This is a genomic window from Achromobacter sp. F4_2707 (assembly GCF_047501535.1).
Classification (GTDB): domain Bacteria; phylum Pseudomonadota; class Gammaproteobacteria; order Burkholderiales; family Burkholderiaceae_B; genus Yanghanlia.
The window spans coordinates 56,639-113,556 of the sequence record NZ_JAZDRJ010000005.1; the positions used below are offsets into that span (position 1 = coordinate 56,639).

The following is a 56,918-nucleotide window of genomic DNA, read 5'->3' on the forward strand; positions in this document are numbered from 1 at the left end:
CCAGCCGAGCATGATTCCGTCAGCAGTTGTGCGTCATCCCACCGCCGCATCAGGTCGGCATGGTTGCGTTCCCATTGTTCCGCTTGCGCCTTCTCCCGTTCCCGCCGAGCCTGCTCGATACGCTGGCGCTGTAATAGCCGGTCAGCCTGTGTCATGGGCTTGGTGCTGGCGGATACCCATACGCCCGAATCGCCGGTTTTCCAGTTCCACCACACGCAGGTAGGAACGCCATCATCAAACAGACGAAACGCCCCGGACTTCTTGCCGCCCCGGTCGCCGTCAACCTTGCACCGCATCAGCTTGCCCGCCGTGATGGTGTCAGGCAGCAGGCCGCCGCCGCGTAGGGTGCCTTCTATGCTTCGATAGTCGATCATTGGAAACCCTCCGGTGCATCGTGGGTTGCCAGCGCACTACCTTCTATCGCCATCAGCAGCGACTCAGCGGTAAAGCCACCTGCTTGCAGAACGGTGCCCAGTGCCATAAACGACGCAAGCGCCGCCTCATCAGACGTGACGCCGACACGGCGGGCATGGTTCACCACGGCGGGTATCAGTTCATCCAGAATGAACGCTTCATGCTTTTGCATGGGGTTGTTTCGCGGATCAGTCGCCCGCCTTGTAAAATGACTGTCGCGCCGCCCAGCGCCAGCCCCCGCCATGGGGGTTTTCTTTTGCCTCATGCCTCAGCCCTCCCCTTGCGTTTCTTGCCAGCCTTGCGGATCAGCCATCCATTCACGGACAGCAGAAAGCCGCCAGCGTGTGCAGCGGGCAGAGAGCTTTACAGGTTTGGGGAATTTCCCAGCCGCCGCCAGCTTCCAGGGCCAGGAACGGGACGCGCCGATCAGGTGGGCGGTTTCTTTGTCAGTGATTAGCCGGTCATCGGCTGTTGTGGCTTGGTGTGCCATGCTGTACCCCTATGGGAATGAACATGGCCGCATTGTTTCCTGTCAATGCTGTATGGGTAAACAGCCCTTTCCCTGTCTACGCTTCAAACATCCATCTATGCGCAGTAAACAGGGATTAATTTCCACGCTCCCATTTGGGGCACCATGAATCTGTGATGGTTTTTAGGACTGGCTTTTTTGCGTCATCATCAAATTTTTCCAGCACGTCACGGGCAAACTGTGCCTTTCCTTTTGGGTATGGGTCGCATCCCTCTGATTTCCGTTTCTGCCACTCTACCCATAATTCCCGGACAAACTCCTTGGCGGTCGCCTCTCGGCTATTGAAATGATGCCGCATTAAGGCTCTCGTTCTGGCCTCGTTTGCCCTCATACGTCTGTCTATGTGATCACCAAACCAAGCCTCCCCGCGTTTAGCCACTTCGCATAGCCCGATAAGCGTGTAGGCGTCTATCGGCTCCCGTTGTAGCTCAGTCTCGATCACCCGCACGTCCGGGTACACGCGTGTCAAGCGATTACCTAGAATTTTCAGTACACGCTCTGCGGCCTCAAGTGTCTGACGCGCATTTCCAAGGGTGTCTCCTTGTTCGCTATTGCGTGTCATGAGATGGATGAAACCGGCAACATCCGTAACCGTCAGGGTGGGAGGGTTGCAGGTGTCCTGAGTCTTCTTTTGTGCCATCGCATCATCCTATGCGCCATCCATGAAATAGGTGCCAGCACCAGACCGGTGGATGCATCCGGCTTTTCGCCCCGTCGGGCTAGATGCTGGCGTAAAAGAATTATGCTCGCCGCATCGCCACCACGTTTTCAACGCGCAATGCGTCCAGGTGGTCGCCCCACGCCTGCATCATCTTCGTTCGCTGGGGTAGATAGCTGGCATGGTTGTACGCCGCTGAAACCTCGTCGCGCTCTTGGTGGGCAAGCTGTAGTTCTATATGCTCATGCGGCCATCCCTGCTCATGCAAAATGGTGGACGCCACACCCCGGAAACCGTGCCCGGTCATTCTGCCCCGGTAGCCCATGCGGTATAGGGCATACAGAACGGTGTTATTGCTCATGTGTGTCGGCTTGCCGGTGTCAGCCGGGAACACGTAAGGCCGCCCGTAGGAAATCCCTTGCAGCTTCTGCAACACCGCCAGCGCCTGCTTACTCAGCGGCACGATATGGGGGGTACGCATCTTCATGCGTTCGGCGGGTATCTCCCACCGCGCCGCGTCTAGGTCAAATTCTTCCCACTTCGCCCCGATCAGTTCCCCCGTGCGCACGAACGTCAGCGCCATGAGTTGCAGGGCCAGCCGGGTATGTTCGCCCCCCACGTAGCCGTCAATATCACGCAGCAATTGCGGAAACTCTTTGGCACTCACGCGGGAATAGTTGCGTTTCTTTCTTGCGGGCAGAATGTCAGACGGCTGTATATCTGCTACCGGGTTGCGCTCAGCAAGGTCATGTGCCACCGCGTACCGCATGATCTGGCTGCACTTCTGTAGCTGGCGCTTGGCAATGTCCAGCGCCCCCCGCGCCTCGATAGCCTTGATACAGTCGCGCACCTTCGCCGCCGTCAGGGCATTGGCCGGGATCGCGCCGATTGCAGGCAGCACATCCAGTTCCAGACGGTGCCACACATCAGCCGCATGTTTTTCAGTCTTGCCCGGCTTCCAATGAGAAAACCATTTTTCGGCCACTGCCTGAAAAGTCATGGTATCGGCCATCTGTTCGGCCTTGCGTTCGGCCATGGGGTCAGTACCCGCCGCCAACACTTCCCGCGCCTCTTGGTGCAGCTTCCGCACTTGAGACAATGACACATCGGGGTATGCCCCGAAACTCATCAGCTTTTCTTTTCCCTCATAGCGGTACTTCCAACGCCACAGGCGCGAACCCTTCTGTGTGACATACAGGAACAGGCCGCCGCCGTCAGGCAGCTTGTAGGGCTTTTCTTGGGGTTTCGCTTGACGGACAGCGGTATCAGTCAGGGCCATGGTGGGGGTATCCAGAATGGGGGTATTCGTCGATACCCCCTAATCTACCCCCACTTGGGGGTAGTTGGCTATACCCTGCCGTATACGCATAGGGACGTAAAAAAACCCGCAATGCCTGTAAACATGCGGGTTTCTATACGTCAATCAACTGCTGTAGACTAATTCTTGGCGGACAGGGTGGGATTCGAACCCACGGTACGCTTGCACGTACGCCTGATTTCGAGTCAGGTACATTCGACCACTCTGCCACCTGTCCGCGAACCTTCGATCATATTGCATGAACAGAATCGAAGACCAAGGAATATAGCAGATTTTTCTGTGTATTGCTTGGGCCATGAGCCCGAACTTGGCGACACATGCTGATTCGGCTGGTTCAGAAGCGTTAACCCGGCTGGTTCAGAAACGCAACGCGATGCCCGGGTGAACCGGGTCGGGGCGGCCAGCGAACACAGCGCGTCGGTTGCCTTTTGAAGCTTTTGAAGGCCATTCCCCAACAATTGTGAAACCGTTTCTGCAGCACAATGGGTCATGTGACCGACAAAGAGGGCTTGCCATGAAGAAATTATTCGTACTTGGGCTGATACTGGGTGCGGGGCTGTTCAGCGCTCCCGCCAAAGCCGATGTGGACGTACACATAGGCATTGGTGTGCCAGGCGTCATCATTGGCACCCATGGCCACCATCACCATCATCACTACCACCCGCCGGTCAGGCACCGCCACTATGGTGCGCCGGTTTATTACTACCCGGACAGAGCCTACCGACACCCCCATAAACATTATCGGGGTAAACATGCGCACCGCCCACACCACGGGCATCACGTGCGCAAGGCCCACCGCCATGGGCCGCCGCCTCATGCCCGCGCTCATGGGCATTGGCACCGGTAAGAAGCTGTCTTGAGGCGTGCAGCCTCTAAAGCAAAAGCCCTGCTCTCATGAACAGGGCTTTTGCATTTCTACAAGGTAAACGCTTTATTCCGCCTTCAAGACTTCCAAGCCACCCATGTACGGATGCAAGGCTTGCGGAATAACCACGCTGCCGTCGGCTTGTTGGCCGTTTTCCAGCACAGCCACCAGCGTGCGCCCAACAGCCAGGCCGGAGCCATTCAGGGTATGCACGTATTCAGGCTTGCCCTTGCCAGCACGGAAGCGGGCTTGCATGCGCCGCGCCTGGAAGGCTTCGCAGTTCGATACCGAAGAAATCTCGCGCCAGGTATTCTGAGCGGGCAGCCAGACTTCAAGGTCGTAAGTCTTGGCGGCGCCAAAACCCATGTCTCCTGCGCACAGGGCCACTACACGGTAAGGGAGTTCCAACGCCTGCAAAACGGCTTCGGCATGGCCGACCATTTCTTCCAGCGCTTCGTAGGACTTTTCCGGATGCACGATCTGCACCATTTCTACCTTGTCGAACTGGTGCTGGCGAATCATGCCGCGCACGTCGCGCCCACCGCTACCTGCTTCGGAACGGAAGCACGGTGTATGCGCCGTCAGGCGGGTAGGCAGCGCTTCCGCGGGCAGAATGGAATCTCGCACAGATGCGGTGAGGGTAATTTCAGAAGTGGAGATCAGATACAACTCTTCGCGATCTTCTTCGCCATCGTCATCGCCCCCCTTGGTCACCCAGAACATGTCATCCTTGAATTTGGGCAATTGGCCGGTACCCATCAGTGTGGAAGCATTGACGATGTAAGGGGTGTAGCACTCCTGGTAACCATGTTTCGTGGTATGCAGGTCGAGCATGAACTGCGCCAAGGCCCGGTGCAAGCGCGCCACCTGAGAACGCAGCATCATGAAGCGCGAACCCGACAACTTGCGGGCGGTTTCAAAATCTAATCCAAGCGGTTCGCCCACGGCCACGTGGTCGCGCACTTCAAAGCCCAGTGCGGGCGGGTTGCCATCCGCGTCGGCCTGCATGCCCGGCGGCAGCCAGCGGCGCACTTCAACGTTGTCTTCTTCCGACAGCCCTTCCGGTACGCTTTCGTGCGGCAGGTTGGGCACCGTTAGCAGCCAGTCGGAAATTTCAGTCTGAATGGCACTCAAGCGCGCTTCGAGCTGCTTGAGTTGCTCAGGAATGGCCTGAGATTCGGCCATGACGGCGGAAGCATCTTCGCCACGGGATTTAAGCTGGCCAATTTGTTTCGCCAAGGCATTGCGCCGCGCCTGCAGCGCTTCGGTTTCCGTCTGAGCAGCCTTGCGCTCAGACTCCAGCCGGTTGAAGCGCTCGGCATCGAAGGACAGCCCGCGCAAGGACAAGGCTTTAACAACGGAAGGGAGGTCTCTGCGCAGCAGGTTCTGGTCTAGCATGGGTCAGCCAAGAAAAGAGTGAAAACACAAGTTATACAAAAGCGGTGCTTCAAGCCAGAGCTGATGCGCCGCAACGGCAGCGGCGCCCTGAGCGCCATATTATGTAGGTGTTGCCTTGCTGGCTCTTGCTTTTAATCACGAGGCCCGCGCCCGGATGATTGCGCATCCAGTTCGCGCAAGAAAGCCAGCTTTTGCTGAATTTTACCTTCCAGGCCACGATCTGTCGGCTCGTAGAATACGGCATCCAGCCCATCGGGGAAATATTGTTCGCCTGCAGCATAGCCGTGGGGCTCATCATGCGCATAGCGATAGCGTCGCCCATAACCCAATTCTTTCATGAGTTTGGTGGGTGCATTACGCAAATGCAAGGGTACAGGCGCACTGCCATGTTGTTCCGCATAGCGGCGGGCGGCCTTGTAAGCGTTGTAGACGGCATTGGATTTCGCCGCGCACGCTAGATACACCACCGCTTGAGCCAACGCCAATTCGCCCTCCGGCGAACCCAGGCGTTCGTAGATGTCTGCAGCATTCAAGGTGAGCTGTGTGGCACGCGGGTCAGCCAGGCCGATATCTTCCACCGCCATGCGCACCAGGCGACGCGATAGGTAGCGCGGGTCAGCCCCGCCATCCAGCATGCGGCTAAACCAATACAGCGATGCGTCCGGGTCAGAGCCGCGTATGGCTTTGTGCAAAGCGCTAATCTGGTCGTAGAACGCCTCGCCCCCTTTGTCGAACCGGCGCAGGCTCTGCGACAAAGCGGTTTCCAGCCATGCTGGGTCAACGACTTCACGCCCGGCATTGCGCGCCGATTCGGCCACAATTTCCATGGCGTTGATCAAACGCCGCGCATCGCCATCGGCCCAGCGCGCTAACTGTTCGCGGGCCGCTGCTTCAAAGCTCAGTGCAGCCTGCCCTTCCTCGGCGTTCATGGTTGCCAAGGCGCGGTCCACCAGCTCGCCCAGTTCCTCGAAACTCAACGCCTGCAGCACATAGACGCGCGCCCGCGACAGCAATGCTGAATTAACTTCGAAAGAAGGGTTTTCCGTGGTGGCGCCAATAAAGGTGAACAGACCGCTTTCTACATAGGGCAGAAACGCATCCTGCTGGGCCTTGTTGAAGCGATGCACTTCATCCACAAATAGAATGGTACGACGCCCTCTGGCTTGGGCCACTTGCGCCGCAACCACGGCGTCGCGGATATCCTTAACCCCGCCCAATACGGCCGATATGGCGATGAACTGAGCGTCGAAGCCTTCGACCATCAAGCGCGCCAGCGTGGTCTTGCCCACGCCCGGCGGCCCCCAGAAAATCATGGAGTGCGGCCGGCCGGATTCAAACGCCACGCGCAACGGCTTACCCGGCCCCAGCAAGTGGGCCTGGCCTACCACTTCGCCCAGCGTACGCGGGCGCATGCGTTCGGCCAACGGAGAATAAGCGAGCGCTTGACTGGCCTGGGCCGGGCCCCCGGCGCCTTCGCCAAACAAATCTTTACTCATCGCCATTGCGGCCTACTGCATCCGTACGACATCTACATCGGCGGGCACGTCGAAAGCAAAAGCATCGGCTGACAGATCTGGGTTAGCAACAATGTTAGTCAGCCCAATGCGGGTGGTCTGCCCGAAAGCATCAAGCAGCTCAAGCCGGCGTGGCATCCCTTCAGCAAAACCAATATCGATATGCGCAAAACCGGCATCACTGCTACGCGGCTTGGCACGCAGCCAGGTCAGGCCATCCCGATCTTGCTGGGGCAAGAGTTCAAACGCTTCTTCAAGGCTGCCTGAGCCAAATAAGATCGCGGCAGGGGAAGCGCCAATCGAGGCATCGACCGGCTTTTCAGTGACTTGTGCCAGATCGGGATCGTATTGCCGGAGCACCTGGCCATCGGACACAACCAGTTGTTCGTAGGGTTGCAGGGTTTCCCAGCGAAAGCGCCCAGGGCGCTGGAAGGCGAATTCGCCTTGCTGAACTTGGCGCTGCTGGCCTTGATCGTCGGCCACCTGCTGGGTGAAGCTGCCAGTGGCAGACTGCACTTGCGCCACAAACCGTTGCAATTGCGCACGTGCATCGGCCGCCAGCGCGGGTGTGCAGGCCACTGCTAGCACGCCGGCTGCTAACCACTTTGCTGCGAATTTAATCATCATCACCTGCCTTCCCCACGGGAACGAGAATTTCACGATTACCATTGGACTGCATGGCCGATACCAGCCCAGACTGCTCCATCTGCTCAAGCAGGCGAGCTGCACGGTTGTAGCCAATGCGCAGATGACGCTGCACAGAAGAAATGGACGCCCGGCGGTTTTTCAGCACGATTTCAACCGCTTGATCGTACAACGGGTCGGATTCTGTATCTGTAAACCCTGTAACAGAACCTACGCCGTCGCCGGTTTCACCCTCACCGCCTTCCAGCAGGCCGTCCACATAGTTGGGCTCGCCCTGCTCTTTGAGAGAATCCACCACGCGGTGCACTTCGTCATCGTGTACGAACGCGCCGTGTACTCGCACCGGCAGGCCCGACCCGGGCGGCATGTAAAGCATATCGCCCAGGCCCAACAGGGTTTCCGCGCCCATTTGATCAAGAATCGTGCGGGAATCCACACGCGACGACACCTGGAAGGCAATGCGCGTAGGAATATTGGCCTTGATCAGGCCGGTGATAACGTCCACGCTGGGGCGTTGGGTGGCAAGTATTAAGTGAATACCGGCAGCCCGTGCCTTTTGCGCCAAACGAGCAATAAGTTCTTCGATTTTCTTACCGACCACCATCATCAGGTCGGCCAGTTCGTCAATCACCACCACAATGAACGGCAGAGTGGTCAGCGGCTCAGGTGCATCGGGTGTGAGCGAAAACGGATTCGGAATGGGCTCTTCGCGCTTCTGCGCTTCGCGAATCTTGGCGTTATAGCCCGCCAGATTACGTACCCCCAGCTTGCTCATCAGGCGGTAGCGTTTTTCCATCTCGGCCACGCACCAGTTCAGGGCGTTGGCGGCCTGCCGCATATCCGTGACCACGGGCGCCAGCAGATGTGGAATACCTTCGTAAACGCTCATTTCCAGCATCTTGGGGTCGATGAGGATGAGGCGCACTTCGCTGGGGTCGGCCTTGTACAACAAGGACAGAATCATGGCGTTAATGCCCACTGACTTACCCGAACCGGTCGTGCCCGCCACGAGCAAGTGAGGCATCTTGGCCAGGTCGGCCACTTGCGGGTTGCCAGCGATATCCTTGCCCAGTGCCAGGGTCAACAACGAAGAATTGGCGTGATACACCTGCGAGCCAATGATTTCCGACAGGCGCACAATCTGCCGCTTGGGGTTGGGCAGTTCCAGCCCCATGAGGTTTTTGCCGGGAATCGTTTCCACCACCCGAATATTGACCAAGCTCAGCGCACGCGCCAGGTCTTTGGCCAGATTCACGATCTGGCTGCCTTTCACGCCGGTGGCCGGCTCGATTTCGTAGCGGGTGATCACCGGCCCGGCCTGAGCGGACACCACGGTGACCCGCACGCCAAAGTCGGACAGCTTTTTCTCGATCAGGCGTGAGGTGTACTCAATCGTGTCGGCGCTGACAGTTTCCACATTGTCGCTAGGTGCGTCCAACAAACTGATAGCGGGAAGATCGCCGCCGCCCAAGTCGGCAGGCATGGCAAACAAAGTGTTCTGTTTTTCTTTTTCCACACGCACCGATTTCGGCACGGATGTAACGGCAGGTTCGATTCGCACAGGCTGCTCGTGAACCAGCTCTTCCTGTTTGGCAACAACGGTTTCCTCGCGTTTGGCCTTGCTGACCTGCCCCACACGCCGGTCATCGCGCGCGGTTTTCAGCTCAACCAGCTTGAGAAACCCCCGTTCAACATACAGCCCTACGCGTTCCGCCACATGCAACCAGGAAAAGCCGAAAAACAGGCTGGCCCCCACAGCAATCAGCACCAGCAGGCCGAGCGTACAACCGGCCAGCCCAAAAGTAGACGCCAGCACATCAGCCAGTAAACGGCCTAACTGGCCACCCGCCCCCGCGGGCAGATCAGCGCCAAGCTGGCGTAGATGCAGAGCTTCAATGCCCATACACCCAATGAATAAGAATGCAAACCCAATTCCGGTTTCCCAACGCACCCTGGGCAACGCTTCTGGAGGGGTCTGCGGTACAGAACCCGTCAGCCGCAGAAAGCCTGCCACCACGCGGTGGGCCAGCAACACCACCCACAGCCAGGTGGAGTAGCCGAAGAGGAATAGTAGAAAATCCGCGACATGCGCACCCAGAATCCCACCCCGATTCTGCGTGACGGCGGAGTGGACGGAGTGCGACCACGCTGGATCAGCGGGATCCCAGGTGCCCAGCACCAGGGCCAACCATGCCGCCAAAGCGGCGAACACGATCCAGCGCGCTTCACGAGCCAGACCAGACAAGCGGGTCTGCAGCGGTGAAGGGCCGTTTCTGACGTTACGGGAGGAGCGCGAAGGAGTAGCAGGTAGCCTAGCCATGTGGGCCATTATAATTGGCTGTTCTTCAAAATTAAGGATGCACTGTAATGACCACACCACGCCATGCCAGAGTTCTCATCCTCGGTTCCGGCCCAGCGGGCTATAGCGCCGCCATTTATGCAGCCCGGGCAAACCTTTCGCCCATGCTGATCACCGGCATGGAACAAGGTGGGCAGCTCATGACAACCACTGACGTGGACAATTGGCCGGCCGATGCCATGGGCGTGCAAGGCCCGGAACTCATGCAGCGTTTTCTGGCTCATGCAGAGCGCTTCAACACGGACATTGTGTTCGACCAAATCACGGAAGTCGATCTCTCCTCTCGCCCGTTCAAACTCAAAGGCGATGGCGGCCAGGAATACACCTGCGACTCTCTCATCATTTCCACAGGGGCTGCCGCCCAGTACCTGGGGCTGCCTTCTGAGCAAGCCTTTATGGGCCGAGGCGTTTCCGGCTGCGCCACTTGCGATGGCTTTTTCTACAAGAATCAGGATGTCATCGTCGTTGGCGGTGGCAATACCGCTGTTGAAGAAGCGCTTTATCTGGCGGGCATCTGCCGCAAGGTCACGCTGGTTCACCGCCGCGACAAGTTCCGCGCCGAGCCCATTCTGGTCGACCGCCTGATGGAAAAGGTCGAGTCCGGCAATATCGAACTCGCGCTTTTCCAGGAACTTGACGAAGTCTTGGGCGATGATTCCGGCGTTACAGGCGTGCGCCTGCGTAACAACCAGACAGGCGAAACCCGCGAGCTAGCCGTGATGGGCGTTTTCATCGCCATTGGCCACAAGCCCAATACTAGCCTGTTCGAGGGCCAGCTCGAAATGGAAGACGGCTACATCATCACGCGCAGCGGCCGCGAGGCTCTGGCTACCATGACATCCGTGCCGGGGGTCTTTGCTGCGGGCGACGTACAGGACAATGTCTACCGCCAGGCCATTACCAGCGCAGGCACCGGTTGCATGGCCGCGCTCGACGCACAGCGATGGCTGGAGAATGCGGCGGAATAAGCTCGGGCTGGCCGATCTAAAGAAACTGAGTCAAGCATCGCAGCCACCCGACACCTCTCCTCCTGCCAAGCCGCAACGCGCGGCGCGCAAGCGGTCACCCTTTCTTCCGCCTTCGTCCGCGCCCTTAACCGGCACGGGCGGCGCTGCTGCGTCTGTCAACCCAGCTAAGCACAGCGCCAAGGCAGTCACACCCAGCCTGTCTGCCCAGCCCGCCGGTGCCGGCCGAGCGCCCTCGCCAGCCTCGTCCGCCGCCCCTGCGTTCCAACTCAGTGAAGCCGACCGCCGGTTGTTTCAAAACGCTGTACGTCACGTAGAGAAAATCAAAGACCCTGGTCGCCTATTGCTGCCACCAACGGCGGTGGAGCACGACAGCATTCTTAAAGAAAGGCGTATGCGGGCTGCCGGCTTAGAAAGCCCTCCACCCAAAAAACGTGCCGCCACACCGCAGGAACGCCCTCAGAAAGCCACCGGCCCTCGCAAACCTCTTTCTGACAGCTACGCTTCTGCCGACCACGATCACGATGACAGCCGTTACCTGAAACCCGGGCACGGCACCCATATCCTCAAAGACCTTAAACGGGGGAAGTGGGCGATCGGGGCCAGCCTGGATTTGCACGGCAGCACACTGGAAGACGCCCGCGAGCGCTTCGAGCGCTTTTTAACTTCGTGCCTGACGCACGATGTAAAGTGCGTGCGCATTGTGCATGGCAAAGGCTATGGTTCCCGCAACGGCGATGCCGTGCTGAAAACCACAGTACGCCGCTGGCTGACACAGGTTGACGAAGTGATTGCTTATATAGAATGTGCGGAAGCCGAAGGGGGTTCGGGTGCGGTGCAGATTCTGTTGAAGTAAAGTTGCCGCTACCCCAACAAAAAACCGGTACGGGCGGGCTCTGACAGTAGACTGCAATAACTAAAGGCCGGCACACCGTGCCGGCCTTTTCGTTCTTTCTATTTCTTATCAGTACCGCTTTTTATTTTTATAGTTATTTTTGTTATACCGATTCAGATCGGTTTTTTGCCCATGCAGAGCCTGTCTCCTCACCTGCATGTTCAGTATTGTGCATGAAACATTCCCAGTACACACCTAGGGAATGCACTAACTCAGAATCCGGCACCGTATACTGCGCAACATCAGCACGCTACCCATCATCTAATCAAGAAGGAGACAACACGGATGGATCTTGCACATCTGTAGAACACAATTATGAACAACGATACACCACTGATTCTGACCGTCGCCCCCAACGGAGCTTACAAAACCCACGCGCAGCACCCAGCCGTACCTCTCACACCAGACGCCTTGGCCGACACCGCCAAGTCATGCCTGGAGGCCGGTGCAGCAATGATCCACATGCATGTGCGCCAACCAGACGGGCGTCACCTGCTAGATGCTCAGGCCTACCAAGAAGCCACTTCCGCCATTCGCCGCGCCGTCGGGCAATCGTTGGTGATTCAGATCACCACCGAAGCCGCACAGATCTACGAGCCCGCCGCTCAAATGGCTGTGGTACGCGATACGCGGCCAGAAGCCGTTTCGGTGGGGCTGCGCGAGCTGCTCAAACCTGATGTGCCTGAGTCTGAACTACACCAATTTTTTTCCTGGCTGGTACAAGAAGCCATCATGACGCAGGTAATTCTGTACGACGAACAGGATGTTGCCAGTTGGCAAAAGCTGCGAGCAGAGGGCGTTATTCCTGAAGGCCCGTGGTTTCTGCTGTTTGTGCTGGGCCGCTATACAGCCGGCCAGAAGTCCAGCCCTACTGATTTGCTACCCTTCCTGAACCAAGACGATGGCCGCTACCCGTGGGCCATGTGCGCGTTCGGCCCGAAGGAAAACGCCTGCGCGATCACGGCTGCCGGCTTGGGCGGCCATGTGCGCGTCGGTTTCGAGAACAATCTGCACCTCAAAGACGGCAGCGTTGCGCCCGATAATGCCGCTCTCGTCGCACAGGTGGTTGAAGGCGCGCAGGCGCTGGGTCGCCCGTTAGCCTCGGCACAAGATATCCGTCAGCTATTTGGCCGGAGCTAATCTTTTCTGTACAGCCATGCGCCCTTTAGGCCCGAGGGGCGCATGCCTGCCCTAGCCTTCCGCCAGCTTAGTCAGCATGGCGAGGTCGGCCTCAGATAAAGCCACACCCAATTCAAGCGATTCACGGCGCTGCCTGTAGCGTCGGTCGCCCGGCAAGCGGGGTTGGCCCGCATCATGCATGGCCTGCACCAGAGCTTCGGCTCGCTGGGCGAAGTTCGCTCCTGCACCACGCGCTGGGTCGATCACAATCAGTAGCTGCCCGGTGCGTGGAGTCTGCGCGCCAGGGTGGTCTGCCCACGAGAACCCGAACGAAAAGTTCCCACCAGTCAACGCTGCAGCCAACAGCTCCACCATCATGGAAAGTGCAGAACCCTTATGGCCGCCAAAAGGGAGCAAGGCGCCGCCATCCAGCATCGCTTGTGGATCACACGTAGGACTGCCCTCACTATCCACCCCCTGGCCGGGCGGCAGTTGACGCCCTTCACGCGCTGCGATCTGGATATCGCCATGCGCCATGGCACTGGTCGCCAAGTCGAACACCAGCGGCTCGCCGCCCGCCCGAGGCGCGGCGAAAGCAATGGGATTGGTGCCAAACAAAGGGTGTTTACCGCCATGTGGCACCACACACGCCATGCTGTTAACGAAGGTCAGTGCCACAAAGCCGTGCCGCGCATACGGCTCAACATCGGGCCACAGGGCTGCAAAGTGGTGAGAATCATGAATGGCCAAAAGCGCAATGCCCTGGCTGCGCACCTTCTCCAGCAAGAGGGGCTGTGCCGCCTGATGCGCCGGCTGTGCAAAGCCGTTGCATGCATCGACAGAAATAAAGCCGGGTGCCGCGTCGGTAACCACCGGCACAGCCTGGCCGTCCACCCAGCCACTGGCCAGGGTGGACACATAGGCGGGCATACGAAACACACCATGACTGTCCGCGCCATCACGCTGCGCATCAGCCACATTGCGCGCCAATATGGCAGCGGCTTCGGCCGATGTGCCATGACGCTCGAATATGCGAGCAAGTAGCGTCCGTAGCGCTTCTACCGGTATACGCACGGTATCTGCCGGTTCCTTTTGACCAGGCATTATTTGATCTTGCATGTCTCCCCCTGACTTTTTGCTATGCCCTGCCCGGCGCTTCCTCCCGGCGGGGCTCACGTTGAATTGTGGCATGCCGACACCATAAACACGAACGGCACGAAGGGCAGATACTCCCTTCGTGCCGTTCGTCAAACCCATTTCTGGGTTTTAAACCAGATGTTCACCTTTGCGCTTGGCTCTGCGGATATCTTTCCACACGCCACGCACCAGTGCTAGCAAGACCAACGCCGACATCACAGGCCACATCAGAACATAAATCGTCAGAATGGTGGTATTCATAAAACTCTCCTTATCAGGCTGTCTGAAAGTTCGTGACACGCTCGCTGATCACGTCAAAATCGAACTTCTTGCTGCTACGCAGGCTGACCGCCGTACATACGATGGCGCTCGTACCATAGGCCAGCAACGAGCTGAGCAGCACAGGATATTCACGCAAGCCATACAAGCCGGTCGGCAAGGCAGCCAATGCCGCCACCGCTCCCAGGACCAGACCGGCGCGCTTACCCAGCAAACCGAACGCCATCAAGCCGATCACCACACCAGCGCCCACGCAGGCCACAATTTCCGCTGCTAGCCCCAAACCGCCATCCAGGGTCACAAGGCCGAAACGGGTCAGCAAGAAAGCAAAGAACGCGATAAGCACCGAACTGGTAAACGCGAGGTTGCTCACACGATCCCAGTACAAGCTGATGATGACTGGAAAGACAATGGCTCCCCACAATGCACCCACAAATACCAGCATTGAGAGAATATCCAACTTCAGATAAGCGAAACACACGCCCAACGCAGTTGCGACAACCATGGTCAAACGGCCGATCCAAACCATGGTCTTGGGGTTAGGCTTACCACGCGCCAGGTTCTTGCCGTAGACATCAGTCATCATGATGCTGGAAAGCGCGGACAAGTCGGAGTCAGCCGTCGAAGACAGCGAACCGATAATCAGAATGAAAAACAGGCAGATCAGCGCAGGCGGCAAATAGGTCGCGGCCATGCCGGGCACCAGGTTATTGAGGTCGCCCCCTGATGGAACAATGCCCACCAGCAACGCGATAAAGCCCAGCATACCCATACCAATAACAATCGAACCATAGCCAATGGTGGCTGTGATAAAAGTTGGCTTGATCAGATCTTCACGCACTGCGAACAGGCGCTGGGCAATGGTTTGGTTACCAATGGCATAAGCCAGCACTGCCACAAAATAGGGTGCGCCCTGTTCCAGCCAGGCTTTTCTGGAGAAGAAATCAGCCTGTTCAGCATCCAGGCGTTCCCAGCCTTGAACAAAGATCTCAGTCCCTCCCAGCGTGAAAAACAGGAAGGGAACAATAATCACCACGGCCAATATCATCGCTGTCAGCTGGGCGAAGTCAGTCAGCACAGACGCGCGAAAACCGGACCACAAGGTATACGACAATACACCGAAGGCAACGATTAACACGCCTTGCATAAAGCTGAGCGGCGACAGCATCGACACCAAAGCGCCTGCTGCCGTGAAGTTCACCATCAAGCTGATGATGCTGCCCAGCACGTTTGAGCCTGCAAGAATCATCTGGCTCCAGCGGCCGTGGCGAGCATGCATAATTTCCGCCAGCGTATGCGCTTCCGGCGCCACCTCACGAAAACGTCGCCCGAAGGGGTAGATGAACAAAATCATCAGCGCGCCCCAGAAGCCATAGTGAATGGCCCCGGAAACCCCGTACTTGAAGCCCGAACTGGCTGCGGCGTAAATGGAAGCCGCCCATACCCAGGTGGCAGTCATACTGGCCGCTGACATCCCAAAGCCGATGGCTCCGTTTGACGTCATGTACCCATCAGCACACTCCTCCTTCTGGCCTATTCGCAAGGTCATGAAAAAGGAAAAACCATAGAAACATAAAAGCAGCACAAGTACCGTGGTCAGGGACAGCTGATACATGCATCCTCCAAAAGCCCTCGTCGCGGTGCATTAAGCCATCTTCAGACGCCAAGAAAAAGCGCAAGCCAGTACGGGCCGCGACCACAAGGCGCAGCTGTTCTCTCCGCACTGTGCACGAAGCAACGAAAGCGAATACGTGAATAACGTCCGGTCTGGAAGCTGTGGGGGCTTGCAGCACTGCGGCCACAGAGGAAAGCCTGCAATGTACAGGCTGACCCCGAAGGCCGGGGACGATGGGACGCCACACATAGCACGTGGCTAGAACAGCAGGCGGCTTGCTTTCTGTGTTCGTTTTGTGCGCGATGGCGAAACCATCTGAACCTACCGCAGCGGGTGCGGCCTGCCCTGCACTGATTAACGGCGCCTACCGTTCCAAAGCCCGGAATGTTAGCACCCGAATTATATTGGCGTCAACTATTTGATGGCGATCGATTGTAGATACAAGCTTCTCAGCGCCTGTTCATCCGGCCCAGGCGGTTGTGATGCCGTATTGGCTTTGCCACCCAAGAAATCGTGACACCTAATGAATCCAGCGTTCCTGTACAAGGTCATTGAGTACGAGCCGGTATAATGCTGCAACGCACAACACCTTTCATCCACCCCGGCTGCGCGTATGCCGCAGGGGCGCGACCCGTTTTCCCACCATGCTGACCAAATCCATCCACCAAGACTGGTTTTCGAATATCCGCGGCGACTTGCTCTCCGGGCTTGTCGTGGCACTCGCCCTCATCCCGGAAGCTATCGCCTTTTCCATCATCGCCGGGGTAGATCCGAAAGTCGGCCTGTATGCTTCGTTCTGTATCGCGGTAGTCATTGCATTCGCTGGTGGGCGGCCGGGCATGATTTCAGCGGCAACCGGAGCCATGGCCCTTGTCATGGTGACACTGGTGAAAGAGCATGGGCTGGAATATCTGCTGGCCGCCACGCTTCTGACTGGCGTCTTGCAGATCGTGGCCGGAGCGCTAAAGCTGGGAAACTTGATGCGCTTTGTCTCCCGCTCAGTCGTGACCGGTTTCGTCAACGCGCTGGCTATTCTTATTTTCATGGCGCAACTACCAGAGCTGATCAACGTTACCTGGGTTGTCTACGCCATGACCGCTGCGGGCCTGGGCATTATTTACCTGCTCCCCCGCTTCACGAAGGCCGTTCCTTCCCCTTTGGTTTGCATTGTGCTGCTCACGGCAGTCGCCATCGCGCTGGATCTGGATATCCGCACGGTGGGCGACATGGGTGAACTGCCGGACAGCTTGCCGGTATTTCTGCTACCCGACGTGCCGTTGAACTGGGACACGCTGGCAATCATCCTGCCCTACTCTCTGACTCTGGCTGTAGTCGGCCTGCTGGAATCCATGATGACCGCAACCATTGTGGATGACCTGACCGACACGCCTAGCAATAAGAATCGCGAGTGTGCGGGTCAGGGGATCGCGAACATTGCAGCCGGTTTCATGGGCGGCATGGCGGGCTGCGCCATGATCGGCCAATCAGTCATCAACGTGAAATCGGGTGGCCGCGGACGGCTTTCTACGCTGACCGCCGGTATTGTGCTGCTGATACTGGTCGTATTTCTGGGCCCTTGGGTTAAGCAAATTCCCATGGCCGCCCTGGTCGCCGTCATGATCATGGTGTCCATCGGAACGTTTAGCTGGGAATCCGTGCGCAACCTGCGCAGCCACCCAAAAAGTTCGAGCATTGTCATGGTATCCACCGTCATCGTCGTGGTCATTACACATGACTTGGCTAAAGGGGTATTTGTGGGCGTGCTGCTCAGCGCTCTATTCTTTGCCGCCAAGGTCAGCCGCTTGTTCCAGGTCAAGTCCGAGCTTCTGGACGACGGCAAGCATCGTCATTACATTGTTTCAGGCCAAGTGTTTTTTGCGTCCGCCAACCGGTTTGTGGCCGCTTTCGACTTCAACGAAGCGCTTGAGCGCGTCACGCTGGATGTCAGCCGCGCCCACTTCTGGGATATCACCGCCATCGAAGCGCTGGACAAAATCGTGCTGAAATTCCGTCGGGACGCCACACCTGTTGAGATTGTCGGGTTAAACGAAGCCAGTGCAACCTTGATTGACCGATATGCGGTGCACGACAAGCCCACCGCAACCCCCGACCTGACCGCGCATTGAGGAGCAATGACATGAATAAAGTGACTGCCTGCCTTGATGGAGCCAGCTACACCAAAAGCGTATGTGATTATGCAATTTGGGCGGCGCGGCGTTTAGACGCACCGCTGGAGTTCCTGCATGTTCTGATTCGTCAGAGTGATGTAGCGGTAGACGCCAGCGGCAGTATCGGTCTGGGCGCCCAAGAGTCACTTTTGCAAGAACTAGCCGACCTGGATGAACGCCGCAGCATCATCGCGCGCGAACATGGCAACCAGTTGCTGGATGGCGCCAGACAATTCGCCTTGCAAGCGGGCATCCCAAAAGTTAGCACGCATCAGCGCCATGGCGAACTCACCGACACGCTGGTCGCGCTAGAAGCGGAAACACGCCTCTATGTGTTGGGGCAGCACGACTCCGCCACCAAGCCGAAACGTTTCCTGCTCGACCACAACCTGGAAAGCGCGGTACGCACCCTGCACCGCCCTATTCTGGTAGCCAATTCCACTTTCACCGAACCACGCCGCTGCATGATTGCCTTCGACGCCAGCGAGACAGGCCGCAAGATGATAGACATGGTGGCTGAGAGCCCGTTGTTGCGGGGCATAGAATGCCAAATCGTGACGGTCGGCAGCGCCGCACAAGATGCCCTTCAGTGGGCGTCGGAGAAACTGGCGGCAGCCGGTCTCAAGGCCACCGCGCACCAGCTTGATGGCGAACCGGCCGCCGCCCTGGCGAACCATGCGCGACAACACGGCATGGAGATCATCGTCATGGGCGCCTACGGCCATTCACGAATCCGGCATCTGATTGTCGGCAGCACCACCACAACCATTTTGCGCGAGAGCCAGGTCCCGGTGCTGGTTCTGCGTTGATGATGCAGGCGCCTGCCAGGGGCGCGCGTGATCATCTCAAGGCGCGCAACCCGTTATCGCTGATTACCTGCTTCCAGACGGCCGTATCCTCGGCGATGCGCGCGGCAAGGGTTTCAGCATCTTCATACTGTGGATACGCCCCTACAGCGACAAGCCGCCGCATAACTTCAGGGTCCTGCAAGACCTTTTCCATGGTGGCGCTCAAGCGGGACACCACATCCGCGGGAGTCCTTGCCGGTGTGACAATCCCGCCCCAGGAAGCCGTTTTTGCACTTTGCACACCCAGGTTCGACAATGAAGGAACATCCGGCAACTCATCGTAGCCGTCGATGGTGACGGCCAGTGCCCGGAGTGTTCCAGCCTTGATGTGCTGCAGTACGGCGACGGAGTCCGCGAGCATGAGAGGCACCTCTCCAGACAACACGGCCGTCACAGCGGGCGCGCTGCCTTGGTAGCCGATATGCGTGCCCTGAAATCCCAGCTCCGAGCTGAGCAGTTCCAGCGTCAAATGCCCGATACTGCCATTGGCTGGAGAAGTGAAGCTCATGTCGTTGTTTTTTCCATGCCGAGCCAATGACTCCAAGTCTGTCACGTCTGGCAGAGCCTCTGGATTTGATACCAGGATCAACGGAGTCAGATAGGCAAGCGCCGTGGCCTCCACATCGGAGGTCAAATCATACGGCATTGACTCCTGCATCAACGGCGCAAGCAGGCTCGGGCCCGCCAGGGTGCCGATGGTGTATCCGTCTGGTTTGGCAGTGGCGACCTGCCGCATGCCTATGCTGCCCGAGGCACCAGACCGATTCACCACGACAAAGGTCTGTCCCAGCTCTTTCTCAAAGGCATTGGCCAGCACTCTGGACGCAACGTCCGTCGGGCCTCCGGGAGGGAAGGGGACAATCCAGGAAACAGGACGGTCGGGGTATTCTGCCAGCGCCACGCCCGTCGTCATTATCATTGCCGCCGAAACGGCCCCCATCATCTTCGTCACTGAACGCAAATTGGTAAACAAAATCATCTCCTCTTTTATTTTGACTCTGGGTCAATATTGCAAAATGGCGTCTATACGCCGCACAAGCTCACGAAGCAACGGAAAAACCTCTTTCTTCCGTTCTCCGAAACTGCCGCTTCCCGATGGCACTCCACAATTGATGATGTAAACCATCGAGTCACCCGCATGCACGAATGGAGTCGCGAATCCGTAGACGCTTTTCTTCCATTGACCACGGCTTGAGCAACAACCTGTTTTTTCAAATTCAGACAGCGCCAATTTCAAATCAGGAAAATACGAGCCGTATTCTTCCGGCATTCGCACCTTGAGCTCGTTCAAGGCCCGTTCCTGCTCGTCGGCGGAAGCCTGGCATAGCCAAGCCTTGCCGGCAGCGGTGTTGAGCATCGGCATGGACGACCCGATGTCCGGGTGTGTAATCAGTGATTCATTCGCCCGAGACGTCTCGACATGCAGCATCCGGCACTGATCCTTGACCACCAGAGAAACCGCGCCATCCACGCGCTCGGCGAGCTCCCGCATCAGGGAACGCGCCAACTGACGTAACTGCATGCTTGCCAATAACGGATAGGCTGTAGTCAATAACGCCGGGCCCGGGCGATACTTTGATTCTCCCGGCAGCTTGCGCAAGTAGCCCAACTGCACGAGCGTATAGGTGAGCCGAAAGACCGTGCTTGGCGACAGCCCTGTTCTTTCCGAAAAGTCCTTATTGCCCAGCGCTGTTTCACCATGTTGGAAACACGCTAATACGTCGATGCCATTGGCCAGGGTCGAGGCGAACTGAGGGTCAGACTTCTGCTCCTGAATCGGAAGCACGTTTTTCATGATGCTGCCCCACGCAGCAGCGCCTGCCGTTCCGCCCGGCCAGAACGCGCCTTCCTGCTACCAGCGCCTTGCACATCGGCCAGGGCCGTACGAATCTTGTCGATCATTTCCAGCAAAAGGTCGCCAAAAAGCTCATCAATCGCAGCAGTTTGCAACTGAGCCGCCCTTACCCCGCAATTGAAGATCAACAACTCGTTGTCAACCAGGCCTTTCATCGGAGCCGCTACCGCATGGACGTCCGGGTGCCACTCTCCCAGTGACACGCAATAGCCTTTCTCTTCATAGCCGCGCCGGGCGTTCTCAAGTGACTCCAGCACATGCGCGTCCAACATCCCCGCGTCGCGCGCCTGGAGCAGGTAATCCTCGCGTTCCTCCATGGAAGCCTGCGCATGCCAAGCACGTCCCATTGCCGTGGCGGCCAGCGGCAATCCAGCACCGATCTCGGGACGAAAGGCGTGGAGATCATGCCCTCTCACGGTTTCCACGTAGATCATATGCAACCTGTCGCGCATCCCCATGGACACCGTGCCACCGCTGCGATTGGCCAGTTCTTCCATGAAGGGCCGTGCCACCTGTCGCACGCGCAAGCTGGCCAGCATCGGATAAGCGATGCCCAGCACGCCCGCACCTAGACGGAAGCAACGGTTGCGCGCATCGTGGACGAGCATTCCCTTTTCAACCAGGGTTGAAGTCAGCCGTGAAATCGTTCCTTTGGAAAGCCCTGTCAGCATCACCAGCTCTTTATTGGTCAATGTGGGCTGTGCCGCCGAAAAACTCTGCAATACCTTCATGCCATTGGCCAAGCTGCTTGCGAAAGCCGGATGCCTGGACGCCTGGGCGGATGACTTTCGAGCGTGATTCGAAGATCGGGATTTAGAAATGGAATTCATTGACAGGGTTGATCAATATTTTCATGCCTGAAACAAAAGGGCCTGCCGATCAGTATACGTAAAGCAATTCGCTATTATTTCAACATATCGAAACCAAAGATTTGCCATGCCGAATTATTGCTATTCTTTCTTCACGGTTTCCATTCAATTCATTCAGATTGCCCGCGCAACCTTCAAAAATCGCGGGTGGGAAGAAAACATGATTCACAACCCCGACGAATTCTCTACCTTCCTGACTTCGCTTCGCCAGTTCGTGCGCGAGACGCTTATCCCGCATGAACAAGAGGTGGCCGACAACGATGAAGTGTCGGCTGAGCTGGTAGACGCCATGGCCGCCCAAGGCATGTTCGGCTATTCCATCCCCCAGGAGTACGGAGGAATCGGCATGACAACGGAAGAGCTGATCCTCGCCGCCATTGAGCTATCACAATGCTCCGTCGCCTTCCGCGCCCGCGTCGGAACCAACACGGGCATTGGTTCTGAAGCCTTGGTCGCGGACGGTACCGCCGATCAGAAAGCGCGCTACCTGCCGAAGCTCGCCAGCGGTGAAATCACCGGCGCATTTGCGCTCACCGAGCCTGACGCGGGCTCGGACGCCATCGCCCTGAAGACCTCTGCGGTTCGCGACGGCGAGCACTACATCCTCAATGGAACCAAATGCTTCATCACCAATGCGCCAGTAGCAGGCCTGTTCACCGTACTGGCTCGAACCGCCCCGAACAACCCAAAGGCGGACGGTATTTCGGCTTTCCTGGTCGAAAGAGAAACCCCAGGACTCACGACAGGCCGCCCCTATCAGAAAATGGGCCAAGCAGGATCGCCGGTATCCGAGGTCTACCTGGATGACTGCCGTGTCCCCGTCAGCAACCTGATCGGTGGCCGCGAAGGCATTGGCTTCAAGACCGCCATGAAAGTGCTCAATAAACAGCGCATCCACCTGGCAGCCCTGTGCATAGGCCCTGCTATCCGAATGCTGGACGACGCTATCCGCTTTGTGTCCGAACGCCAGCAATTCGGTGAAAAACTAATGAACTTTCAGCTCATTCAGGCCATGATCGCCGACTGTCAGACCGAAATTCAGGCTGCGAAAGCGCTTGTCATCCAAACAGCAAAAGAACGCGACGCTGGCATGGATGTCACGATGAATGCCTCAATCTGCAAATACTTTGCGTCTGAAATGTGCGGCCGCGTGGCAGATCGTTGTGTACAGATGTTTGGCGGTTATGGATATATCGCCGATTACGGCATCGAACGCTTCTATCGCGATGTAAGGCTTTTCCGCCTCTACGAAGGGACGAGCCAGATACACCAACTGAATATCGCCAAGCAAACACTGAAAGCCTCCTCTATCCAAGCCAACTGAAATATCATGCAAAACCAACCACTCACAGGCGTACGCATACTGGATATGGCCACCGTGCTGGCCGCGCCCTTTTCCGCCACTTTGTGTGCGGACATGGGGGCAGAAGTCGTCAAGCTTGAGTTACCCGATGGCAACGACACTCTACGCACGCTCGCTCCGGTTCACAAAGGAAAAGCAGTCTTCTGGAAGACCGCCAACCGCGGCAAGAAAGGCATTTCCCTGGACGTCCGCCAGCCCGAGGGCCGTGCAATCTTCCTGGATCTCATAAAAGGCTTCGACGTACTGGTAGAAAATTTTCGTACTGGAACCCTGGACCGCTGGGGCCTTGATATTGAAACACTGCATGCCCGCAACCCCCGACTGATCGTGCTGCGCGTTACCGGATATGGCCAAACCGGCCCACTGGCCCGCAAACCGGGCTTTGCGCGCATCTTTGAAGCCATGAGCGGCTTCGCACATTTGATCGGCGAAGCGGACGGCCCGCCCCAGCACATGAATTTTCCGCTTGGCGACGTGGTTACCGGTGTCTTTGGGGCTTTCGCCATCGCCACGGCGCTGGCGGAACGCAACGCCAAGCCTGTAGACGAACAATACGGGGTGGAAATAGACCTGTCCGCCACCGAGGCAATGCTGCGGCTGCTCGACCCGCTGCTGGCTGAATACGCCCTCACAGGCGTGGCGCGCAACCGGGCAGGCTCCAGAGCTACCTATACAGCTCCTTCCAATGTCTACAAGACGAGCGACGGCGCCTGGATCACCGTAGTAAGTTCAGGAAACAACATCTTCAAACGCTTGTGCACAGCCATGGAGATGCCCGACCTCGCATCGGAGCCACGGTTTTCCGACAACTTGCAGCGCATGGCCCATCTCGACGAACTGGATGACATGATTGCGCAATGGTGCGAACGTCATAGCCTGGAGCAGATATCCGCTGTGCTGGATAAAGAAGACGTGCCATTTACAAAGGTGTACTCGATGGAAGACATCATGCAGGACTCGCATCTTCAGGCCAGAGAAGCCATTATCGAGCTCACGGACGACGAACTGGGCAAACTGCCCGCCCCTGCAACGGTGCCCAGGTTTTCACACCGGCCTCAAGTCATCCCCTCATCCGGCCCGGAAACCGGTCAGCATAACGCCGAAATTTTCACAGCACTTGGGCTGACCCGCGAAACCCAGTCCGCACTCAAGGCTCGCGGCATCATCTGAACAGCGGTAAACAGATGAGCAGCAGGGGCGACACCCGTGCTGCTCATCATTCAACGTCACCGGCTTATGTTCTTTCGAAAGCAGCCATTACCAGACACTCAAGCGGGCTTGCGCGCCAGCATGGTGGCAAATTGCAGCCGGGCGCCATTGTGCATGGTGCCCAGATCTTCGTTGTATTTGAGCAGTTCCCATCCCTCGTAAGCGGCGCTCAACTGGCCGGGCTCAAAGGTGAAGGGGAAATTCATGGGACAGGGGTAGTCGGGGCTGTCCATGGCGCAAACAATCAGGTTGTAGCCCCCCGCCCGGGTGCGCTGCTGCATATCGGCCAGCACAGCATCCACCCTGGAGGGGTGGATGAACATCAGCGTGACCGTGCAGGCTATGAAATCGTAATCCGCGTCGAGCTCCGCATCGCTGATGTCATACAGGCGGGGCGTGATGGCATCCATGCCTTCCTGGCTGATGATGGATTGCAACTGCCCCAGCGCGCCCGGGTTGACATCCACCGCCGTCACCTTGAAGCCACGCTGCGCCAGATACAGCGCATTACGCCCATTGGAACACCCCATATCCAGCGCATCGCCAGGGCTGACAAGCTCGCAAGCCGAAACGACCTCGCTATGCGCCGGGTTCAATCCGTATTTCTGGTTCAAATCCGCAGACACTTTTGCTCCTTGTTTCATCAGCCTGGAAGTGTAGGGCAGCTCCGGATCTTTCTGAGTGATAACCCCACTCCCGTCATCCGTACCGGGCTTACGTGCTTGAGTCCGTTTTAATCCAAGCGCCCGTTACACTCTACAATCACACCCGCGAGGGTTGGAAACCACCACGAATTCCGCTGTCAGCGCAAACCTTTAGTATGAACAGATCATCGTGCCATCAACGCCGCAGCCTGTTGGGCCTGTTATTGGGAATGTGCCTGCCCAGGTCGTACGCCGCCTCAGCTCCTGTTTTCAGCGTTCAGACCGAGTCGTCACTGGCGCACGGCATGGCTTTGCTGCATGCCGCCTTGAGGGCTGCCGGGTTTCCCGCCAATCTGGCCAATGCCCCCCATGCGTCCGAAGCGCGCAATCTGCACGAAATCACTGTCGGCCGCATCCATATCAATATGCTGCCAGCCTCGCCCGAGCGTCTGGCCTTGGTGGAAGCAGGCCGATTGAGGATGATCCCCGTTCCGCTGGAGCGCGGTTTGCTGGGCTGGCGCACTTCCTTTGTGCCGCAGGGTCGGCAAGAGCAGTTCGCCCATATTCGCAACCTGGAAGATCTGCGAACCTTGACAGTCGGCCAAGGCGTAGGCTGGAAGGATCTGGAAATCTATCGTGCCGCCGGTATTGCAACCCGCGAGCTGCAGGCTTGGCGAAATGGGGAATTCGTCGCGCAAATGATGAATGGCGTCATTGATTTATTCCCCATGGGCCTGGAAGAGTCACTGAGTTATTTTCTGCCCTATTTTCGTGAACGCCATCTGCAACTGATGTTGGATAAGACGCTGTTGCTGCATTACCCGTGGCATCGTTTTGTCTGGGTATCTCCACATTCTGATGCCGATGAGCTTTACCATGCCCTGCAAGAAGGCTTCGACATCATCTGCAATAATGGAACCTTCGAAGCCACCTGGAACCAGACGCGCCGCGCGCCACCGGCAGACTCCTGGCAAGGGCGCACGGTCATTCGGCTGGAAAACCCCTTCTACAGCCCGGATATTGTGCCGCAACGCTACCAGCATCTCTTGCTGCGGCCGGATATATCGTGATGTCCTCTCAAACACTCTATTCACGATTCTGGCGCCGGTTATTGCCCCTGTTGGCCCTGGCTTATGTTCTGGCGGCTGCAATCACAGCGGGGCTGTATTATCAGGGCCAATTGGAAGAAGCCAGCGAACAGCGTCGCCAGACGCTGCAAACCTTCGCCAACGTGCTGATCAAACCGCTGTGGGACTGCAACAGCCTGACTGCCCGCGGGATTATCGAGGCCTTGATGCTGCAGCACGATGTACGAGGCGTGAGCGCATTGGATCAGTGCGCCCAACAGCCCATTCACGCGGGTGTGCTGCCCGGAAAGGACAGCAAAGACACCTTGAGCACTCCGCTGCGCTATATTGATGAAGCGGGCCGCGCCCATGCCTTGGGCGAACTGCGCATCGCTTTTCAGCCCATCTCCATTTTCACAGCGGCCGCGCGAGGCCTGGCGCCGCAGCTCGCAGTCTTCCTGTCGATGCTGACAGCAGTGCTGGCCAGCACCCTGTGGACGCTTGGCCGTACCGTCGGCCAACCGCTTTCAGATCTGCGACGGGCCATGCGGGATCACCAGACTCTGGATCCCATTCCGCCCGACTGGACGGAAGAACTCACGGAAGTCACTCAAACCTACAACACCCAGTTACGGGAACTGCGCCGCCAGGCCCGCCGCGATCCGCTCACTGGGCTGGCCAACCGCCTGCTACTGGAAGAGCACATGGAGCGCGCTCTCATTCAGGCGAAACGCACGGGCGCTTGCGGCCGCGTGCTGGTGCTTGACCTGAACAAGTTCAAGCAGGTCAACGATACGCTGGGCCATGCCGCCGGCGACGAGCTCTTGCGCACGGTTGCGCAGCGTCTGCTTGCCTGTGTGCGCAGCACAGACATCGTGGCCAGGCTGGGTGGCGACGAATTCGTCGTTGTGACCAGCCAGGCTTCCCCCGACACGGCAGCGGAAGAGGCCTTGACACTGATTGCGCGTATCAGAGAAGTCGTGAATCATCCCGCCATCTGGGAAGGCACGCCCATGGAACTTTCCATCAGTATCGGAGTAGCGAGTTTCGGCAAGGAGGGCGGCTCCATATCCGCCCTCCTGCAAGAAGCCGACGCCAATATGTACCTGGACAAGGCCCGGAGCCGCCAGGCCACTTAACCGCCCTGCTCAAGCCCCGCCAGCGCGATTACGAACAGCCCAAAAAAAGAAAAAACCCGCCAGCCTTTCAGCGAGCGGGTTTCGTGTACTGCAATGTACGACTGTGAACAGTCTTACATGTTCTCGATCATGACCTGACCAAAGCCCGAGCAAGACACTTGAGTTGCACCTTCCATCAGACGTGCGAAGTCGTAGGTGACCTTCTTCGACAGGATGGATTTTTCCATGCTGGAGATGATGAGGTCGGCGGCTTCCGTCCAGCCCATGTGGCGCAGCATCATTTCTGCGGACAGGATTTCGGAACCGGGGTTCACGTAATCTTTGCCGGCATACTTGGGAGCCGTGCCGTGGGTGGCTTCGAACATGGCCACGGAGTCAGACAGGTTAGCGCCGGGAGCGATACCGATACCGCCTACTTGAGCTGCCAGAGCGTCGGAGACGTAGTCGCCGTTCAGGTTCAGTGTAGCGATGACATCGTACTCGGCCGGGCGCAACAGGATTTGCTGCAGGAAAGCGTCGGCGATGGAATCCTTAACGGTGATTTCGCGACCCGTCTTGGGGTTCTTGAATTTGCACCATGGGCCGCCGTCGATAGGCTGAGCGCCGAACTCTTCACGGGCCAGCTCGTAACCCCAATCGCGGAAGCCACCTTCGGTGAACTTCATGATGTTGCCCTTGTGAACCAGGGTCACGGAGCTGCGATCGTTGTCGATAGCGTACTGGATGGCCTTGCGGACCAGACGCTTGGTGCCTTCTACGGAAACGGGCTTAACACCGATGCCGGAAGTTTCCGGGAAGCGGATCTTGTTGACGCCAAGTTCGTTCTGCAGGAAGTCGATGAGCTTGCGAGCTTCTGCGCTGCCGGATTCGAACTCGATACCTGCATAGATGTCTTCCGAGTTTTCGCGGAAGATGACCATGTTGGTTTTCTCGGGCTCACGAACGGGGGAAGGCACACCCTTGAAGTACTGAATGGGGCGCAGGCAGACGTAGAGGTCGAGCTGCTGACGCAGGGCCACGTTCAGGGAACGGATGCCACCGCCAACCGGCGTGGTGAGCGGGCCTTTGATGGAGACCACGTAATCGCGCACAGCGTCGAGCGTTTCTTCGGGCAGCCAGACGTCGGGGCCGTAAACCTTGGTGGACTTTTCGCCGGCGTAGACTTCCATCCAGTGGATCTTGCGCTTGCCGCCGTAGGCCTTGGCGACTGCAGCATCCACCACCTTGAGCATGACGGGGGTGATATCTGCGCCTGTGCCGTCGCCCTCGATGTAGGGGATGATGGGTTCATCAGGTACGTTGAGCGAGAAATCGGCATTGACCGTGATTTTCTGGCCCCCTGCGGGAACCTTGATATGCTGGTAGGACATGAATGCTCCAGGGATAAAATCTGACAAGCGACAGGGCACGGAGACACCGCACCCTAGTCTTATATAAGAGTACTCAGTAGTTTAGCCTAAATTAAGGGTTTACATCAGGACCCCGTTAAAATAGGTTTATTCCTCAAAGAACGGCATCTAACATCCATGTTCAACCCATCTCGCGAACAAGTCCGGCAGTTTTTCACTGACGCCTGGGCACGACATAAGTCTGGGGGCGTGCTGACACCGCTCGAAACCATCGCTGCCCGCATTATGGAGCAGCACCCAGAGTATCAGGCCGATCTCGAAGACCCGCAAGCAGAACATCGCGATTACAGCGTGGAAGAGGGAAAGACCAACCCTTTCCTGCATATGTCCATGCATATGGCCATTCAAGAACAGGTGTCGATCGACCATCCGCCAGGCATACGCGCCGCCCACGAAAAACTTTCGGCCCGTATCGGCCCACACGAGACCGAGCACGTCATCATGGAAGCGCTTGGGCAGGTGATCTGGGAAGCCCAGCGCCTGGGCGCCCCACCCGACAATGACAAATACCTGGACCTGATACTGCGCCACACCACCCGCTGACGCCACCGCTGCCGGCCCGATTCGCCGCGAACTTATATCGCTCGTCTATCTTCTATATAGATATGCAAGTCGAGCAAGATCGACAGACTGGCCACATGCCGGCAGCCGGCCGCCTTACTAACGTCGTACGCTTAGATCGGATGGCAGGCTGGACAACCAGGCGGCAATATTCTGAATGTCGGCATCGCTAAGTTGCGGCACCAGCGCCGTCATGACGGCATTGCTGCGCGCATTGACCCCGCCGCCACTCGCACCGCGCTGGTACGAACGCAAAGCATGGCGCAGGTAATCGGCATGCTGACCTGCCAGTACCGGATAAGAAGGCAGCACTGAAGACTTGCCGTCGGCTCCGTGACAGGATGCGCAAGCGAATTTTTCAAAGGCTGCCTGCCCCGCCACGAGGTCAGCCGCGGTAGAAGGGCCACAGGCAAACGCAGACGCCAAGCCGATGGCCGCCCCAAGTTTGATGGTGGGTAGTTTTATCATCGTGCGTTCCCCCTTACCTCAGATTGGAATAATAGGCAGCCAGATCAGCCATATCTTGGTCAGACAAGGTTTGGGCAATGGCTTGCATGGTAGGGAAGGTACGTGCGCCCGTCGCGTAATCCCGTAGAGCGGTCACAATATATTCAGCGTTCTGGCCGGCGATCTTCGGAACGTGGTAAACCTCAGGGAAGCTGGCCTTGTAGCCAGGGATGCCATGACAGCCAATGCACATGGATACTTTCGACCGGGCTGCCTCGGCATTTCCCTCGATTGCCGTGTTGCCGGTTTCTTCCTGTGCCGACGCCATGCTGAGAAATGTCGCGGCCAATACAGCAAAGGCGCGTGTAAGGGAACTTCGCAACTTCATGACTGATGGCCCTTATGAAATTTACAGATAATTGATTTTTATCAAACAAACCCCATAAAACTGTCAGTGTACGATAATCCAAACTCTGCACGATGACCAGAAACAAGTTGTCACGGATACCGTGAAGCAATTAAAGAAGGATGAGAATGAGCCCCGTTTCCGCCACCCCCCAGCCCCGCTTTGAAGGTACTGATCGCTACGTCGCCACCGACGATCTCAAAATGGCGGTTAACGCCGCACTGGCCCTGCAAAGGCCTTTGCTCATCAAGGGAGAGCCCGGCACCGGCAAGACCATGCTGGCCGAAGAAGTCGCCGCCGCGCTGGGGCGCCCGCTGCTGCAGTGGCATATCAAATCCACCACTAAAGCCCACCAGGGCCTCTACGAATACGACGCGGTTTCACGGCTACGCGATTCACAACTGGGTGACGAAAAAGTCCGCGATATTCGCAACTACATTGTGCGCGGCACCCTGTGGGAGGCTTTTGAGTCGGATGAGCCCGTTGTCGTGCTTATCGACGAAATCGACAAGGCTGACATCGAGTTCCCCAACGATTTGCTGCGCGAACTGGACCGCATGGAATTCCATGTGTACGAGACCCAGCAGACTGTTAAAGCCCGCCATCGCCCCCTCATCATCATCACATCCAACAATGAAAAAGACCTGCCAGACGCCTTTCTGCGCCGCTGCTTTTTCCATTACATCGCCTTCCCGGATCGCGACACCATGCAATCCATTGTGGACGTGCACTTTCCGGGTATCCGTGAAGATGTTGTCCGCGCCGCATTGGACACCTTCTTCACCCTGCGTGATGTGCCCGGCTTGAAGAAAAAACCCTCCACATCGGAATTCTTGGATTGGCTGCAACTGCTGGTAAGTGAAGGCGTACCTGCCGATAAAGTAGCCGGCGGCCCGGATAGCGAGCTTCCCCAACTGGCCGGGGCGCTGCTCAAGAACGAGCAGGATCTCTCCCTGCTTGAACGGCTGACCGCTATGACTCGCGCCACCCGTCGCCATTGATTCCGGGCTCTCATCATGCTGCTTGATTTTTTCTACCACCTGCGAAAAAGCGGCCTGCCGGTTTCGGTGCAGGAATACCTCACGCTATTGGAAACCCTGCGCACCGACATCATGCAGCCTTCCGTTGATGATTTCTATCACGTGGCCCGCATGACGCTGGTCAAGGATGAAACCCTGTTCGACCGCTACGACCGCGCCTTTGCCGCTTTTTATGGCCAGATCGCCGCCATGTATCCGCAGGGCAAAGAAATTCCTCTGGAATGGCTGGTAAAGGAGTTCCAGAAAAAGCTCACGCCCGAGGAAAAAGCCGCGCTTGAAAAGCACGGCTGGGACAAACTCATGGAAATGTTCCGCGAGCGTTTGGAAGAACAAAAAGGGCGGCATGCAGGTGGGAACAAATGGATAGGCACAGGCGGCAGTTCACCTTTCGGGCATGGGGGCTATCACCCGGAAGGCATACGCATAGGCGGGCCGTCTGCGGGTAACCGCACCGCCATCAAAGTCTGGGAAAAACGCGAGTTCCGCGACTACGACGACCAACAAGAACTCGGCACGCGTAATTTCAAAGTGGCGCTGCGGCGCCTGCGGCGTTTCGCCCGCGAAGGTGCTGAATCAGAGCTCGATCTGGAAGACACGATCGCCAGCACCGCCCGCAACGCGGGGCTACTCGATATTCGCATGGTGCCGGAACGGCATAATGCCGTGAAAGTGCTTATGCTGCTGGATGTCGGCGGCAGCATGGACGATCACATCGCCCGCGTAGAAGAACTGTTCTCAGCGGCGCGCAGCGAGTTCCGCAACTTGGAAGTCTTTTATTTCCACAACTGCCCATACGAAAACTTGTGGCGCAACAATGCGCGGCGCCACACCGAACGCTTTGAAACCTGGGACGTTCTGCGGCGCTTCAACGAAGATTGGCGGCTCATCATTGTGGGAGACGCCACAATGAGCCCATACGAAATTCTGCAACCCGGCGGCTCGGTCGAGCACTACAACAAAGAAACCGGCGCCGCCTGGATGCAACGCCTGCTGGACGCCTGGCCCAAAGCTGTGTGGTTGAACCCCGAACCCCAGGGCTATTGGCAATACCGCCAATCCATTGCCATACTGCGCGACATCATGCACGACCGCATGTTCCCCATCACCATGGACGGGCTGGAACGTGCCATGCGCCTGCTGTCCAAGTAAGACAGTCCTTTGCTTCCCGCCCGCACCTCAGATTGCCGTAACAAAAAGGAAGTCATGACAACTCACACTGCGATGACCTCAAGGCTGCCGCTCAGCCTGATCAAACGCCCTCTGATTGCCTGCTTGCTGGCAGGGGCCATCATTCTCCCCACGCAGGCTCGGGAAACATCACCCTCCAGCCCTCCCCCGGCCACCGAACAGGTCGCTACCCTGCCCGCGGGTGTCGAGCGCGGCCCCAGCATCGAAGGGGTCACGGAATATCGTCTGGAAAACGGTCTGCGCGTGGTGCTGGCGCCCGATGCATCAAAAGCCAGTACTACGGTGAACATGACGTACCTGGTGGGTTCCCGCCACGAAAACTACGGCCAGACCGGCATGGCCCACCTGCTGGAACACATGCTGTTCCGGGGCACGCCCAGCTTGCGCAATGCGCTGGCGGAGTTTTCCCGGCGCGGGCTCGCCGCCAATGGCACAACCAACCCGGACCGCACCAACTACTACGCCACGTTCGCCACCGACCCGGACACCCTGGACTGGTATCTGCGCTGGCAGGCGGATGTGATGGTGAACGCGCTGATCGACCCGGACGACCTACAGGCCGAAATGCCGGTTGTACGCAATGAAATGGAGCGCGGTGAGAACAACCCCTTCCAGGTTCTGATGCAACAGATGCAGGCTTCGGCTTTCCGCTGGCATAACTATGGAAAGAGCACAATTGGCGCGCGCTCTGATGTAGAAAACGTCGATATCGGGCAATTAAGGGCGTTCTATCACGAATACTACCAACCCGATAACGCCATACTCATCGTTGCAGGAAAGTTCGATGTCGCCCAGACTCTGGGCGTCATTGCCGACGCGTTCGGCGCCATCCCTAGACCTGAGCGCCAACTGCCGCCCGAGTATACGGTCGAGCCCACTCAGGACGGTGAACGCGCCGTTACCTTGCGACGCCAGGGCGGCACCCCACTCGTTGCGGCGCTGTACCGCGCTCCGGCGCTGGCCGACCCAGACTTCACAGCTCTGGAGCTGGGGGTGGACATCCTCTCCGACACGCCTTCAGGCCGCTTGTACCAGCAACTGGTGCGCGAAAACCTGGCTTCGGAGACCTTTGGTTTCAGCGCCACCATGCGGCACCCGGGCTACGTATTCTTTGGCGCAGTGCTGGAAGCCGGCATGGATCAGGATCTGGCCCTGGAAACGCTTACTGGAACCCTTGAAAACCTGGCCGATACCCCGCTGGAAGAAGCTGACCTGGAACGTTCCCGCAATAAATGGCTGACCGCCTGGGAACGTAACTACGCCAACCCCAGCAGCCTGGCTGCGTCGTTATCGGAAGCCGTTTCAGAGGGCGACTGGCGGCTCCACTTCCTGCGCCGCGACCGCGTAGAAGCCGCCACGCTGGAAGAGGTACAACGCGTCACTTCAGCCTGGCTGACCTCCAACAACCGCACCTCCGGCCGTTATATTCCCACTGAGGCTCCAAAACGTGCGCCCACCGCCGCCTACCCGGACATTTCGGCTTTGCTGAGCGATTACACCGGCCGTGAGGAAAGTGCGGTGGTAGACATGTTTGATGCGACCCCTGCCAACATTGATGCCGCTACGCAGCGCGACACTGTCGAATTACCAAACGGCACATTACGCCTGGCCCTGTTGCCCAAGCCCACTCGGGGCGACCGTGTAGAAGCACGCCTGACGCTGCGTTTTGCGGATGCCGAAGCCCTGTTGGGGCAGCGCAGCGTCGCCAGCGCCGTTGCATCTCTGCTGCACCACGGCACCAACGACATGAGCCGCCAGGAGATTCAGGACCGCTACACCCAACTGCGAGCCTCGGTCAATGTGGACGGCGGGGGCAACACCGTGGCGGTGACCCTGTCCACCATCGGCGAAAACCTGCCGGCTTTGATCGAAACGGTGCTACATGTGCTGCGCGAGGCCAACTTCCCTGATGAAGCCCTCACGGAATATCGCAACCAGATGAATACCGCGATTGCCGACATGGAATCACAGCCCGGCCCACTGGCTGCGCGTGCGCTGGCCCGCCACGACAACCCCTGGCCGAGCGACGACATCCGCTATACCCCCACTTTTGAGGAATGGCGCCAGGAAATCCAAAGCCTGCAACCCGCAGCACTGCGTAACTTCCACAAGAAGTTCTACGGTGCGGGCCTGGTAGATTTCAGCGCAGTAGGTGAGTTTGACCCCAAAGCGGTGCGTTCAGCCCTGGAAAAATCTCTGCAAGGCTGGCAACAGGCCCCTGCTTACACGCGCATCAGCGACCCCTACCGGCCAGTAAAGCCCGAAACGTTCCTGATCGACACACCCGACAAGGCCAATGCCGTATTGATGTCGGCCATGCCGCTGAACCTGCGCGACGACGACCCGCGTTACCCGGCGCTGGTACTGGCCAACTACCTGTTGGGCGGCTCGGAAACCTCACGCCTGTGGACACGCGTGCGGGTAGAAGAAGGCCTGTCCTATTCTGTGTACAGCAGCGTTTCTGTGTCCTCGTACGAACCTAGCGGCACATGGTCGATCTATGCGATTCACGGCCCCGAAAACAGCAGCAAACTGGAACGCGTGATTGAGGAAGAGTTCACTCGCGTGCTGACGCAAGGCTTCACAGAAGAAGAAGTCAGCGAAGGCATCCGTTCGCTGTTGAATTACCGCAAGCTGGGGCGCACAAATGACAGCACTCTGGCAAGCGTCTGGCTGCGCTATCTGGATAACGGCCGCAGCTTTGCTTGGAACGCGCAGCAGGATGAACAAATCGCCGCTCTGACGGCCGATACTGTTAATACTGTGTTGCGTGAGCTGTTCCAGCCCGACCTGTTCAGCACCGCCATCGCCGCCGACCAAGCCAAGCAGAAGGAAGCGGGCACGCAGGTGGAATAAAAAAAACCCAGGCCGATGGTATTCGGCCTGGGGAAAAAGATGGCGCAACAGCCAATTACTGAAGGCGGTTAAACACTAGAACTCACCGGACTCCAGCACTTTTGCGACAAAAGCCGTATTGATTTCACCCGACTGAAAGGCCGGATGGCTGAGCAAAAAGTGGTGGAGATCCGCTGTGGTCTTGATACCAACCACTTCTGTCTCTTTCAAGGCCCGCAGCATGCGGGCAATCGCTTCTTCGCGGTCATTACCCCAACAAATCAGTTTGCCGACCATGGAGTCATAATAAGGGGGAATCAGATACCCCGACTCAATATGACTGTCCATGCGCACACCAAAACCGCCAGCAGCTCGGAAGTATTCCACCCTGCCTGGAGAAGGCATGAAGTTCTGCTTGGGGTCTTCTGCGTTGATGCGACACTCGATAGCATGACCACGGATCTGGATGTCAGATTGCTCCAGCTCTAATGGGATACCACTAGCGATCAACAACTGCAGTTTGATGAGGTCGATACCAGTGACCATTTCCGAAACCGGATGCTCGACCTGGATACGGGTGTTCATCTCAATGAAATAGAACTCCCTCGAGACGTTATCGAAAACGAACTCAATCGTGCCCGCGTTCTTGTATTTGACGGCCTCGCACAACCGAATGGCGGCTTGGTACATCCGCTCGCGAATCGCTTCCGTTAGAACAGGTGAAGGGGCCTCCTCCACCAGTTTCTGGTTACGACGCTGAGCCGTGCAATCCCGCTCTCCCGTGTGCAGCGTTTTAACGCCGTCCGAGATAACCTGAACTTCAATGTGACGGATATCAGTCAGGTATCGCTCAATATAGACTGCGGGATTACCAAAGGCTGCCTCCGCTTCGGCCATGATCTCGGTCAGGTCTTTTTCCAGGGATGCACGCTCGTGCACAACGCGCATGCCACGCCCGCCACCACCAGCCGATGCCTTGATTAGCAGTGGAAACCCAACCTCATCAGCAATTTTCATTGCCGTTTGGATATCCGAAACTTCACCATCCGACCCAGGAATCGTGGAGACACCCGCCGCTTTTGCGATTTTTCGTGCTTCGATTTTGTCACCCATTTTTCTGATGATTTCAGATGCAGGGCCCACAAAATTGATGTTTTCCGTTTCGCAGTACTTCGCAAAATCGGGGTTTTCTGCCAAGAACCCATAACCCGGGTGAATGGCGTCCACCTTAAACGACTTAGCCGCACTGATAAGGGCTTGCTGGTTCTGATAACTGAGCCTGGCTTGCGCCGGGCCTATGCAGACCGTTTCGTCGGCCAGCCTCACGGGTAGGGAATCAGCGTCGGCTTCCGAATAAGCCAGCACGCTGCGGATTCCAAGCTCTTTACACGCACGGATAACACGCAGCGCGATTTCACCCCGGTTGGCAATCAGAACGCTGCCCAGAATTTCTGACATAGATATCTCCGCTGATGCTCTGGACCTTATTGGCTCAGCTTGATGAGCATCAGGGGTTGCCCATACTCCACCGCCTGCTCGTTCTCGACAAAGATTTTCTCTACTGTCCCGTGTACACCCGCCTCGATGTTGTTCATGAGTTTCATAACTTCCACAATGCACAGCACGCTTTGGGGGTTAACAACATCGCCTTCCTTAACGAAAGCTGGCGCACCAGGCTTGGGGGCAGCGTAGAACGTTCCTACCATAGGTGCCTTAATCAGCACCTCATCTGCGGCGGCCTCAATTTTGCCAGCGACAGCTGGCCCGCTCTTCGCGACGGGTGACTCCGACGAAACGGGAGCCGAAACTGCAGGCGCAGCAGCTGCAGCTGCTGCAGGGGCAGGAGCGGGAGCCGCGACCGGCGCCAGGGCTGGCGCAGAGGCGGAGGGGCCTCCTTCCTTGCGCGACACAAAAATCTCTAACTCGCCGTACTTCAGGGAGAATTCTTGAACGTCATCGCTCAGATTCAACCAGTCCACAAGCGATTTAACCTCATGCAACTCCACTACTTTAGACATTTTTTCCATCTCCTTTATCGATGCAGACCTCTAGGCCATTTAATTTCACAGTAATTTTTCCAGTATCCCTCTTCGCCGACAGGCTCTTCACAAGGCTGACGAGTGAACCTGCAGCATCCTCAGAACGTTCGCCGTTCTTGATAGCACGACGCATTTCATCGACTTGCGTCCCTGCGAACATGGCGCGCAACAGAAGGTCGTCAATGCTGTCGTTGGGGTAACGCTCCTGAAGGTCAGGCAAAGCAGGCGGAATTTCGGTAGGAGTTTCTGAAATATCTGACGAACCATTTTCCAGAATCAACTTAAGTACGTCTGGATCGATATCGGTCAACAGTTTGCCGTAGTAACCCAAAGCGTATTTTTTGATCTCGTTCGGAACCACGCTGTAGCGCTCACCCGAAATAACGTTCATGACTGCCTGAGTGCCCACAAATTGCGCGAAGGGGGTAATCATGATCGGATACGCCAGCTCGGCGCGGACACGTGCCGTTTCGTGCAGCAACTCGTCGAAGCGATGCGACAAGCCCGCCGTGGCTAATTGAGAATGGAAGTTCGACAGCATGCCACCGGGGAGTTGGTGCATGTAATGCAGGCCGTCGTACTCCAGGGGAGCGCCCAAAGGCTTATTCTCAGTTTTGGCAATGGTATGTATGTCTTCACTGATCGCATCAACGAGCTGATCATCGACGTTGACTTGGTAACCCAATGCACGCAAGTCACGCACAATGCGTTGCGTCGAAGGCTGACCGGCGCCGTTGGCCAACGGCGCAATGGATGTATGCAACGCATCGACGCCGAGCTCGACGGCCTCCAGATACATGTAGGTTGTCAGCCCGCTCAGGCAGTGACTATGGAGTTCGAGCTGGCGGTCACCTATGACTTCCTTAATGGCCGGCACCAAAGTGCGCACACGTTCCGGCGTCAGCAAGCCACCTGCATCCTTCAGCATGATGGAGTCAACGTCAGTTTTTTCGATGAGCTCCTTCGCCTTACGAACGTACAGCTCATCGGTATGCACCGGGCTCTCGCAGAACGACAAGGCACCGAATGTCTCTGCACCCAGCTCTTTGGCCAGGCGCAAGCCTGCTGCGATGTTGTCGATATCGTTCAGGCCGTCGAATGAACCGATCACGCGGAAGCCATTAGCGTATAGCCGCTCCACCCATTTCATGATGACGTCATCGGGTAAGAAATCGAATGACGCAATATTTCTGGAGCGCACCAGCGCCCGGAACTTCGTGTTGGGCGCATGCTGGTGAGCTAAGCGTACGCGTTCCCAGGGGTCTTCCTTCAGATACCTGACCGACACATCAAACTGAATGGGTGCCATCAGATCAACATGCAGGAAACCTGCCTTATCGAACTTATCCGCCATGGCCAGAATATGTTCTGTGCGCATGCGCGTCGCCCACAGACTCTGGTGGCCGTCGCGAAGCGTCGTATCAATGATCTTGATTTCACGGCGGCTATTTGCCGGACGCCCCCCCAAACTCATGATCGTGGAGACCATCTGCCTGTCTTCTACTTGCATATTTAACCTACCTAAAAATTTCTCAACTACTTCAGCACGTCGTTTCTAGAACTCAAGCAACCGACAAGTAGCGCTGCTGAAGTTCTTCGTTTTCTCTCAGCTCCTGACTGGTCGTGCTGCAGACCACCTGCCCCTTTTCGAGGATGTAGGCACGTTCCGCATGTTTGAGCGCAAAGTGCACACTTTGATCAGTGAACAAAATAGTGGTTGTTTTTTTCAGCTGCTCGATCAGCGCACCGATTTGATTCACGATGACCGGCGCCAGCCCTTCATTTGGCTCGTCGAGCAGCAACAGCTTGGGCTCGCTCATGAGAGAGCGGGCGACTGCCAGCATTTGCTGCTGACCACCAGACAAATTGCCTGCCTTGCGATGCTCGAGTTCCGCCAGCATGTCGTATTCGTCAAAAATACGTTCGACTGACCACTGTGGCGTCGTGCCCGGCCGCACGTATCGCGCAACCTCCAGGTTCTCTCTGACGGTGAGATCCGGGAACATGCGGCGGTCTTCAGGCACCAAGCCCACACCCAAACGAGCCACCTTATAGGGCGGCAACGCGGTGATATCCACCCCTTCGAACTCGACTGTTCCGCGACGCGCAGGCGTTAAACCCACAATGGTTTTAAGCGTCGTACTTTTGCCAGCGCCATTGCGACCCAACAGGCAAACGGTTTCTCCCTCGTTCAACTCGATGGATACGCCTTGCAACGCATGGCTTTCCCCATAATAGGTATGAACGTCATTCAGTTTGAGCATCATGCGCTTTGTTCCTCTTCGAGTTCTTCGCCCAGATACGCCACGCGCACCTCTGGGTTCTGACGCACCTCCTCGGGCTCTCCAATGACCAGCGGCGAGCCGCGATGCATGACCATGATCCGGTCGGCCACCGAAAACACCACTTCCATGTCGTGCTCTGTAATCAGGAATGTGTATTCACCTGTCGATGACAGGTTATGAATCAGGTTGATGACTTTCCGGGTTTCCTCGGGCGTCATACCGGCGGTGGGTTCATCTAGTAAGACAATGCTAGGTGCAGTCGCGAGCACAACGGCAATCTCTAAAAGACGCTTGTCGCCATAACTAATGGTTCCGGCACGCTGATGAGCCAGGTCCTTGAGCGCCAGGCGCTCAAGGATTTTTTCGGCTTCTTCCTGAATCTGGCGGTTATTGCTGGCAAAGTTGTACCAGCGCCGACTCTGCTTGTGTAAAGCAGTCAGGGCGACCTCAACATTCTCACGAACGGTGAAATCCGTAAAAATATTGTTGATCTGGAATGAGCGCGAAATCCCCATGCGGCTGACCTTATGGGGCGGCAGCCCAGTGATATCTTGCCCATTCAACAAAATGCTGCCACCTGAAGGCACCATGCGCCCGGAAAGCAAGTTGTAGAAAGTGGTTTTGCCCGCGCCATTCGGCCCAATGATGGCCAGTGTTTCCTTTTCTTTGACAGTCAGGTTAACGCCGGAGACTGCATTCACCCCACCGAAGCTCTTGCGCAGGTTTTTTATTTCCAGAATCGGCTTGCTCATGATTTTTTACGCTCCTCACGCCACATAATGATGGTTCCCAGCACGCCGTTACGGAAAAACATGACAATCAGGCCCAAAATAATGCCCAGAATCAACATCCAATTCTGAGTGAAGTTGGTGATCCAGGTTTCAAGCAATACAAATGCGGCAGCACCGACCAACGGCCCCAGGAAATACCCTGCTCCACCCAAAATGCTCATCAGTACAGGTTCAGCAGACATGGACCAATGCACCAATTCGGGGCTTGCAATACGTAGGAAAGGAGCCATCAAACCACCCGCCAAGCCCGCGAAGCCACCGCTAATGGTGAAAGCGGCCACCCGGTAGTGACGTATATTCAAACCGCAGAAAGAAACTCTCTCGCTGTTCATACTGATTGCGCGCAACACCATTCCAAATGAAGAACGCGTAATCAGGTAAAGCACGCCAATAGCAATCGCCGTTATCACTAGGACGACTTGGTAATAAACCACGGGATTACCCATTGTCAGATCGAGCCCCAGACCGAATTCCCGCACACGGAAACCCGATATTCCATCACTGCCATTCGTTACCGAACGCCACTGATGCACCACGCTATACGTCAACATGCCAAAGGCCAGCGTAAGCATGGCGAAGTAGACCTCATTCAGCCGTGCACACAATGCTCCAAATATCAGAGCCAATAGAGCGCCCGACAAAGTCGAAATAACAAGGCACCAAATCAGTGGCCATTGCAGCCACAGCAGCAACATGCCGGTTGCATAAGCCCCTACACCGAAGAACGCCGCGTGTCCGAAGCTCAACATCCCTGTATAGCCAAATGACAAATTAAAGCTCAGGGCAAATAACCCGAGAATCAATATCTCCGTAGCAAGAAAGATATAAAAATACGGGGCGTACTTAGGCAGCAGGATCAACGCGATCGCTACGAGCAGAAAAGAAAAAATTGCTACAGGCTTTTTCATTAGCGACCTCCGGATCCCATGAGACCGTACGGTTTGAACAGTAAGACAAGGGCCATGCCGATAAAGGGCAGAAGCAAATTCACCTCAGGGAAGTAACGGCTTCCGAAACCATGAATCAGGCCGAGGATGATGGCGCCGAGCAACGTACCCGTAAAGTTACCCAAGCCACCGATGACGACAATAATGAAGCTTTCAATAATGATTTTGTCGCCCATACCCGGGTCGATCGCCCTCATTGGTGCGGCGACCACGCCCCCTACTGCCGCCAACCAGGCGCCAAAAGCAAAAACAGCGGTAATAACGAATCGCGTATTAATGCACACCAGTTGAGACATCTCGCGGTCAATAGCCGCGGCTCGGATGATATGCCCCACCCGTGTACGGTTGAACATCCACCACAGGCCAGCCAGCACCAGCATCCCCATGACAATGACGAACATGCTGTATTTCGGGTAGGTCACATTGCCGAATAAGGTAACGGTTCCTTGCAGCATCGCAGGGGGGTCAATCACGTAAATACCGGTGCCCCACACCATTCTTATGGATTCGTTAAGAATCAGCATTAACGCAAACGTGAGCAGTAATGAGTCGGCAACATCCCGATCGTAAATTCTGCTCAATACCAGGCGCTCTATAACGATAGCAAGCAATACTACCGGCACGGGCGCAACAATCAGCGCCAACCAGAACGGCAAGCCAAGCATTGCCATGCAGGAATAACCTGCATAAGCGCCCAACATATAAATGGCGCCATGGGCAAAGTTGATGACATGCAGTACACCGAAAACAATGTTCAAACCTATTGCGATGATGAACAGCAACAGCGCTATATCTAAACTGTTCATCAAGGCCGCAAAAAAGCTAGCCATGGGGGATCTCCGATATGGCAAGGCAACGCCCGACATTTAGCCGGGCGTATTCGATACTATTTAGACAAACTTAGAGCGTGCACCCTGTCTTTTCAACAGGCGGAGTGATATCTGCACCCTTGAAATTATGGATTTCGGTGAGTGAACGAATGCCATCGGCACTCATTGGACCAGCACGCCCCCAGGTCGGGCCGACCAGTGCTTGGTTGTCACCCACGCGGAAGGTGCGCTCGCTTGCAGCAGGTGAGTCGATTGTCAGGCCAACCAAGGCCTTCGCGACATCCTTAGGCTCAGCGCTACCAGCTTTTTCAATCGCGGCTTTAACTGCGTAGACGGCAGAATATGCGCCTTCAGCGTTATAGCTTGGTGGCGTCTTGTAACGCTCGCGGTAATCGTTGACGAACTTGGTATTACGCTCGGAATCGTGGCTTTCATACCAGTAGCGGGTTCCCAACCACACGCCCTCGGGCATCTGGTCACCCAGGGCTGCCAACGCTTCGGTTGCAGCGCCAACGGTGAACATCAACTCGTAGCCTTGGTTGAAAAAGTTCAGGTTGTGCGCTTGGCGGATGAAGTTAACCAGGTCGCCGCCCCACACGGAGATCAGAATACCGTCGGGCTTCTGTTCCATGATGTTATTGATGAAGGGGGTGAAATCTTCCGCACCGAACCGAGGGAAAGCAGTTTCCTTCATCATTTCGGCATCGGGCGCGAGCTCCTTCATGTTCTCACTGAAGATTTCCCAGGACTCATGGCCGAAGGCGTAATCGGGGCCAATGGTGGTCCAGCGCTTAGCATCCAGCTTAGACGCAATTTCGGCCGCGGCACGCATATTCTGCGACTCGTTCACCGAAACACGGAAGCTGTACTCATTGCAGAGCTTGCCAGTTGCGTGTGGCGTAGCCGCGTGAGTAATGATGAGCGGAGTTTCCAGTTCTGGCAGCACAGGTACCAGGCCCAGAGCCACGCCTGAGCTGTCCAGCCCGATCAGTGCGCTGACGCCGTCTTGATACACGAGTTTGCGAGCGGCTTGAATGCCGGTAGCAGCACGGCCTTGATCGTCTTCCATCAACAGGTTCAGGGGACGCCCGAGTACACCGCCCTGCTCGTTGATTTCGTCAATCGCCATTTGCAGCCCTTGCGATGCGAATTCGCCGTAGCTTGCAGCGCTACCGGAGAGAATGTACAGCCCCCCGAGTTTGATGGGCTTGTCGTTAGCGGAGGCTAGGCCCGATGCCATTGCCCCAGCTGTCGCAACGGCTAGCAACAAAGACTTCAGTCGATATGATCTCATTTAATGTCTCCTGAGCGTCAGCCTATCAGAGATGATCTTTGGTAAGTTGACGGTTTTACTGAATGAACTGTTTGGGAAGCCCAGTACAGATCGGTAAACGCGATATAACTACTCTCTCGAGTTACCGCATTGAAAAGGTTCGTATTACGAACTTTTATTCTTGGTTAGAACCCGAAACATGATTCTAGAATCCCTGCTTAGCGGTCTCAAGAAGGGTAAACCCGATCCAAAATCCAGAGCCTATTTAAAGTTTTTCGATGTTGTTGGTCTCAACAACTTTACGCCAACGTGCCACCTCGTCTTTAATATGTTGAGCGAACTCTTCTGGCGTATCCCCCACGGGGCGCGCGCCCAGGGCTTCCAGACGCGCAACGACCTCTTCTTCCTTGAGAATTTCCACAATGGACTCATTGAGGAGGGAAACAACTTCTTCAGGTGTGTTGGCCGGTGCTAATACGCCGAACCAAGATGTCACCTCATAGCCGCTCACCCCTTGCTCAGCAACGGTTGGGATATTCCCAAAACTCGGCCAACGTTCCTTGGTCGTCACGGCGATGCCTTGAACATTGCCAGACTCAATATGCGCTGCAGACGACGGCAGATTGTCAAACGCAATGGGGATCTGCCCACCAATGACGTCAGTCAGCATTGGCCCACCCCCTTGATACGGAACATGGACAATATCGATACCCGTCAGGGCTTTAAGCAGTTCGCCCGCCATATGCGGACTGCCACCCATGCTGGTAGAACCAAAGCTCAGCACGCCTGGGTTCTCCTTGGCATAGGAGACCATCTCGTTAAAGTTGCTGAACGGCGCGTCCTTGGAAGCAACCAATACGTTGGGCGTATTTGCCACCCGGACGACTGGCGAGAAATCAGTTATCGAGTCGTACGCCAGCTCCTTGTAAAGCGCTTCGTTAATCCCATGGGAGTTGATTGTTCCCATTAACAAGGTGTAGCCATCCGGCTTTGAGCGCGCCACAGCTCGTGAGCCGATTTGCGCGCCAGCTCCGGGGCGATTCTCCACGACAAAACTCTGACCGAGTTTTTCACTCAAGCGGGCGGATACCAGGCGAGCCAGCACATCAGTGGTGCCACCAGGCGGATAAGGCACCACCATCGTCACGGCTTTCTCCGGATAACTGGCCTGTGCAGCGACATGCCCACCCGCCATCACTCCGATACTTAATGCCAAGCAAATCCATTTTGCACGCATGTTTTGTCTCCTCAAATGTTCTGTACAGTGGATAGTCCACGCAATTTCGCCCGCATGGAATCCGGTACCTCGACCGTGAACCCCAATATGGCTGATGACAACGCCTTTCCATAGTTGTCGAGGCATAAGCTACGCGACACGCCGCCGCCCAACGCACCATGCGCCACGAAATTCAGCGCATGAATGGCTTCGACTTCGTAACGAATAACCTTTCCTTTGATGGCGTCACGGTGAAACGCTTTGAATCGTTCCGCCGTTAATTGCGCTCTCAAAAGCTCATAGAACTCCGGCTCGTAGGCGAACACAGCGATATTTGAGGTGTTTCCCTTGTCCCCGGAGCGAGTGTGTGCCAGATGCTGCAGTTGTACTCGCATAATCAACTCTCAAAATAATGAACGTGCGCCTTCACATGCTCACGCGGAACCAATGCAGACCACACACCAATCACCTCTCGTGTGCGATCCTGATGGGGTACGCGCTTGCCTGTCTGAGCCACACCGGAGACCGCCATGCCGTCTACTTCGCGCCCCACTTTCATGGCTTCCTCTCGCGTTTTAGTACGAGCTGCGACCCGGACTGCTACCTCGTAAGGTTCAGGCGCATCCGTCGGTGTCGCATCGCCATGTATGGCGTTCATCCCCAGAAAATCGATACGAATCTCTTCTGCATCCAGCTTCACAATGCGAAACCGCTCTTCCAGTATGCGTTTCGCCAACCGAGCGCGACGCAAAGCGCCTGGCCCTGCGTAAAAGAACATATCTTCACCAATATGCCCTTCAGTACATCCCATCGATACTTTCAAGGTAGATGTGCGCGGCTTGCCCCGCAGGTTAGAGACCTTCACTTGATCAGGCCCCACTTCTTCAATATTTACGGAAGTGAAATCCACGACCACATCGGGGGTGATGTAATTTGCAGGGTCATGTACCTCGTACAGGAGCTGCTCTTTCACAGTGCGCACATTCACGGTACCCCCTGTGCCCTCAGCTTTTGTCAGGATGGCTGAACCGTCCGCGCTGACTTCCGCAATTGGAAAGCCGAAATTCCAAGGTTCATCGACATCCTTAAAGCCGGGGTCGGCGAAATAGCCGCCTGTCACCTGGGCACCGCACTCTAATAGATGCCCCAGGCCACTACCCGCGCCTAACCGCTCGTAGTCGGACGCCTCCCAGCCGAATTCATGCATCATCGGTGCCATGAAGATAGATGGGTCGGCAACTCTGCCCGTGATAACGATCTGAGCGCCGTTCTTTAGGGCTTCGACGATGGGTTCAGCTCCCATATAGGCTTCCGCCGAGATCAGGGTATCAGCCAAGCTCGATGTGGGCTGGCCATTCTCCAAAATGGTGTCAGTCAGCTCAAGAACGCGGTCGGTGATCAAGCTGCCAGTAACCGCTGCCACTTTGACACCGGTCACGCCCATTTCTCGTAGAAGTTCAGTAACCCGCTGTGCAGCGCCCTTGGGGTTAATCCAGCCCTGATTGGAAATGATCCGAATGCCCTGCTCAACACAGGCTGGCAAAACGGCGCGCATCCTATCTTCAAGATAGGTGTCATAACCGGGAAAGCAGGGATCTCGCCGGCTGCGTACCTGGGCAGCGGATACCGTAGCTTCAGCCATGGTCTCAAAGCATAGGTAATCCAGCTTCCCGCGTTCCGCGTTGATCACCGCCGGCTCTACTCGGTCTCCCCACCATGCTGATCCGGACCCGATGCGTATCGTTCTAGTCATTAGTAGTTGTCCCCTCATGTTTTGCGCTGAAGTCTACTGATAGAAGTTACAAGCCGCCAGTAGCAAAACGAACAAAGGTCTGTGAATTATTTTCACAGACCTTTGGGAAATGATACAAATGACGACCTCAATGGGCCGTATTATTCGGAGAAATTTTCTTTCAGAAAGTCGATGACTGCGCGCACCCGGGGAGCGATTGAACGGCCCTTGAGGTATAAGAGATAGAAGCGATCCTCTTCAGAAAAGTCCTGATATTCCCGCAAAAGCGGAATCAGAGCGCCCTTTTCCAGGTCAGATTTCAAATGAAACTCGGCGAGCCGAACCACTCCCAGACCATTCAACGCCATCGTGCGCAGCAGTTCACCCTGGTTGCAACCTATATAGTTAGGCGCATCGACAGTGGTGAGCTCTCCGTCCTCAACAAACGTCCACATATTCCACTGGGTGCGGATTGTGAAGTTCAAGCAGCGATGATTCAGAAGTTCTTGGGGTTTCTGGGGCGTCCCGTATTTGCGCAAATACTCGGGCGCGGCCGCAATCACCCAAGGCCGCCTCATTAAGGGCAAACCGACCAAAGAGAGTTCAGTAGGGCGACCACTATGCACGGCGAGGTCAATGCCCTGCCTGATAAAGTCGCCCCGCTCGGTGTCCAGCAAAAAGTCGATCCGTAACTGCGGGTGTCGTTCCAGCAGCGCGGGGAGTTTCGGCACAATCAAATACTTGGCAGTCGTGAGCGCAGTATGGATCCGCACCGTGCCAGAAACTCCGGCCTTCGGGTTGGCAACCGCGTTCTCAGCCTCTTCCATGGCATCGACGACATGCTGTCCAGACTCCCTCAGAATCTCACCTTCCTGAGTGATGCGGATCATGCCCCCAAGTCGCTCAAACAAACGCACATTCAAGCGCTGTTCCAGGCGCGCGATCACCTTGCTCACCGCAGAGGGCGACATCCCCAGCGTCCTGGCCGCCGCTGAAAAGCTGCCGTCTTTAACAACTCTCAGAAAGACGACCAGTTCGTCAAAGCTGCTCATGCGTTAATCAGGAAAAGAAGTTCTTTACCCGATCACGCCATGACTGGCTGTTGGGCGAGTGCTTTTCCCCGCCTTGCTGCAACGACGCCTCGAACTGGCGCAGGATTTTCTTCTGCTCTTCGTTCAAGCGCACGGGCGTTTCGACTGACACGTGGCAGTAGAGGTCGCCGGGGTAGCTGGAGCGTACGCCGCGTATGCCCTTGCCGCGCAAGCGGAACGTCTTGCCGGTCTGCGTGCCTTCGGGGATGGTGATGGCGCCACGCCCGGTAAGCGTCGGGACTTCCAACTCGCCACCCAGTGCTGCGGTGGTGAAGGGGATGGTCAACTCGCAATGCAGATCGTCACCATCGCGCTGGAAAATACCGTGCTGCTTAAGGTGAATTTCGACATAAAGGTCGCCCGGAGGCCCGCCATTGACGCCCGGTTCGCCGTTGCCGGCCGAGCGGATGCGCATGCCGTCGTCGATCCCGGCGGGAATTTTCACCTGCAGTGTTTTGTTGCGACGCACACGCCCCACCCCGTCGCAGGAGGTGCAGGGGTCGGTAATTTCTTTCCCCGTACCATGGCAGGTTGGGCAATTCTGCTGCACGCTGAAAAAGCCTTGCTGCATGCGCACCACCCCAGCGCCGTCACACGTATGACACGTGCGGGGCTGAGTGCCGGGCTTGGCGCCATTCCCATGACAGACGTCGCAGCTTTCCCAACTGGGCACCCTGATTTCCGTATCGAAACCATTGGCGGCCTGTTCCAGGGAAATGTCCAGCGTGTATTTGAGATCGGCTCCACGATACATCTGCGGACCACCGCCGCGACGGCCTGCCGCACCGAAGATTTCTCCGAAAATATCGCCGAACGCATCTGCAAAACCTGCTGCGCCACCGCCCATACCGCCGCCCATGCCGGCATTGGGATCAACCCCCGCATGGCCGAAACGGTCGTAAGCCGCACGCTTTTGATCGTCGGACAACATCTCGTAGGCTTCTTTAGCCTCCTTGAACTTTTCCTCGGCTTCTTTGCTATCCGGATTGCGGTCCGGATGGTATTTCATAGCCAGTTTTCGATAAGCCTTCTTGATCTCATCGTCGGAGGCGTTCTTCGCTACCCCCAATATCTCGTAGTAATCGCGTTTTGCCATGTGTATTGCTTGCGTCTGTGACGTGCTCCGTGTCTGAACGGGAACGCCCGGTTTCCGGAAAACAGGCCAGAAACCGGGCTTTAGGAAGCCTCTGTATCAGAGGTTCACTAGGCGACTCACAAACCTCTTAGTCGCGCTTCACTTCCTTGAAGTCCGCATCCACGATGTCGTCGTCAGCCGGACGGGCATCGGCCTGGCCTTCCTGAGCCGCCTGGGCCTGCATGTCTGCGTACATTTTCTCGCCGAGCTTCTGGGAGGCCGTGCTCAAGGCTTCCACCTTGGCGTCGATCTGCGCCTTGTCGCCCGACTGAATGGCTTCTTCAAGTTCCTTGAGAGCCGCTTCAATCGCTTCCTTCTCGGACTCTTCCAGCTTGTCGCCGTAATCGGTCAGCGACTTGCGGGTAGAGTGAACCAACGCATCGGCCTGGTTGCGGGCCTGTGCCAGTTCGGCAACGCGGCGGTCTTCCTCGGCGTTGACCTCGGCGTCCTTGACCATGCGCTCGATCTCTTCTTCGCTCAGACCGGAGTTTGCCTTAATGGTGATCTTGTTTTCCTTACCAGTGCCCTTATCCTTGGCGGACACATGCAGAATGCCGTTGGCGTCGATGTCAAAGGTGACTTCGATCTGCGGGGTACCACGTGCTGCGGGCGGAATCCCTTCGAGGTTGAACTCACCCAGCGCCTTGTTGGCGGCTGCGATCTCGCGCTCGCCCTGGAACACCTTGATGGTTACGGCGGGCTGGTTGTCGTCAGCCGTGGAGAACACCTGCGAGAACCGAGTAGGAATCGTGGTGTTCTTCTTAATCATCTTGGTCATCACGCCGCCCAGGGTTTCAATACCCAGGGAAAGCGGGGTGACGTCCAGCAGCAGAACGTCCTTGCGGTCGCCCGACAGTACGGAACCCTGAATGGCGGCACCAGCGGCGACGGCCTCGTCGGGGTTGACGTCTTTACGCGGTTCACGGCCAAAGAACTCCTTGACCTTCTCCTGTACCTTGGGCATGCGGGTCATGCCGCCCACGAGAATCACGTCGTCAATGTCGCTGGCCTTAATGCCGGCATCCTTGATGGCCACGCGGCAAGGCTCAATGGTGCGCTCGATCAGGTCTTCCACCAGGGCTTCCAGCTTGGCACGCGTGATCTTGAGGTTCAAGTGCTTGGGGCCGCTGGCGTCTGCCGTGATGTAGGGCAGGTTGATTTCTGTCTGCTGAGTGGAGGACAGTTCGATCTTGGCTTTTTCAGCCGCTTCCTTCAGACGCTGCAGAGCCAGAACGTCCTTAGACAGGTCGACGCCGCTGTCTTTCTTGAACTCACCAATGATGTAGTCAATGATGCGCTGGTCGAAGTCTTCACCACCCAAGAAGGTGTCACCGTTGGTGGACAGCACTTCAAACTGCTTCTCGCCATCGAGATCGGCGATTTCAATAATGGAAACGTCGAACGTACCGCCGCCCAAGTCGTATACAGCAATCTTGCGATCGCCCTTCTCGGACTTATCCAGGCCGAACGCCAAAGCGGCGGCCGTGGGCTCGTTAATGATGCGCTTGACTTCCAGGCCGGCGATGCGGCCTGCGTCCTTGGTCGCCTGACGCTGGCTATCGTTAAAGTAGGCGGGCACCGTGATCACGGCTTCCGTCACTTCCTCGCCCAGGTAGTCCTCGGCGGTTTTCTTCATTTTTCGCAGCACGTCGGCAGAGACCTGCGGGGCGGCCATCTGCTTGCCTTGCGCTTCCACCCAGGCGTCGCCATTCTCAGCCTTGATGATTTTGTAGGGCATCAGCTCGATGTCCTTTTGCACCGCTTTCTCGTCGAACTTGCGACCGATCAAGCGTTTGACTGCAAACAGCGTGTTGGCAGGGTTGGTCACTGCCTGGCGCTTGGCCGGCGCGCCGACCAACACTTCGCCGTCGGGCATATAGGCCACGATGGAAGGCGTAGTGCGCGTACCTTCTGCGTTTTCAATGATCTTGACACTGCTGCCTTCCATAACGGAGACACAGCTGTTAGTCGTGCCAAGGTCGATACCGATGATTTTTCCCATGATTCGTGATCCTGCGAAAAGAATAGATAAATTCGTTAATACTGTGGATGATTAGCTAACTGGGGACGATTTCGCCGTTTTCAAGCTTGGCCGGAAGAAACCATGACCAAAGCCGGGCGCAATACGCGATCGGCCAGCGTGTAGCCCTTTTGCAGCACCTGCACAATCGCCCCCTCAGGCTGATCGGAGGGCACTGAAGAAATCGCCTGATGAAAGTGGGGGTCGAACTTGTCGCCCGGCACCGGAGCGACCTCGCGCATCTGGTTGCGTTCGAACGCGCCGTTCAACTGGCGCAAAGTGGCTTCCACCCCTTCCTTCCAGGCTTCGGCGCTCTGGTCTGTGAGAGCCAGCGCGGCCTCCATGCTGTCGCGCACGGGGATCAGACTTTCGGCAAATGCTTCCGTACCGAATTTCCGGGCCTTGGCCACATCTTCCTGAGCGCGGCGGCGCACGTTCTCGACTTCGGCGCGGGCGCGCAGCAACTCTTCGTGATAACGGGCGATTTCCTGCTGGGCGGCCTGCAACATGGCGTCGAGATTCTCTTCTTCGGCTGCGCCGGACTGATCAGCACCTTTTTCGCTGGATTCCTCGGCCTGTTCGGTTGGCGCTTCATTGACCTCAAGCTTTTCAGATGTGTCCGGTTTCTGGTTTTCCTGCTTGGGGTCCACAGGTTCCTGGGTTGCAGACATAGAAGTTCTCCATTAACAGAAGTATGCAATCCAGGAACTATGGGGGTGTTCAGGGAAATTTCAAGAGCCTACTTCCAGAGATTTCGCTCCACGATATCCGCCAGGCTGCTGATCCAGGTAGGGTTGCCGTTCAGGCAAGGAATGTAGCGCAGGGTATCGCCACCTTCTTCCACAAAGGCATCCCGGCATTCAACTTGTATTTCTTCCAGGGTTTCCAGGCAGTCAGCCAGAAAGCCCGGGCACATCGCATCCACTTTCTTCACCCCCTCCTTGGCCCATTGGCGCAAGGTGGGCTCGGTGTAGGGCTTGAGCCATTCTTGAGCGCCGAAGCGGCTCTGAAAGGAATAGTGCACCAGGCCGCCGTCTTCCCCCAGCGCCTGGCGCAGCGCCCGCACCGTGTCCATGCAGTCACGATGGTAGGTATCGCCCTTTTCCACCGTGATGCGCGGTATGCCGTGAAAGCTGAGCAGCAGGCGTTCGGGTTTGCCGTGCTCACGCCAATGTGCGTGAATGCTTTCTACCAAAGAGGCGATATAGCCAGGATCATCCGGGTAGCGTTTCACAAAACGCAGTTCCGGCTGGTTACGGCGCCGTTTGGCATATTCATTGACTTTGTCGACCGCCGTTGCGGTGGTGCTGGCAGCGTACTGTGGGTACAGCGGCACCACCAAAATACGATCGCAACCCGCATCGCGTAACGAGTCCATGGCTGATGCGATGGAGGGATTACCGTAGCGCATGCCCAGTGCGGCCTTGATCTGAATCCCACGGCGCGCGAGCTCCTGTTCAACCCCTTCAGCCTGCCAGCGCGAAGCAACCAGCAGCGGTGAACCTTCTTCCCACCAGATATCCTGGTAGCGGGGCTGCAGGGCGCGCGGGCGCCTTGTCAACACGAATAACCGCAGTATTACCTGCCACACGGGCTGGGGAATTTCTATCACACGCGGGTCTGAAAGGAATTCGGCCAGATAGCGGCGAATCGCTGCGGGGGTCGGCGCATCGGGCGTGCCCAGATTAATGAAAAGGACACCGGTTTGCGTGTCCGACCGAGCGGGCGGGTCTGCATCCAGTGCGTGTGGATCGACCGGCTCGGCCATATAGCGTGGCGCAAAAAAGCTCATGTTGTGTGGTGATGACTCAGGGCGTTGGAAAGAAGACGGGCTGTGATGTCCACAATAGGAATAACGCGATCATAGGCCATGCGAGATGGCCCGATCACCCCCAGCGTGCCGACCACTTGGCCGTCTACACCGTAAGGCGCCGTAATGACCGACACATCTTCCAGGGGCACGAGTTCTGAGTCTCCACCAATGTAGATCTGCACACCTTGCGCATGACTGGAAACATCCAGTAATTGCAGCAGGTCCGTCTTTTTCTCGAACAGGGAAAACATGCGCCTTAAACGATCCATATCCGACGCGATGTCAGATATATCGAGCAGCTTACGCTCACCCGCTATCACGACAGACTCATCGAGATCAGGGTCGCTCGTACCGGTTTCAACGGCTGCCTGCATTAACCGTGAAATATCGACCTGCAGCGAAGACAGTTCCTTTTTGAGCGCGCCGCGCACTTCCTCGAAAGACTTGCCGGAAAAATGCTGGTTGAAGAAATTACTTGCCTCAATCAGTTCCTGTTCGAGATAGTCACGCCTCACGAAAAGAATGCGGTTCTGCACGTCGCCGTCGGGCGTCACGATAATGAGCAGCACCCGGGATTCCGATAAACGAATGAACTCGATTTGACGGAATATCTGCGAGCGCTTGGGTGCCAGCACCACCCCGGCGAATTGCGACATATTCGACAGCAGCGTAGCGGCTGCCGATACCGCACGGGAAGGGTCGGTCGTCGGGAGTTTGCTAGGCAGATTTCCCGCTTGCCGACCCTGCAAGCTCTGTACCGCCAGCAACCGATCCACAAACAAGCGATAGCCCTGTGGGGTAGGCACACGCCCCGAGGAGGTGTGCGGGCTATGAATCAGGCCGAGGTCTTCGAGGTCGGCCATGACATTGCGGATTGTTGCCGGAGACAGATCGAACATCTTCGACAGAGTGCGGGACCCCACCGGCTGACCATCCGCGATATAACGCTCTATCAGCACTTTCAACAATGCCTTGGCTCGATCATCCATATTACAGTTCAGTACGACATTAATAAAAATTCACGCCTCGCTTAGCTCAATAGGGCAAAGCACGGGCTCAGGCAGGTAGTCACAACTCTATAATCAACTCTATTATTCCATCAAATATTCGGGCTTCATTTTATGCACTTCAAGACTATCGCCCTTATCGGCCGCTATCAGGACAGCGGCCTTGATGAACCGTTGCGCGAGTTGGCTACCGCCATCACCGCCACGGGGCGCCAAGTATTGGTCGAAGCCGACACAGCCAGCAACACCGGCGTCAATGAATTCATGGTAGCCGATTACGCTGGGATTGGCGCACAGGCCGATCTTGCCATCATCATGGGGGGCGATGGCACCATGCTGGGCGCGGCCCGCCAGCTGGCCGTCTACGATCTGCCTATGGTCGGCATCAACCATGGTCGCCTGGGCTTCATCACCGACATCCCATTGCACAACGCTCTGGATGCCGTACACCGTATTCTTGACGGCCAGTACGAAGGCGAAGAACGCATATTGCTCGAAGGCCGCGTCATCCGCGACGGCCAAGTCATGTTTTCCGGCTTGGCCCTGAACGACGTTGTGCTGAACCGCGCCGGGCGCGGCGGCATGATAGAAGTGCGTGTGGAACTGAACGATACCTTCATGTACAGCCAACGCGCCGACGGCCTCATTATTGCCACGCCCACGGGCTCTACCGCTTACTCTCTGGCTGTGAACGGCCCCATCGTCCACCCCAGCATCAAGGCGCTACTGCTAGTGCCTGTCGCACCACAAACCTTGTCGAACCGCCCTATTGTCCTGCCCGACGACGGTACCATCGGGCTGACCATTACCGCGCTGGGCCGCGTTGAGTCGGGCGCCAGCGTGCACTTCGACATGCAAACCTGGTCAGAATGCCAGCCGGGCGATCGCATTGAAGTGCGCCGCGCCAACCACGGCGTACGCTTTGTACATCCCAGTGGCTACAGCTATTTTTCCACGTTGCGGCGTAAGCTGTACTGGAATCACATGCCCCAACCCTCAGACGACACCGAATAAACAACCATGCTGCGCCTTCTGCACGTTCGTGATTTCGTCATTGTCGATGAAGCGGAAATCAGCTTCTCGCCAGGCTTTACTGTCTTTTCCGGAGAAACCGGCGCAGGCAAATCCATCCTGATCGACGCCTTGTCGCTGGCACTGGGCGCTCGCGGCGACACCGGCCTGCTTCGCACCGGTGCCGATCGGGCAGAAATCAACGCCGTCTTCCAGGCGCCTGACTCCCTGCACGCCTGGCTTGAAGAGCGCGATTTCGACCCCCAAGACGATCTCGTCCTACGACGCATCATCGACAACCAAGGGCGCAGCAAAGCCTATGTGAATGGGGTCCCCGCCAATCTGGGCATGTTGCGTGAATTGGGCGCGCACTTGGTCAACATCCATGGCCAGCACGCCCACCAGGGTTTGCTGAACACTGCCAATCAGCGCGACATGCTTGACCAGCAAGGCGGCCTGAGTGAACTCGCACGTGACACCCTACACGCCTGGCAAAGCTGGAGGCGGGCTCTGGAAGCCTTGCAATCGGCCCAACGCAACGCCGATACCATGCAACAAGAACGCGAGCGCCTGCAGTGGCTGCTGAGCGAACTCGAAACCCTGGCGCCTCAACCCGGCGAGTGGGAACAGATCAGCAACGAACAATCGCGACTCGCCCACGGTCAGGCTTTGCTTGAAGGCTGCGGGCGCGCGCTGGCGCTGCTGGACGACGAATCCGGTTCGGCTATACAGGCGCTCAATAGCGCGACCCAGCAAATCGAACCTCTGCTGCGTCACGATAGCCAACTACAAAGCACCCTCGACGCCCTGGAGTCTGCGCGAATTTCCGCGACAGAAGCCGTATCCGATCTCAATAGCTACTTGGGCCGTCTGGAACTCGACCCAGATGCCCTGGCACGCGCCGATCGCCGCGTTAGCGAGCTGTTCGAAGCTGCGCGCAAACACCATGTCGAGCCCGAAGAACTACCCGCTTTACAAGAACGCCTGAGCGCCGAGTTGGCTGCCAGTAATGCGGCCATCGACCTCGAAGCCCTGCAAGCCAACGTCACGGTTGCTGAAAATGCTTATCACAGCGTAGCCGACCGTCTGAGCAAGGCGCGCCGCAAGACCGCCCAGCGGCTTGGCCGGGAAGTCACCGCCGCCATGCAGGAACTCGCCATGCAAGGCGGCTCTTTTGAAGTTACGCTGGAAGTCTGCCCTGCAGGCCCGCATGGTAAGGAAGCTGTCGAATTCCGAGTGGCGGGCCATGCGGGCACGCCCTTGCGCCCATTGGCTAAAGTCGCATCAGGCGGTGAGCTCGCCCGGCTGTCACTGGCGTTGTCAGTAATCGCCAGCCAGGCAGCGCAAGTGCCCACGCTGATTTTCGACGAAGTAGATACCGGCATCGGCGGCGCGGTGGCTGAGTCCGTGGGTCGTCTGTTGCACCAATTAGGCGACCGCCACCAAGTACTATGCGTCACCCACCTGCCGCAAGTCGCGGCGTGCGGTAGGCATCATTTTGAAGTCAGCAAGTCATCCGCAGAAAGCGGAACCTTGTCGGATATCCGCCTGCTTGATGAACAGGGGCGCATTAATGAAATCGCCCGCATGCTGGGTGGCATGACCATCACCGACACCACCCGCAAGCACGCTAGCGAAATGTTGGCAGGTTAAGAACGTTTCCGGCAGTTTAGTTACCGGCTGCGCTTTGTACTGGCGCAGTCGGGGCACATGCCATACAACATCATGGTGTGGCTTTCCAGGACAAAACCGTGCTCTTCCGCCACCTTGTACTGGCGGGTTTCGATTTTTTCATCACTGAATTCCACCACCTTGTTGCAGTGGGTACAGATGAGGTGATCGTGATGATCGCCATCGTTCAGTTCGAAAACGGCCTTACCGCCGTCAAATTGGCTGCGCACCAAAATACCGGCCTGCTCAAACTGAGTCAGCACGCGGTAGACCGTCGCCAAGCCAATATCAACATCCTCAGCAATCAGCGTGCGATACACATCTTCAGCGCTTTGATGACGCTCATCGGCTCGCCGGAAAATGTCGAGGATCTTGAGACGGGGAAAAGTCGCCTTCAAGCCGGCATTCTTCAAATCAACGGAATCGGTCATACGTATGGATAATTTCTGGCGAGATTAAGGCGTCTGACGGAAATTACAGCGACAGACGGCGACGAACGCTCATGCGTTTCTAGTTTAGCCTTTATGATAACGTTTTTACTCGTTCTGAATCAGGGGCGTTTCGTGCTGACAATTGCTAACAGAATTTCAAAAACGCTGCGTGCCGGTATAACAGGCACCGTGCTAGCACTAGCCTTAACGGCTTGCGGCAGCACCGAGTGGGGGTTCCCATACCGGCCAAATATCCAACAAGGCAACTGGATCACAAGCGAGCAAGTGGCTCGCCTCGAGCCCGGGATGTCGCGCGAACAAGTACGTTTTCTGCTGGGCACTCCCACCCTGCAAGATATTTTCCGCAGCGACCGCTGGGACTATCCCTACTATAGCAAACCCGGCTATGGCGACATCGAACAGCGTCGCTTCAGTGTCTGGTTCGAAGGCGACTATCTGGTACGCTGGGAAGGCGACTCACAGCCTGACCGCCAGCCCTTCCAGAAAACCGACACGGGCAAGGACGGGCGCCAAAGCGTAACGGAATCCACCCCAACGTCTTCGGGCGCCGGCGCTGAACCCCTTAGATAATTTAAGTTTCAAGGATACACAATGCGTATAGCAATCGCGGGAGCTGACGGCCGCATGGGCCGCATGCTTATCGAAGCCGTGCTGCAAACTGAAGACCTCACGCTTGCCGTGGCGCTGAATCATTCCGACTCTCCTAGCATCGGGCAAGACGCCGGTGCGTTTCTCGGCATAGAAACTGGGGTACGCATCACTGACAACCTTGCCGCTCTGGCCGATGCCGACTGCCTGATCGACTTCACCCGCCCCGAAGCCACGCTCAAGCACCTGCCCGCCTGCA

55 protein-coding genes and 1 tRNA gene (2 of these 56 running past the window's edge) are annotated in these 56,918 nt (G+C 56.9%); 17 read left to right on the top strand and 39 right to left on the bottom strand.

Annotated elements, in window-relative coordinates; all coding sequences use genetic code 11:
• From VRY85_RS06335 to VRY85_RS06385, 11 genes are all read right to left on the bottom strand, one after another.
• A protein-coding gene (locus VRY85_RS06335) for a toprim domain-containing protein (protein ID WP_414597767.1) crosses the window boundary here: on the bottom strand, positions 1–374 show its start. 577 nt of this gene lie to the left of the window's left edge; the window shows 374 of its 951 coding nt (coding positions 1–374); its start codon is at positions 372–374; its stop codon lies beyond the left edge, outside the window.
• Positions 371–586 carry a hypothetical protein gene (locus tag VRY85_RS06340; RefSeq protein ID WP_414597768.1) on the bottom strand — a complete coding sequence of 72 codons (216 nt, stop codon included), beginning with the start codon at positions 584–586 and terminating at the stop codon, positions 371–373. Before VRY85_RS06340 ends, VRY85_RS06335 begins: the two co-directional genes overlap by 4 nt.
• 96 nt (positions 587–682) lie before the next feature.
• Positions 683–904 carry a helix-turn-helix transcriptional regulator gene (locus VRY85_RS06345; protein WP_414597769.1) on the bottom strand — a complete coding sequence of 74 codons (222 nt, stop codon included), beginning with the start codon at positions 902–904 and terminating at the stop codon, positions 683–685.
• A gap of 115 nt (positions 905–1,019) precedes the next feature.
• Positions 1,020–1,583, bottom strand: a complete 564-nt coding sequence (locus VRY85_RS06350) for a hypothetical protein (protein WP_414597770.1) — start codon at positions 1,581–1,583, stop codon at positions 1,020–1,022.
• Positions 1,584–1,683: 100 nt separating this feature from the next.
• On the bottom strand, positions 1,684–2,880 hold the full coding sequence (locus VRY85_RS06355; RefSeq protein WP_414597771.1) for a tyrosine-type recombinase/integrase: 1,197 nt from the start codon (positions 2,878–2,880) through the stop codon (positions 1,684–1,686).
• Positions 2,881–3,046: 166 nt separating this feature from the next.
• A tRNA-Ser gene (locus VRY85_RS06360) sits at positions 3,047–3,136 on the bottom strand.
• Positions 3,137–3,442: 306 nt separating this feature from the next.
• Positions 3,443–3,673, bottom strand: coding sequence for a hypothetical protein (locus VRY85_RS06365; RefSeq protein ID WP_414597772.1), 231 nt, complete (start codon positions 3,671–3,673; stop codon positions 3,443–3,445).
• Between the two features lie 177 nt (positions 3,674–3,850).
• Complete coding sequence (serS, locus tag VRY85_RS06370) at positions 3,851–5,182, bottom strand: serine--tRNA ligase (protein ID WP_414597773.1); 1,332 nt, start codon at positions 5,180–5,182, stop codon at positions 3,851–3,853.
• A gap of 131 nt (positions 5,183–5,313) precedes the next feature.
• Positions 5,314–6,678: a replication-associated recombination protein A gene (locus VRY85_RS06375; protein WP_414597774.1), complete on the bottom strand. Its 1,365-nt coding sequence runs from the start codon at positions 6,676–6,678 to the stop codon at positions 5,314–5,316.
• A gap of 12 nt (positions 6,679–6,690) precedes the next feature.
• Positions 6,691–7,323: an outer membrane lipoprotein chaperone LolA gene (gene lolA, locus VRY85_RS06380; protein ID WP_414597775.1), complete on the bottom strand. Its 633-nt coding sequence runs from the start codon at positions 7,321–7,323 to the stop codon at positions 6,691–6,693.
• Positions 7,313–9,661: a DNA translocase FtsK gene (locus tag VRY85_RS06385; protein ID WP_414597776.1), complete on the bottom strand. Its 2,349-nt coding sequence runs from the start codon at positions 9,659–9,661 to the stop codon at positions 7,313–7,315. Before VRY85_RS06385 ends, lolA begins: the two co-directional genes overlap by 11 nt.
• A 47-nt stretch (positions 9,662–9,708) precedes the next feature.
• On the opposite strand from VRY85_RS06385, the gene trxB reads away from it, so the two are divergent.
• The 3 genes from trxB to VRY85_RS06400 all read left to right on the top strand — a co-directional run bounded on the left by trxB (position 9,709) and on the right by VRY85_RS06400 (position 12,700).
• On the top strand, positions 9,709–10,668 hold the full coding sequence (gene trxB, locus VRY85_RS06390) for a thioredoxin-disulfide reductase (protein ID WP_414597777.1): 960 nt from the start codon (positions 9,709–9,711) through the stop codon (positions 10,666–10,668).
• Positions 10,655–11,521, top strand: coding sequence for a Smr/MutS family protein (locus VRY85_RS06395; RefSeq protein WP_414597778.1), 867 nt, complete (start codon positions 10,655–10,657; stop codon positions 11,519–11,521). Before trxB ends, VRY85_RS06395 begins: the two co-directional genes overlap by 14 nt.
• Before the next feature lie 354 nt (positions 11,522–11,875).
• Positions 11,876–12,700: a 3-keto-5-aminohexanoate cleavage protein gene (locus VRY85_RS06400; protein WP_414597779.1), complete on the top strand. Its 825-nt coding sequence runs from the start codon at positions 11,876–11,878 to the stop codon at positions 12,698–12,700.
• 51 nt (positions 12,701–12,751) lie between these two features.
• Here VRY85_RS06400 and VRY85_RS06405 read toward each other — a convergent pair whose 3' ends face one another.
• From VRY85_RS06405 to VRY85_RS06415, 3 genes are all read right to left on the bottom strand, one after another.
• Positions 12,752–13,798 (bottom strand): Ldh family oxidoreductase, encoded by a 1,047-nt coding sequence (locus tag VRY85_RS06405; RefSeq protein WP_414597780.1) that lies wholly within the window; start codon positions 13,796–13,798, stop codon positions 12,752–12,754.
• A 147-nt stretch (positions 13,799–13,945) separates the two neighbouring features.
• Positions 13,946–14,077, bottom strand: coding sequence for a putative transporter small subunit (locus tag VRY85_RS06410; protein WP_414597781.1), 132 nt, complete (start codon positions 14,075–14,077; stop codon positions 13,946–13,948).
• A 13-nt stretch (positions 14,078–14,090) separates the two neighbouring features.
• The gene (locus tag VRY85_RS06415; RefSeq protein ID WP_414597782.1) at positions 14,091–15,710 is read right to left on the bottom strand and encodes a sodium:solute symporter family protein; all 1,620 of its coding nucleotides are present in this window, start codon (positions 15,708–15,710) and stop codon (positions 14,091–14,093) included.
• A 644-nt stretch (positions 15,711–16,354) separates the two neighbouring features.
• Here VRY85_RS06415 and VRY85_RS06420 point away from each other — a divergent pair.
• Positions 16,355–17,836, top strand: coding sequence for a SulP family inorganic anion transporter (locus tag VRY85_RS06420; RefSeq protein WP_414597783.1), 1,482 nt, complete (start codon positions 16,355–16,357; stop codon positions 17,834–17,836).
• Between the two features lie 11 nt (positions 17,837–17,847).
• Positions 17,848–18,687, top strand: coding sequence for a universal stress protein (locus tag VRY85_RS06425; protein WP_414597784.1), 840 nt, complete (start codon positions 17,848–17,850; stop codon positions 18,685–18,687).
• 31 nt (positions 18,688–18,718) lie between these two features.
• Here VRY85_RS06425 and VRY85_RS06430 read toward each other — a convergent pair whose 3' ends face one another.
• The 3 genes from VRY85_RS06430 to VRY85_RS06440 are packed head-to-tail and all read right to left on the bottom strand — an operon-like array spanning position 18,719 to position 21,324.
• Positions 18,719–19,699: a Bug family tripartite tricarboxylate transporter substrate binding protein gene (locus tag VRY85_RS06430; RefSeq protein WP_414597785.1), complete on the bottom strand. Its 981-nt coding sequence runs from the start codon at positions 19,697–19,699 to the stop codon at positions 18,719–18,721.
• A 30-nt stretch (positions 19,700–19,729) separates the two neighbouring features.
• Positions 19,730–20,521 (bottom strand): IclR family transcriptional regulator, encoded by a 792-nt coding sequence (locus VRY85_RS06435; RefSeq protein WP_414597786.1) that lies wholly within the window; start codon positions 20,519–20,521, stop codon positions 19,730–19,732.
• Positions 20,518–21,324, bottom strand: a complete 807-nt coding sequence (locus VRY85_RS06440) for an IclR family transcriptional regulator (RefSeq protein WP_414597913.1) — start codon at positions 21,322–21,324, stop codon at positions 20,518–20,520. Before VRY85_RS06440 ends, VRY85_RS06435 begins: the two co-directional genes overlap by 4 nt.
• 286 nt (positions 21,325–21,610) lie before the next feature.
• On the opposite strand from VRY85_RS06440, the gene VRY85_RS06445 reads away from it, so the two are divergent.
• Together VRY85_RS06445 and VRY85_RS06450 are read left to right on the top strand one after the other, a co-directional pair.
• Positions 21,611–22,774 (top strand): acyl-CoA dehydrogenase family protein, encoded by a 1,164-nt coding sequence (locus VRY85_RS06445; RefSeq protein ID WP_414597914.1) that lies wholly within the window; start codon positions 21,611–21,613, stop codon positions 22,772–22,774.
• 6 nt (positions 22,775–22,780) lie between these two features.
• Positions 22,781–23,983 carry a CaiB/BaiF CoA transferase family protein gene (locus VRY85_RS06450; RefSeq protein WP_414597787.1) on the top strand — a complete coding sequence of 401 codons (1,203 nt, stop codon included), beginning with the start codon at positions 22,781–22,783 and terminating at the stop codon, positions 23,981–23,983.
• Positions 23,984–24,081: 98 nt separating this feature from the next.
• On the opposite strand, the gene tehB is transcribed toward VRY85_RS06450, so the two are convergent.
• Positions 24,082–24,648, bottom strand: coding sequence for a tellurite resistance methyltransferase TehB (gene tehB / locus VRY85_RS06455; RefSeq protein WP_414597788.1), 567 nt, complete (start codon positions 24,646–24,648; stop codon positions 24,082–24,084).
• A gap of 194 nt (positions 24,649–24,842) precedes the next feature.
• On the opposite strand from tehB, the gene VRY85_RS06460 reads away from it, so the two are divergent.
• Both VRY85_RS06460 and VRY85_RS06465 read left to right on the top strand, forming a co-directional pair.
• A complete protein-coding gene (locus tag VRY85_RS06460) occupies positions 24,843–25,736 on the top strand; it encodes an amino acid ABC transporter substrate-binding protein (protein WP_414597789.1) in 894 nt (297 codons plus the stop codon).
• A complete protein-coding gene (locus VRY85_RS06465) occupies positions 25,736–26,872 on the top strand; it encodes a GGDEF domain-containing protein (protein WP_414597790.1) in 1,137 nt (378 codons plus the stop codon). Before VRY85_RS06460 ends, VRY85_RS06465 begins: the two co-directional genes overlap by 1 nt.
• Positions 26,873–26,985: 113 nt before the next feature.
• On the opposite strand, the gene icd is transcribed toward VRY85_RS06465, so the two are convergent.
• Positions 26,986–28,242 carry an NADP-dependent isocitrate dehydrogenase gene (gene icd / locus VRY85_RS06470; RefSeq protein WP_414597791.1) on the bottom strand — a complete coding sequence of 419 codons (1,257 nt, stop codon included), beginning with the start codon at positions 28,240–28,242 and terminating at the stop codon, positions 26,986–26,988.
• 156 nt (positions 28,243–28,398) lie between these two features.
• Between icd and VRY85_RS06475 the strand changes: the two genes are divergently transcribed.
• Positions 28,399–28,824 carry a DUF1841 family protein gene (locus VRY85_RS06475; RefSeq protein WP_414597792.1) on the top strand — a complete coding sequence of 142 codons (426 nt, stop codon included), beginning with the start codon at positions 28,399–28,401 and terminating at the stop codon, positions 28,822–28,824.
• Between the two features lie 117 nt (positions 28,825–28,941).
• Here the strand turns inward: VRY85_RS06475 and VRY85_RS06480 are convergent, their stop codons facing one another.
• Both VRY85_RS06480 and VRY85_RS06485 read right to left on the bottom strand, forming a co-directional pair.
• Entirely contained in the window at positions 28,942–29,310 is a 369-nt protein-coding gene (locus tag VRY85_RS06480) for a c-type cytochrome (protein WP_414597793.1), read from the bottom strand.
• A 13-nt stretch (positions 29,311–29,323) separates the two neighbouring features.
• Positions 29,324–29,677, bottom strand: coding sequence for a c-type cytochrome (locus VRY85_RS06485; protein WP_414597794.1), 354 nt, complete (start codon positions 29,675–29,677; stop codon positions 29,324–29,326).
• Between the two features lie 140 nt (positions 29,678–29,817).
• On the opposite strand from VRY85_RS06485, the gene VRY85_RS06490 reads away from it, so the two are divergent.
• From VRY85_RS06490 to VRY85_RS06500, 3 genes are read left to right on the top strand one after another with little or no spacing between them, the layout of a single operon-like run.
• Complete coding sequence (locus VRY85_RS06490) at positions 29,818–30,696, top strand: AAA family ATPase (RefSeq protein WP_414597795.1); 879 nt, start codon at positions 29,818–29,820, stop codon at positions 30,694–30,696.
• Between the two features lie 15 nt (positions 30,697–30,711).
• Positions 30,712–31,884, top strand: coding sequence for a vWA domain-containing protein (locus VRY85_RS06495; protein ID WP_414597796.1), 1,173 nt, complete (start codon positions 30,712–30,714; stop codon positions 31,882–31,884).
• Between the two features lie 54 nt (positions 31,885–31,938).
• Positions 31,939–34,779 (top strand): M16 family metallopeptidase, encoded by a 2,841-nt coding sequence (locus tag VRY85_RS06500; protein WP_414597797.1) that lies wholly within the window; start codon positions 31,939–31,941, stop codon positions 34,777–34,779.
• Positions 34,780–34,854: 75 nt separating this feature from the next.
• Here the strand turns inward: VRY85_RS06500 and accC are convergent, their stop codons facing one another.
• From accC to hrcA, 17 genes are all read right to left on the bottom strand, one after another.
• A complete protein-coding gene (gene accC, locus VRY85_RS06505; RefSeq protein ID WP_414597798.1) occupies positions 34,855–36,216 on the bottom strand; it encodes an acetyl-CoA carboxylase biotin carboxylase subunit in 1,362 nt (453 codons plus the stop codon).
• 26 nt (positions 36,217–36,242) lie between these two features.
• Positions 36,243–36,776 (bottom strand): acetyl-CoA carboxylase biotin carboxyl carrier protein, encoded by a 534-nt coding sequence (gene accB / locus VRY85_RS06510; RefSeq protein ID WP_414597799.1) that lies wholly within the window; start codon positions 36,774–36,776, stop codon positions 36,243–36,245.
• A complete protein-coding gene (locus VRY85_RS06515) occupies positions 36,769–38,307 on the bottom strand; it encodes a pyruvate carboxylase subunit B (RefSeq protein WP_414597800.1) in 1,539 nt (512 codons plus the stop codon). The genes accB and VRY85_RS06515 overlap by 8 nt, the downstream gene beginning before the upstream one ends.
• A gap of 52 nt (positions 38,308–38,359) precedes the next feature.
• On the bottom strand, positions 38,360–39,064 hold the full coding sequence (locus tag VRY85_RS06520) for an ABC transporter ATP-binding protein (RefSeq protein WP_414597801.1): 705 nt from the start codon (positions 39,062–39,064) through the stop codon (positions 38,360–38,362).
• Complete coding sequence (locus VRY85_RS06525; protein WP_414597802.1) at positions 39,061–39,834, bottom strand: ABC transporter ATP-binding protein; 774 nt, start codon at positions 39,832–39,834, stop codon at positions 39,061–39,063. The genes VRY85_RS06520 and VRY85_RS06525 overlap by 4 nt, the downstream gene beginning before the upstream one ends.
• Positions 39,831–40,781: a branched-chain amino acid ABC transporter permease gene (locus tag VRY85_RS06530; protein WP_414597803.1), complete on the bottom strand. Its 951-nt coding sequence runs from the start codon at positions 40,779–40,781 to the stop codon at positions 39,831–39,833. Before VRY85_RS06530 ends, VRY85_RS06525 begins: the two co-directional genes overlap by 4 nt.
• Positions 40,781–41,650 (bottom strand): branched-chain amino acid ABC transporter permease, encoded by an 870-nt coding sequence (locus VRY85_RS06535; RefSeq protein ID WP_414597804.1) that lies wholly within the window; start codon positions 41,648–41,650, stop codon positions 40,781–40,783. Before VRY85_RS06535 ends, VRY85_RS06530 begins: the two co-directional genes overlap by 1 nt.
• A gap of 70 nt (positions 41,651–41,720) precedes the next feature.
• On the bottom strand, positions 41,721–42,944 hold the full coding sequence (locus VRY85_RS06540) for an ABC transporter substrate-binding protein (RefSeq protein ID WP_414597805.1): 1,224 nt from the start codon (positions 42,942–42,944) through the stop codon (positions 41,721–41,723).
• Positions 42,945–43,188: 244 nt separating this feature from the next.
• Positions 43,189–44,160: a Bug family tripartite tricarboxylate transporter substrate binding protein gene (locus VRY85_RS06545; RefSeq protein ID WP_414597806.1), complete on the bottom strand. Its 972-nt coding sequence runs from the start codon at positions 44,158–44,160 to the stop codon at positions 43,189–43,191.
• Positions 44,161–44,171: 11 nt separating this feature from the next.
• Positions 44,172–44,534: a hypothetical protein gene (locus VRY85_RS06550; protein WP_414597807.1), complete on the bottom strand. Its 363-nt coding sequence runs from the start codon at positions 44,532–44,534 to the stop codon at positions 44,172–44,174.
• Positions 44,535–44,536: 2 nt separating this feature from the next.
• Positions 44,537–45,892 carry an acyclic terpene utilization AtuA family protein gene (locus tag VRY85_RS06555; RefSeq protein WP_414597808.1) on the bottom strand — a complete coding sequence of 452 codons (1,356 nt, stop codon included), beginning with the start codon at positions 45,890–45,892 and terminating at the stop codon, positions 44,537–44,539.
• Positions 45,893–46,032: 140 nt separating this feature from the next.
• The gene (locus VRY85_RS06560) at positions 46,033–46,923 is read right to left on the bottom strand and encodes a LysR substrate-binding domain-containing protein (protein ID WP_414597809.1); all 891 of its coding nucleotides are present in this window, start codon (positions 46,921–46,923) and stop codon (positions 46,033–46,035) included.
• A gap of 7 nt (positions 46,924–46,930) precedes the next feature.
• Positions 46,931–48,058, bottom strand: a complete 1,128-nt coding sequence (dnaJ, locus tag VRY85_RS06565) for a molecular chaperone DnaJ (RefSeq protein ID WP_414597810.1) — start codon at positions 48,056–48,058, stop codon at positions 46,931–46,933.
• 127 nt (positions 48,059–48,185) lie between these two features.
• On the bottom strand, positions 48,186–50,099 hold the full coding sequence (gene dnaK / locus VRY85_RS06570) for a molecular chaperone DnaK (protein ID WP_414597811.1): 1,914 nt from the start codon (positions 50,097–50,099) through the stop codon (positions 48,186–48,188).
• A gap of 80 nt (positions 50,100–50,179) precedes the next feature.
• Positions 50,180–50,788 (bottom strand): nucleotide exchange factor GrpE, encoded by a 609-nt coding sequence (gene grpE / locus VRY85_RS06575; RefSeq protein ID WP_414597812.1) that lies wholly within the window; start codon positions 50,786–50,788, stop codon positions 50,180–50,182.
• Positions 50,789–50,856: 68 nt separating this feature from the next.
• Positions 50,857–51,909 carry a ferrochelatase gene (hemH, locus tag VRY85_RS06580; RefSeq protein WP_414597813.1) on the bottom strand — a complete coding sequence of 351 codons (1,053 nt, stop codon included), beginning with the start codon at positions 51,907–51,909 and terminating at the stop codon, positions 50,857–50,859.
• Positions 51,906–52,919 (bottom strand): heat-inducible transcriptional repressor HrcA, encoded by a 1,014-nt coding sequence (gene hrcA / locus VRY85_RS06585; RefSeq protein WP_414597814.1) that lies wholly within the window; start codon positions 52,917–52,919, stop codon positions 51,906–51,908. Before hrcA ends, hemH begins: the two co-directional genes overlap by 4 nt.
• A 132-nt stretch (positions 52,920–53,051) precedes the next feature.
• Here hrcA and VRY85_RS06590 point away from each other — a divergent pair, with 132 nt between their 5' ends.
• On the top strand, positions 53,052–53,951 hold the full coding sequence (locus VRY85_RS06590; RefSeq protein WP_414597815.1) for an NAD kinase: 900 nt from the start codon (positions 53,052–53,054) through the stop codon (positions 53,949–53,951).
• A 6-nt stretch (positions 53,952–53,957) separates the two neighbouring features.
• Complete coding sequence (gene recN / locus VRY85_RS06595) at positions 53,958–55,601, top strand: DNA repair protein RecN (protein WP_414597816.1); 1,644 nt, start codon at positions 53,958–53,960, stop codon at positions 55,599–55,601.
• Positions 55,602–55,621: 20 nt separating this feature from the next.
• On the opposite strand, the gene fur is transcribed toward recN, so the two are convergent.
• Positions 55,622–56,050 (bottom strand): ferric iron uptake transcriptional regulator, encoded by a 429-nt coding sequence (fur, locus tag VRY85_RS06600; RefSeq protein WP_414597817.1) that lies wholly within the window; start codon positions 56,048–56,050, stop codon positions 55,622–55,624.
• Between the two features lie 141 nt (positions 56,051–56,191).
• On the opposite strand from fur, the gene VRY85_RS06605 reads away from it, so the two are divergent.
• Both VRY85_RS06605 and dapB read left to right on the top strand, forming a co-directional pair.
• Complete coding sequence (locus VRY85_RS06605; protein WP_414597915.1) at positions 56,192–56,641, top strand: outer membrane protein assembly factor BamE; 450 nt, start codon at positions 56,192–56,194, stop codon at positions 56,639–56,641.
• A 21-nt stretch (positions 56,642–56,662) separates the two neighbouring features.
• Positions 56,663–56,918, top strand: the start of a protein-coding gene (gene dapB / locus VRY85_RS06610; RefSeq protein ID WP_414597818.1) for a 4-hydroxy-tetrahydrodipicolinate reductase. The gene runs 536 nt beyond the window's last position; the window shows 256 of its 792 coding nt (coding positions 1–256); the start codon lies at positions 56,663–56,665; the stop codon falls past the right edge of the window.

What these genes read in the sequence shown, in the direction of transcription:
- VRY85_RS06340 (WP_414597768.1), bottom strand. Translation starts at nt 586, where the DNA reads ATGCAAAAGCATGAAGCGTTCATTCTGGATGAACTGATACCCGCCGTG.
- VRY85_RS06345 (WP_414597769.1), bottom strand. Translation starts at nt 904, where the DNA reads ATGGCACACCAAGCCACAACAGCCGATGACCGGCTAATCACTGACAAA.
- VRY85_RS06350 (WP_414597770.1), bottom strand. Translation starts at nt 1,583, where the DNA reads ATGGCACAAAAGAAGACTCAGGACACCTGCAACCCTCCCACCCTGACG.
- VRY85_RS06355 (WP_414597771.1), bottom strand. Translation starts at nt 2,880, where the DNA reads ATGGCCCTGACTGATACCGCTGTCCGTCAAGCGAAACCCCAAGAAAAG.
- VRY85_RS06365 (WP_414597772.1), bottom strand. Translation starts at nt 3,673, where the DNA reads ATGTTTACCCCGATAATGTTTATGGGGGTGTCGGTAGGCTCTGTCCGG.
- serS (WP_414597773.1), bottom strand. Translation starts at nt 5,182, where the DNA reads ATGCTAGACCAGAACCTGCTGCGCAGAGACCTCCCTTCCGTTGTTAAA.
- VRY85_RS06375 (WP_414597774.1), bottom strand. Translation starts at nt 6,678, where the DNA reads ATGAGTAAAGATTTGTTTGGCGAAGGCGCCGGGGGCCCGGCCCAGGCC.
- lolA (WP_414597775.1), bottom strand. Translation starts at nt 7,323, where the DNA reads ATGATGATTAAATTCGCAGCAAAGTGGTTAGCAGCCGGCGTGCTAGCA.
- VRY85_RS06385 (WP_414597776.1), bottom strand. Translation starts at nt 9,661, where the DNA reads ATGGCTAGGCTACCTGCTACTCCTTCGCGCTCCTCCCGTAACGTCAGA.
- trxB (WP_414597777.1), top strand. Translation starts at nt 9,709, where the DNA reads ATGACCACACCACGCCATGCCAGAGTTCTCATCCTCGGTTCCGGCCCA.
- VRY85_RS06395 (WP_414597778.1), top strand. Translation starts at nt 10,655, where the DNA reads ATGCGGCGGAATAAGCTCGGGCTGGCCGATCTAAAGAAACTGAGTCAA.
- VRY85_RS06400 (WP_414597779.1), top strand. Translation starts at nt 11,876, where the DNA reads ATGAACAACGATACACCACTGATTCTGACCGTCGCCCCCAACGGAGCT.
- VRY85_RS06405 (WP_414597780.1), bottom strand. Translation starts at nt 13,798, where the DNA reads ATGCAAGATCAAATAATGCCTGGTCAAAAGGAACCGGCAGATACCGTG.
- VRY85_RS06410 (WP_414597781.1), bottom strand. Translation starts at nt 14,077, where the DNA reads ATGAATACCACCATTCTGACGATTTATGTTCTGATGTGGCCTGTGATG.
- VRY85_RS06415 (WP_414597782.1), bottom strand. Translation starts at nt 15,710, where the DNA reads ATGTATCAGCTGTCCCTGACCACGGTACTTGTGCTGCTTTTATGTTTC.
- VRY85_RS06420 (WP_414597783.1), top strand. Translation starts at nt 16,355, where the DNA reads ATGCTGACCAAATCCATCCACCAAGACTGGTTTTCGAATATCCGCGGC.
- VRY85_RS06425 (WP_414597784.1), top strand. Translation starts at nt 17,848, where the DNA reads ATGAATAAAGTGACTGCCTGCCTTGATGGAGCCAGCTACACCAAAAGC.
- VRY85_RS06435 (WP_414597786.1), bottom strand. Translation starts at nt 20,521, where the DNA reads ATGAAAAACGTGCTTCCGATTCAGGAGCAGAAGTCTGACCCTCAGTTC.
- VRY85_RS06445 (WP_414597914.1), top strand. Translation starts at nt 21,611, where the DNA reads ATGATTCACAACCCCGACGAATTCTCTACCTTCCTGACTTCGCTTCGC.
- VRY85_RS06450 (WP_414597787.1), top strand. Translation starts at nt 22,781, where the DNA reads ATGCAAAACCAACCACTCACAGGCGTACGCATACTGGATATGGCCACC.
- VRY85_RS06460 (WP_414597789.1), top strand. Translation starts at nt 24,843, where the DNA reads ATGAACAGATCATCGTGCCATCAACGCCGCAGCCTGTTGGGCCTGTTA.
- VRY85_RS06465 (WP_414597790.1), top strand. Translation starts at nt 25,736, where the DNA reads ATGTCCTCTCAAACACTCTATTCACGATTCTGGCGCCGGTTATTGCCC.
- icd (WP_414597791.1), bottom strand. Translation starts at nt 28,242, where the DNA reads ATGTCCTACCAGCATATCAAGGTTCCCGCAGGGGGCCAGAAAATCACG.
- VRY85_RS06475 (WP_414597792.1), top strand. Translation starts at nt 28,399, where the DNA reads ATGTTCAACCCATCTCGCGAACAAGTCCGGCAGTTTTTCACTGACGCC.
- VRY85_RS06480 (WP_414597793.1), bottom strand. Translation starts at nt 29,310, where the DNA reads ATGATAAAACTACCCACCATCAAACTTGGGGCGGCCATCGGCTTGGCG.
- VRY85_RS06485 (WP_414597794.1), bottom strand. Translation starts at nt 29,677, where the DNA reads ATGAAGTTGCGAAGTTCCCTTACACGCGCCTTTGCTGTATTGGCCGCG.
- VRY85_RS06490 (WP_414597795.1), top strand. Translation starts at nt 29,818, where the DNA reads ATGAGAATGAGCCCCGTTTCCGCCACCCCCCAGCCCCGCTTTGAAGGT.
- VRY85_RS06495 (WP_414597796.1), top strand. Translation starts at nt 30,712, where the DNA reads ATGCTGCTTGATTTTTTCTACCACCTGCGAAAAAGCGGCCTGCCGGTT.
- VRY85_RS06500 (WP_414597797.1), top strand. Translation starts at nt 31,939, where the DNA reads ATGACAACTCACACTGCGATGACCTCAAGGCTGCCGCTCAGCCTGATC.
- accC (WP_414597798.1), bottom strand. Translation starts at nt 36,216, where the DNA reads ATGTCAGAAATTCTGGGCAGCGTTCTGATTGCCAACCGGGGTGAAATC.
- accB (WP_414597799.1), bottom strand. Translation starts at nt 36,776, where the DNA reads ATGTCTAAAGTAGTGGAGTTGCATGAGGTTAAATCGCTTGTGGACTGG.
- VRY85_RS06515 (WP_414597800.1), bottom strand. Translation starts at nt 38,307, where the DNA reads ATGCAAGTAGAAGACAGGCAGATGGTCTCCACGATCATGAGTTTGGGG.
- VRY85_RS06520 (WP_414597801.1), bottom strand. Translation starts at nt 39,064, where the DNA reads ATGATGCTCAAACTGAATGACGTTCATACCTATTATGGGGAAAGCCAT.
- VRY85_RS06525 (WP_414597802.1), bottom strand. Translation starts at nt 39,834, where the DNA reads ATGAGCAAGCCGATTCTGGAAATAAAAAACCTGCGCAAGAGCTTCGGT.
- VRY85_RS06530 (WP_414597803.1), bottom strand. Translation starts at nt 40,781, where the DNA reads ATGAAAAAGCCTGTAGCAATTTTTTCTTTTCTGCTCGTAGCGATCGCG.
- VRY85_RS06535 (WP_414597804.1), bottom strand. Translation starts at nt 41,650, where the DNA reads ATGGCTAGCTTTTTTGCGGCCTTGATGAACAGTTTAGATATAGCGCTG.
- VRY85_RS06540 (WP_414597805.1), bottom strand. Translation starts at nt 42,944, where the DNA reads ATGAGATCATATCGACTGAAGTCTTTGTTGCTAGCCGTTGCGACAGCT.
- VRY85_RS06545 (WP_414597806.1), bottom strand. Translation starts at nt 44,160, where the DNA reads ATGCGTGCAAAATGGATTTGCTTGGCATTAAGTATCGGAGTGATGGCG.
- VRY85_RS06550 (WP_414597807.1), bottom strand. Translation starts at nt 44,534, where the DNA reads ATGCGAGTACAACTGCAGCATCTGGCACACACTCGCTCCGGGGACAAG.
- VRY85_RS06555 (WP_414597808.1), bottom strand. Translation starts at nt 45,892, where the DNA reads ATGACTAGAACGATACGCATCGGGTCCGGATCAGCATGGTGGGGAGAC.
- VRY85_RS06560 (WP_414597809.1), bottom strand. Translation starts at nt 46,923, where the DNA reads ATGAGCAGCTTTGACGAACTGGTCGTCTTTCTGAGAGTTGTTAAAGAC.
- dnaJ (WP_414597810.1), bottom strand. Translation starts at nt 48,058, where the DNA reads ATGGCAAAACGCGATTACTACGAGATATTGGGGGTAGCGAAGAACGCC.
- dnaK (WP_414597811.1), bottom strand. Translation starts at nt 50,099, where the DNA reads ATGGGAAAAATCATCGGTATCGACCTTGGCACGACTAACAGCTGTGTC.
- grpE (WP_414597812.1), bottom strand. Translation starts at nt 50,788, where the DNA reads ATGTCTGCAACCCAGGAACCTGTGGACCCCAAGCAGGAAAACCAGAAA.
- hemH (WP_414597813.1), bottom strand. Translation starts at nt 51,909, where the DNA reads ATGAGCTTTTTTGCGCCACGCTATATGGCCGAGCCGGTCGATCCACAC.
- hrcA (WP_414597814.1), bottom strand. Translation starts at nt 52,919, where the DNA reads ATGGATGATCGAGCCAAGGCATTGTTGAAAGTGCTGATAGAGCGTTAT.
- VRY85_RS06590 (WP_414597815.1), top strand. Translation starts at nt 53,052, where the DNA reads ATGCACTTCAAGACTATCGCCCTTATCGGCCGCTATCAGGACAGCGGC.
- recN (WP_414597816.1), top strand. Translation starts at nt 53,958, where the DNA reads ATGCTGCGCCTTCTGCACGTTCGTGATTTCGTCATTGTCGATGAAGCG.
- fur (WP_414597817.1), bottom strand. Translation starts at nt 56,050, where the DNA reads ATGACCGATTCCGTTGATTTGAAGAATGCCGGCTTGAAGGCGACTTTT.